Here is a 56490-nt window from a genome sequence, read left to right on the forward strand (position 1 = left end):
GTGCGGTGGCTGTCAGCCCGGCGAGGGGTCCTGCCAATCTGGCTGTCAATATACCACCCATGGCGCAGAGTGCCACAAAGACGGCCCATCCTGCCCATGCCGGGCTCAGTGCTGCCGGGCCTATGGTTTCGAAAGCGGCATAATAAAAAGGGTAGAGAGAAAACAGCCAGTTATCCTGGGTAGCATGCCATGAACTGATAAAGGATAGCCCGTTCTGACGAATACCCTGCCAGACGACATAGGGGGCTGCGTTATCACTGTCGAACCCGAACGCATCAAAGCTTGTATGCAGGCTCGACCAGAGTGCCGCGAGGATGGCAATCATCAGGCCGCCCAGTAATGCTTTATGGCGAAAAGAGCGATTCAAAACAGAACCTCGATACGAATAAGGATCAGAGCAGGGACGGAAACGGAATGGAGCCGACTACTATCGTATAATCCGGCTCCAAGATATTCTCTTCTGCGGCAGATCAGGACGCAGGAGACTCGATGCCGCAACGATCCCGTTTATCGCCCCGGCTATTATCCTCTTGGACATCCCCAGTCTTGCGGCGTGTCGTATTGCGGCAGGGCATGGCAGCGGGACTGGCTTCGCTGGGATTGTCATTACGACCCTCGCTTGCCGGGCAGGTAACGCAGTCTACATCCTTTGATGTCGAAACGCTGGAAGAGAGGGCACGCAACCTGGCCAGCCAGCCTTATGTGCCCCCGTCGCAGCAACTGCCTGAAACGCTGGAAGGCCTTGATTATGACCGGTATGGCAAAATCAGATTCCTCTCTGATCACGCCTTGTGGCATGGGCATGGTGAGCGGTTTGAAGCAGAGTTTTTCCATCGTGGCTATCTGTTCAAGGATCGTGTGGCCATCAATGAGATCGTGGACGGCATCAGCCATCCGATCCGCTATGATCCTTCATGGTTCGATTTAGGCGATATCTCGCCGCCGGAGGATGATATCGGGCTGGCCGGTTTCCGTATTCTGGCCCGTTTCCCCGGCACTTCCCCTCGGAACCGAAAGGAGATCGCGGTTTTTCTGGGGGCGAGTTACTTTCGGGCCGTAGCGCCAGGGCAGAATTTTGGTCTGTCAGCACGTGGACTGGCTTTGGGCAGCGGTGAAAGCGGTACGGAGGAGTTTCCGGTTTTCCGGGAATTCTGGCTGGAGCGTCCGGAACAGGATGCTGATCATCTGGTGATTTATGCGCTGCTGGACGGTCCTTCCATCACGGGCGCCTTCCGGTTCGTGTTGCGTTCCGATGCCGAGACAGTGATGGATGTTGATTCCGTCCTGTTTCCGCGGCGAGATATCGCCAATATCGGCATCGCGCCGCTGACCAGCATGTTCTGGTTCGACCCCAGCTATCGGGTGGGGGTGGATGACTATCGGCAGGCGGTCCATGATTCGGATGGTCTGCTGATCCATACCGGTGCCGGAGAGACAATCTGGCGCAGCCTTGCGGATCCGGAGACGGTGCAGCTTTCGTCTTTTGCCGACCACTCTCCCCGTGGTTTCGGACTGATGCAGCGTCAGCGGGGCTTTGATGCTTATGAAGATATCGGTGCCCGCTATGATTTACGCCCCTCTGCCTGGGTGGAGCCCGATGAAGATTGGGGGGAGGGGGCTGTGCATCTTGCCGAACTGCCGACCGGCACGGAATTTCAGGATAACATTGTCGCCTTCTGGCGTCCGACCGCACCGTTGAGGGTTGGGCAGCAGTATCGCTACGCTTATCGTTTACGCTGGTGCGATGATATCTCGGCGCGCACTCTGGCAAGAGTGGTTGCATTCAGGGCCGGTGCCAGCGCCGATCCCAAACGGCGGTTTTTTATGCTCGATCTGGCGGGTGGCGATTTAAGAGCAGATGAGAAGATGCTGGATGCGATGGCGCCTCCCGCATCACCTCGTCAGTGTGCCACCATGCTGGTGCCGGAGGTGATATGTTCAGCGGGGCAGCTCAAATGGGCCGAGATCAAGCGTGTCCCTGCCTATCCGGTGGCATCGATGCACGGCATGCGACGCTCCGGCGTGGCGCTTTATCGTGTGGGGTTCGAACTTGAGCCCGGTGATGCATCTTTGGTCGATCTGACAGTTCGGGTCAGGCGAGGTGGAAAAGTGGTTTCGGAGACCTGGATGTATCGCTGGACAGCGAAAAATCATCCCAAGCCTTGACCCTTGGAATGACCAGGTAGCCTCCCTAAAAAAGCTCGGATATATTCTGGAAAGGACTGAGCAGGTCACTGAACACGACCTTGCAACTGCACTCTGTATTTAGACCGGGACAGTCTTTTCTTGCAGCATTGGCAGGCTTAACGGCACTGCCATTAATCGCCAGGGAACGGCTGGTATGACAATCACGACCGAATAGCCGGGAGCTGCCAGCAAACAGTTTTGCAGACCACTCTGCCAATCGCAGAGTGTTGAAAACTGGCTAATGCATTGAAATAATGGCGCGCCCGGAAGGACTCGAACCTCCAACCCCCAGATTCGTAGTCTGGTGCTCTATCCAGTTGAGCTACGGGCGCCGCGCTGACGGGGGCGATGTAGCCTGACTGTCATAAGGGCGCAAGAGCCAGCCCGATATTTTTTTTGAACCCGTAGACAATGCAGCATCGTGCAAAGGATATGGCTCTTTTCGAAGCATATTGACAATATTCTGGCCTGTAAAAAATATATTTTTACCTTCTTTCATGTATTTAAAAGGTAAAGAACACTTTTGACTGATTCAATAATCAGTGAAATATCGCTTTCCCGTGACAGACGATGATTGCCATCCCGGATCAGCGTCACGACAAGATCAGGAACACTTCCGTCAGGGCGGGTAATGGTCTGGGAAAGAAGGGTTGCGGTTTCCCACGGAACCTCGTGATCTTCCTGCCCTTGCAGCAGCCTGACGGGGCAGGACAGGGGCAGAGGTGCATTCAGCAGCAGATGTGTGCGCCCATCCTCGATCAGACGTCGTGTAATCGGCACAGGCGGTCCGTAGGGATTGGGGGCCATCAAGACGCCTTCTCGAAGCAGGGTTTCGCGTTCCTCTGCCGGCATGACATCCCACATCAAGCGCTCGGTAAAATCCGGAGCAGCAGCGATTCCGACCAGCCCGACAACACGATCACCAAGCTGCCGGGCCGCCAGCAACGCGATCCACCCTCCCATGGAGGAGCCAACGAGGATCAGTTTGCCCTGCACGGTTTTCTCAATCACGGTCAGGGCATCGTTCAGCCATGTGCCGATGCAGCCATCCTCGAATCGTCCGTCACTCTGGCCGTGGCCGCTGTAATCCAGCCGGAGCATGGCCTGTCCCTCAGCCTCACACCATGCAGCAAGCCGCAGGGCTTTTTCTCCCTCCATATCACTCCGGAATCCCGGCAGAAAAACCACAGTGGGATTGCGCCCCGCATGGTGATGTGCCGCCAGTCTGATACCATCTGGGCGGACGATCTGGCTTGCTGTCATAAGGGGCTTCCTCTTCTCCAATGGAGGGCACGGACTTATACCCGGTTTATTGCGTTTCGCCTGACGACCGCAAACGGGAGAGAGAATGCCGGATTCTGATCGGGCGGACCGGATTCATACCGCGCCATGCGTTTTACAGGTGCTGCCTGCTCTGGATGTAGGCGGCGTGGAGCGGGGTACGCTGGAAATGGCACGCGCTATTACGGAGGCCGGAGGACGGGCGCTGGTCGCCAGTGCGGGCGGCCGGATGGTGTCGGGGTTGGAGCGGCGGGGAGGAGAACATGTTCTGATCCCGGATATGCCTGCCAAACAGCCGTTCAGGATTCTCCGCAATGCCCGCACGCTGGAGCGGCTGATCCGTCTGGAAGATGTTCGGCTGGTCCATGCACGTTCCCGTGCACCGGCTTGGGCAGCGTATCGGGCTGCACGTCGCACGGGGATTCCGTTTGTCACGACATATCACGGTGTGTACAGCGAGTCCTTCCCCCTTAAACGACATTATAATGCGGTGATGGCAAAAGGGGATCGCGTCATTGCGATCAGCCGGCATGTGGCGGCGCTGGTGGCGCAGCGTCATGGGGTGGGACCCGACCGGCTGCGCATTATCCCCCGCGGTGTCGATCCGATGCTGTTCGACCCCGCCACGATCACCGGCCTCCGTATTCAGCGTTTGGCGCAGCAATGGAAGTTGCCGGAAGGGGATGTTTTTTCCCTTGTTCTGATGCCGGCGCGTTTCAGCCGGTGGAAGGGGCAGCACGTTCTGCTTGATGCTTTGGGTCGCCTTCAGCGCCCGGATGTGATCTGTGTTTTTATCGGGGGAGATAAAGGGCAGCAGGATTATGCCCGTTCCCTGATGGAGCGCGCGAAAGAAAACGGTATTGCCGGCCAGATCCGGTTAGGCGGTATTTGTGATGATATGCCGGCCGCATTAAGCCTCGCCGATTGTGTGGTGCATGCATCGCTGGAAGCGGAACCGTTCGGGCGAACAGTCATTGAGGCACAGGCGATGGGGCGGCTGGTTATTGCCAGCGATCTCGGAGGGCCACGGGAAACGGTGGAGCATGGGGTCAGTGGTTTGCTGGTTCCGCCGGGGGATGTGGAGGCGTTGGCAGTTGCTTTGGCCGAAACACTGTCCTTGCCGCCGGATGTGCGGGCAGATGCGGGATGGCGGGCACGACAGAAAGTGCTGGAGCGTTACACCACGGATGCGATGCAGAGAGCGACATTGGACGTTTACAATGAATTGCTCGGCTGAGAGGCTATTTCGGCCATCACGCACTTTTTGCTGCACTGCGAGAATAAAAATCGTTCTTTTTTGTGCGTTGCACAATAATCGTTTATCGGATTATGCGGATATTATTTTGCAGTTAATGCAAAAGCATGTTGACTTAGTCCCAAAAGCTGAAATAACAATTCTCTTAGGAAAGAGATTTCCTCTATCGCCGGTCAGGTGAAGTCTCATGGCATCGCGCCAAGGCGTGATGGGCAGGGATCGAAACGTCAGCCGCTTTCCTGGCTGTATTGTTTTCGGTGGTCCTGCGTCGACGGAGTTTTCGACTGCTCCGGTTTCACGACTGAAGGAGACGATGGAATATGCATCGCTGAAATTTCCATTGCTTTCAGATGGTCCAACGTCTCGTGGCAAACAGCCTCCGGGATCAGGTCCATCACAAAAACTCCAAGAACAATCCACAATAAAATTATAATCAGGGGAAAGGTCTCTATGAAACAGCAAACGCTGTCCCGTGTTTGTGCCATGATGCTGGGCATCGGCGCTCTGGCGGTTTCTTTCCAGGCTCAGGCAAATGATGAGCTGGTGAAATTGTCCAAGGATTCTGCAAACTGGTCGATGCCTGCTGGTGATTATGCAAACCAGCGCCACAGCGCCCTGAAGCAGATTACGGTTGCCAATGCCAGCAAGCTGCGTCCGGTATGGAGCTTCTCCACCGGCGTCCTGCGCGGCCATGAAGGTGGTCCGCTGATCATCGGCGATGTCATGTATGTGCATACGCCGTTCCCGAACAAGGTGTTCGCCCTTGATCTGAACGACAATGGCCGTATCATCTGGGTGTATGAGCCGAAGCAGGATCCGGATGTTATTCCGGTCATGTGCTGTGACACCGTGAATCGCGGCGTGGCTTACGGTGATGGCAAGATCATCCTTCACCAGGCGGATAACGGGTTGGTCGCGCTGAATGCAAAGACCGGCAAAGAAGTGTGGAAGGTTATGACAGGCGACGCCAAGAAGGGCGAAACCGGTACCTCTGCACCGCTGGTCATCAAAGACAAGGTGATGGTCGGCATCTCCGGCGGTGAATTCGGTATTCAGGGCCGCCTGATGTCTTACAACCTGAAGGATGGTTCAAAGGCCTGGACGGCGTATTCTGTCGGCACGGACGATCAGATTTTGTTCGATGACAAGACCACGGCAATGGGCAAGCCTGTCGGTAAGGACAGCTCCATCAAGACCTGGCAGGGCGATCAGTGGAAAACGGGTGGCGGTTCCACATGGGGCTGGATTTCCTATGATCCGGACACCAACCTTGTCTATTACGGCTCTGGTAACCCCAGCACCTGGAACCCGGTGCAGCGTCCTGGTGAAAACAAGTGGTCCATGACCGTTTTCGCTCGTGATGCGGATACCGGCGTTGCAAAGTGGGTCTATCAGATGACCCCGCACGACGAATGGGACTATGACGGCATCAACGAAATGATTCTTGCCAACACCAAGGTGAACGGCAAGGAAACCAAGGCGCTGGTGCATTTCGACCGTAACGGCTTCGCCTATGTGCTTGATCGTGTGACGGGTGAGCTGCTGCAGGCGAACAAGTTCGATCCGGCGGTGAACTGGGCCACGGGTGTAAATCTGAAGACCGGTCTGCCTGATCGTGTGAAGAAATACTCCACTGAAGCCGGTGGTGAAGATCACAACACGAAGGGTATCTGCCCGGCCGCATTGGGCTCGAAGGACGAACAGCCTGCTTCGTTCGATCCGAAGACTCATATGTTCTACGTGCCGACGAACCATGTCTGCATGGATTACGAGCCGTTCAAGGTGTCCTATACCGCCGGTCAGCCTTTCGTGGGTGCCACGCTCTCCATGTTCCCGCCTGCGGGTGAGGATCATCTGGGCAACTTCATCGCTTATGATGTGGACAAGGGTAAGATCAACTGGTCGATCCCGGAAACCTTCTCCGTCTGGGCTGGTGCTTTGTCGACGGATAGCGGTGTCGTGTTCTATGGCACGCTGGATGGCTTCCTGAAGGCAGTCGATGCCAAGAACGGCAAGCTGCTCTACAAATACAAGACCCCGTCTGGCATCATCGGCAATGTCACGCCTTACGAACATAAGGGTAAGGAATACATCGCCGTTCTGTCCGGCGTCGGTGGCTGGGCCGGTATCGGTATGGCCGCTGGTCTGGCGGGCGACACCGAAGGTCTGGGTGCGGTCGGTGCCTACAAGGCTCTGTCCAGCTACACGCAGCTTGGCGGTGTGCTCACGGTGTTTGCCGTCGAGTAAATCGTCGAGGCATGTCCTCCCTGGGACATGATATTTCCAACCACTTCCCGGTGCCTTCGGGCACCGGGCTTTTTATTTCTTTTGATCTCATCTTTATTTTAGCTCAATGCGTGATCAAGCCTGTTCCAGTCATGGTTGCTTTCGGGCAACCCGAAACGGAACAGGCGATCATCCCAATCAAAGCGCCTTGTCATGATACCCGCTTTATTCAGCCGGTCATAAATCATCATACTGTCCGGGTGACGGGTTAGTCTGAACAGGCTGGTTCCCCCGAGAATCTCGAACCCTTTTGAAATCAATAACGCATCCAGACGTTCCGTCGCTGCCTCAAGACGCGTCATGGTTGCTTGCCGCCACGCATGATCCATCAGGGCTGCTCGGGCAATGGTGATCGCAGCACCAGAGACCGGCCACGGCCCCAAAATACGCCGCAGAAAATCAGCATGGTCTGGCGGTAAAATCGCAAAACCAAGCCTCAGCCCCGCCAAGCCATAGGCTTTTCCAAAAGAACGAAGACCAATGGCGGCAGAATGCTGTATCGTGCCAATGCTTTTGATTCCCCTCTCCAAATCGGCAAAGGCCTCATCGACGATCAGCCATCCGTTCCGATCAGCCATGCGATCAGACAGGATGTACAGATCGGATAGTGTGTAGCGTGTACCATCGGGATTATTAGGATTGCAGACAATGCTGATGCTGGCTTCCAATTTTTGATCTGGATCGGGGAAGCTGCATGTCTGGACGATGCGGTGCCCATGCAGCACCCAGGATGCTGCGTGTTCTGCATAGGTAGGGCCAACAATATTCACGATCCGGTTTTGACCGCCCAGGCAGAGCGGCAGCAAGCCGATCAGGCTCTGTGATCCGGGGGCGGCCACGACCCGGGATGCATCGGCGACACCGTATTGCTCGGCCGCGATCCGTTCCAGTGTGGCAAGGTCATCGGGATCGGGCAGGGCGCTCCATGCATGGGCGGGCAATGCGGGGAGAGGGTAGGCGAAGGGATTGATCCCGGTGGAGAGATCCAGCACCGGGGTCGGCGCATCGGGATTGGAACGGCGAAAGGCGGAGATCCGGCCACCATGAGATGGAAGGCTTGCTTTTCCGATGCTCACGCGGCACCCCATCCCGGATGATGCATTTCGACGGCTCTTCCTTCTGGCATGCCCTGTTTCCGGCGCATGCGCTGATCCTGCTGGTGGCGCTCTGTCTTGATGCGGGCTTCGGATATCCAGCCTTGCTTCAGCGTTGGCTTGGCCACCCGGTGCAGTGGATTGGCGCTCTGATCACGCTGCTGGAGCGATTTGGCAACCGACCTGCTTTTTCCCCGCTCTTGCGGAGAGTGTTCGGGATTGTGAGCATGATTCTGCTGCTGGCGGTCACAGTGCTGCCTGCTATCGGCATGACGTATCTGGCTCTGCGCTGGTTTCCGCTCTGGAGCGTCATGCTGATGTCTGCCCTGCCGGTTTCGGCCCTGATCGCGCAGAAAAGCCTGTATCAGCATGTCGCTGCCGTGGCGGAGGGGTTGCATCGTCATGGCCTGTCCGGTGGCAGGGAGGCTGTTGCCATGATCGTGGGGCGTGATGTCGCGGCGCTGGATGAGGCCGGCATTTCCCGTGCGGCCATCGAAAGCCTGGCCGAGAATTTCTCCGATGGAGTGGTGGCGCCTGCTGTCTGGTGTCTGCTGGCGGGGCTGCCGGGTATTGTTGCTTACAAGGCCATCAACACGGCGGATAGCATGATCGGCCACTTGTCGCCCCGCTATGCCATGTTCGGATGGGCGGCGGCGCGTCTGGATGATCTTGTGAATCTGCCTGCCTCCCGGCTTGCGGCTTTGTGTCTTGCCCTTGCAGCAGGCCAGCGGCGGGCGGAGGCTTTCATCGCGATAAGGAGGGATGCCGGATTGCACCGTTCCCCCAATGCGGGTTGGCCGGAGGCCGCCATGGCCGGTGCGCTCGGACTGCGTCTGGCGGGTCCCCGGCTGTATCATGGTGTCGCGGTTGAGGATGCCTGGATGGGGCATGGCCGCAAGGACGCTGATGGGGGGAATATCCTGCGCGCACTCGGGCTGTTTCGTCGGGCCTGTCTGCTGCTCTGGCTGCTTGTGCTGCTGACCCTGATCGCTGCCGTGGCGTTTGGCTGAACCGCATCTCATGCTGACAGGGCCAGCAGCCGGTCGATAGCGACATGCGCCTCCATATGGTCGGCCAGCGCATCAAGAGCATGCTCGACAGCATCCTCGTGATCGCCCCCATGGCTGCTCACATCAAGGGTCTCGAGCAGGTGACGCCTGAAGGCTCCCCCATGAAACAGACCGTGAAGATAGGTTCCCACCACCACCCCATCTGCTGACACGCATCCTTCCGGCGCATCGGGACCGAGCGACAGAAAGGGGCGCCGCAATCCTGCGCCGGTCGTGACCCCCATATGCATTTCATAGCCGCTGACTGGCACATCATGGTTGAAGAGATGACCGCTGCGCGGGGTCAGAATTTTATGCGGCTCCAGCACAGTCTCGATCTCCAGCAGCCCCAGCCCGGCGGCGCTGCCGGCGGGCCCTTCAAACCCTTGCGGATCGTGAATAGCACGCCCCAGCATCTGATAGCCTCCACACAGACCGATGATGCTCCGTCCTCTGCGCCGGTGCGCCAGAATATCGATATCCCAGCCATGGTGACGGAGAGCCGCCAGATCGGCGATGACGGTTTTCGATCCCGGAATGATAATCGCATCCGCCACTGGCAGGGCTTGTCCTGGCGGCACCATGACCAGTGTCACACTATCTTCGGCGGTCAGAGGATCGAGATCATCGAAATTGGCAATATGCGGCAGCATCGGCACGGCAATGACGGTGTTTCCCAGTCTTGTCGGGGCTGATAGGCCGCGCAGAAGATCCGCGGCATCTTCGGCCGGCAGGGCACGGGCGGCCTCGCAATGCGGTACCAGTCCGAGCGCTTCCCAGCCGGTTTGCTGTTCGATCAGTCGCATCCCTTCCGCGAACAGCGATGGATCGCCGCGCATGCGATTCACCAGAAAACCGCGCACCATGCCGGCATCGTCCGGGTCCAGCACGGTTTTGGTGCCGACCAGCGCGGCAATGACACCGCCGCGATCTATGTCACCCGCAATGATCACTGGAACATGAGCGGCGCGGGCAAAGCCCATATTGGCGATGTCGCCTGCACGCAGATTGATTTCAGAGGCGCTGCCAGCCCCTTCCACCAGTACGATGTCGGCCTGTTCCCGCAAAATGCCGAAACTTTCCAGCACGGCCCCCAGAAGCTGTGGCTTCATGGCCTGATAGGCCCGGGCTGTGGCTTGACCATGGACTTTTCCTTGCACCACGATCTGCGTGCCGATCTCGCTTTGCGGCTTCAGCAAGACGGGATTCATGTGATGGGAAGGGCTGATCCGGCAGGCGCGGGCCTGGAGAGCCTGTGCCCGGCCGATTTCACCACCGTCAGCGGCAATGGCGGCATTATTGGACATGTTCTGCGGCTTGAACGGGCGCACGACCAGCCCGCGCCGTGTGAGCGCACGGGCCAGCCCGGCCACCAGCAGGGACTTCCCGACCGAGGAGCCGGTTCCCTGTATCATGAGGGCACGGCTCAGAACTCGATTCCTTCCTGCGCCTTTACCCCGGCGGAGAAATGATGCTTCACGGCGGTCATTTCGGTGACAAGGTCGGCGGCCTCGATCAGACCAGGTTTCGCATTGCGCCCGGTCATGACGACATGCTGCATGTGAGGGCGGGTGGAAAGCCCCTGCAACACTTCTTCCAGCGTGAGATAGTCGTAGCGCAGGGCGATATTCAGCTCATCCAGAACCAGCAGGTCGATGTCGGAGCGTTGCAACAGGCTGAGTGCCTGATCCCAGGCCCGGCGGCAGGCGGCGATATCGCGCGCCTTGTCCTGCGTTTCCCACGTAAAGCCCTCGCCCATCGTGTGCCATTCGATGCGGTCTCCGAACGCGGTCAGGGCGTCGCGCTCTCCGGTTGACCAGGCCCCCTTGATAAACTGCACCACAGCACATCGTTTGCCTCGGCCCAGGCTGCGCAGCATCAGACCGAAGGCGGCGGTCGATTTGCCCTTGCCCGGCCCTGTATGGACGATCAGCAGCCCTTTTTCCTGTGTCTTGGAGGCAACCTCGGCATCCTGCACCGCCTTGCGATGGGCCATCTTGTCCCGGTGGCGGCGTTCTTCTTCCGTCCCGGTTCCCGGTGTTTCCGTCATCGCAGGCTTCCCCCATCAGGCTGTTTGAGCGGCAGGGCGCACCCTGCCGCGATCAGCAGCACGCGATCCGCGCCTGCCGCGATCCTCTGGTTCAGCAATCCGGCCTCATCGCGAAAGCGGCGTGCCAGCGCATTGTCAGGGACTATGCCCAGCCCGACCTCATTGGCAACCAGAATGGTGCAGGCGTTGCGGTGTGTCAGCGCGTTTTCAAATGCTTCCATAGCGGCTGGCAGATCATGTTCGCCCAGAATGAGGTTGCTCAGCCACAGGGTCAGGCAGTCCACCAGCACAGGGCGTGCCGGATGCTCGATCAGGGCTGTGGCGATATCCAGCGGAGCCTCGACGGTTTCCCAGCCAGCGAGCCGTGCGGCGCGATGTGCGGCAATCCGCGTCCGCATCTCCGCATCGAAGGCCTGCGCGGTGGCGATATAGCGCCATGGGGAAGGCAGAGAGGTGATCAGCGCCTCGGCATGGCGGCTTTTCCCGGATCGTGCGCCGCCGATGATCAGGGTCGCATGCGGCCAGCGCGTTGTTGCCGCCGCATTCGGCATGATCATGTTTGACTTCATCAGGCGGCGGCTCCTAAATCCCTGCACGATGGTTTTTCCGTGCGGACCGATCTCCGTGCCGGAAAATGAAAAGGGAACGCGATCCAGCACATGCTCCGGCCCGTCCGTTGGTTGTGCGATGTCGCGGCTGCCCCCGCAACTGTAGGCGGAGAGTGTTTTGCCCGGTCTGCTCCGGAGAATAAACCCGGAGCACCGTATCGCCACTGATCCCGGATACGGGATTGGGAAGGCAGGTGGAATACGTCTGATCCGTAAGCCAGGAGACCTGCCATCGTCCGGATCGCGAAACCGCGCGGGGTGCGCCGGGATCGTCTTTCCGCTTCAGGCCAGTGGTCTGGAGGCGATTATCTGTTCGCGCACCCTGACCGGTCTCTGGACGACCGTATTCTGTGCGAGAAAGAATAGTCATGGCCATTACCTCTCCCGTTCCCGCGACCATCGTGACCGGATTTCTCGGCGCGGGCAAAACGACTTTGGTGCGGCATGTGCTGAGTGCTGCGCGCGGTCGTCGTATTGCCATCATCGTCAATGAGTTCGGTTCTCTTGGAATTGATGGCGATCTGCTGAAAAGCTGCGGCATCGAGGGCTGCACCGAGGATAATATCGTCGAACTGGCCAACGGCTGTCTGTGCTGCACGGTCGCCGATGATTTCCTGCCAACCATTGAGGCGTTGCTGGGCCGCGCCCAGCCACCTGAGCATATCCTGATCGAGACCTCCGGCCTTGCTCTGCCGAAGCCTCTGCTGAAAGCGTTCAACTGGCCGGGTGTGAAAGGCCGGGTAACGGTGGATGGCGTGGTGACGGTGCTGGACGCCCCTGCCGTGGCGTCAGGTCGCTTCGCCGATGATCCGGAGGAAGTGGCGCGGCAGCGTGCGGAGGACCCGAATCTTGACCATGACAATCCGCTGGCCGAGGTGTTTGAGGATCAGCTTTCTGCGGCCGATCTCGTGCTGCTGAACAAAGCCGACCAATTGGATGATGCGACGCTCGTTTCAGTGCGGGAAGAGGTGGAACGGCATCTGCCGCGTGCGGTCAAGGTGATCGCCACCAGAGAAGGACAGGTGGACCCCGCCGTGCTGCTGGGTCTGCATGCCGCGGCGGAGAACGATCTTTCTGCACGGCCATCGCATCATGACAGCGTGGATGGCGAGCATGAACACGATGATTTCGAAAGCTTCGTCGTTCCTTTGAAAGAACAGGACGATCTGGATCGTGTGGCCGCCCTGCTGCGTCCGTTGGCGGAGGCGCATGACATTCTGCGTATGAAAGGGTTCGTCCCGGTGCAGGGCAGGCCCATGCGCGGCGTGGTGCAGGGGGTTGGCACACGGTTCCGCCAGTCTTTCGATCGTCTGTGGAAGCCAGGTGAGGTGCGGCAGGGGCAGCTTGTCATCATCGGTCGTAATGGTCTGGACCGTGCTGCTATCGAGGCATCGCTGATCAACAGCGGTCTGGGCGCTCCGGTGCCTGCCTGATGCATCTGCTGGTCCGGGAAACGCGGTCACTGGAGCAGGCGGATCAGGCGCAGGAGCTGGGCCAGAGTCCGGGCGATGTGGTGTTTCTGTCCTTCTCCGACAGCGATCTTGGCGCGGCCCGGACCGGATGGGCGGATGTCTCTGTGGAGGGGATAACGCTACGCCTCGCCAATCTGGCCCGGCTGCGTCATCCGATGTCGGTTGATCTCTATCTGGAGCAGACCGTGGCCGGGTCGGGTGCCGTGCTGCTGCGTCTGCTGGGCGGGGCAGAATACTGGCGTTACGGGTTGGAGGAACTGGCTGCGCTGTGCCGGAACCGCGCGATTCCGTTTGCAGTCATTCCGGGTGATGGCAGGCCGCCGGACCGGGAGGCGAAAGCCGCATGGCTTGCTCTCGGCACCGTGCGGGAAGAGGTCTGGACCCGTCTGGATATGTATTGTCGGCATGGTGGTCCAGAGAATCTCGGCTTTGCCCTGCGCGTAATGACGTCGCTGTCAGGCAAGGGAGTTGATGAGGCATGGCCGGTCCGGCAGGTACCGTCCTTCGGCATCTGGCGGGAGGACCGGGATCATGCGGCCGATGGGCTGAGGGCGGTTCTGGTGTTCTACCGCTCCTACTGGCTGGCGGGAGACATGGCCCCGGTCGAAGCCATGACGGAAGCCCTGCACGCACGAGGCTTCAGCGTCAGCGCGGTGTTCATCGACAGCCTGAAAAATCCTGCTTGCGCCCGTTCCGCGGCGGAGCATCTGCGCCTGTGGCGTCCGCATGTCGTGCTGAATGCAACTGGTTTCTCAGCCCGGATCGGGGAGGACGGGACATCGCCACTGGATGCAGCCGATGCGCCGGTGATTCAGCTGGTCCTGTCCGCGTCCACCTGTCCGGCCTGGCAGGAATCGACACGGGGGTTGAGCCAGTCCGATCTGGCGATGCAGGTCGTGCTGCCGGAATATGATGGCCGATTGCTGGGCGGCGTGGTATCGTTCAAGCAGGATACCAGCCTGACCGTGACAGAGGATGGCGAGGCTCTGGATGGCGCTGCTCTGGCGGCGCATATGCCTTACGAGGCCGGTATCGCCATGGCGGCGGACCGGGCACTGGGCTGGGCGCGTTTGGCGCAGACGGGGCGGCAGGATCGACGCATCGCGGTGGTGCTGTCCGATTATCCGGGGGCGGAGGGGCAGTCGGCGCATGCGGTCGGTCTCGACAGCATTGCCAGCTTGCGGGCCATGCTCGATGACCTGAAGAAGGCCGGATATCGGACGGGAGAAACACTGCCCGACGAGGTTATGCTGGCAAGAATGCTCTGTCTGGCGCCGCCTGATCCGATCATGAGCCTGTCAGAATATCAGTCTCTGTTCATGACGTTGCCGGAGGTGACCCGCCTTCGTATGGAAGAGGCATGGGGCGCCGCGGAGGATGATCCCTCCGTCGTAAACGGGTGTTTCCATCTTCGGGTCGTGCAGTGCGGCCATATCATGATGGCGGTGCAGCCGGATCGCGGGGAGCGGCTGGATCGTAAGGCCGGTTACCACGATCCTGATTTACCGCCGCGCCATGCCTATGCCGCCTTCTATCTGTGGCTGCGCGGCCGAATGGATGTGCATGCGATGATCCATCTGGGCGCGCATGGCACGCTGGAATGGCTGCCGGGCAAGGCTGTGGCGCTGTCGGAGGCATGCTATCCGGCCGCATTGCTGCGTGGCCTGCCGGTGATCTACCCGTTCATCGTCAATAATCCGGGGGAGGCAGCGGCGGCGAAACGGCGGCTGGGCGCGGTGCTGATCGGTCATCTGACGCCACCGTTAGGCCGGGCCGGGCTGCATGGAGACGCACGCATGCTCGAACGATTGCTCGATGAATATGCGGCGGCTGATGGTCTGGATCGTGCCCGTACGGCGCTGCTGAAGAGGGAAATTCTGGATCGGGCCGCTGCGGCAGGGCTGCTTGCCGAAAGCGGTGTCAGCGCTGGGGAGGATGAAGATACCGCACTGGCACGCCTCGATGCTTTTCTGTGCGATGTAAAGGACATACAGATTCGCGACGGGCTGCATGTATTCGGGCGGGCACCGGATGAAGCGCGTCGTGCTGCTCTGCTCACCTCTATTACAGATGCGGCGGGCGGGCAGGATAAGGACGGTATTGCCGTGCGGCTGGATGCCTGCGCCGGAGCAGAGCGGCATGCCCTGCTGGCGGCGCTGGACGGGCGCTTCATCCCTCCCGGTCCGGCCGGAGCACCGAGCCGGGGACGCGCCGATGTGCTGCCCACGGGGCGCAATCTGACGGCGATTGATCCGCGGGCTGTTCCCACGCGCTCCGCCTGGGTGCTGGCGGAGCGGAATGCGGCTGCTTTGCTGGAACGCCATATGCGGGATCATGGGCTGTCTCCACGTACTCTGGTGCTGGATCTCTGGGGAAGCGCCACGATGCGCACGGGGGGGGAAGATCTGGCGCTCGGTCTGGTGCTGATGGGGGTGCGCCCGGTCTGGCATGAAGGCTCGGCACGAGTATCAGGCGTGGAGACCGTACCGCTGGCCGTGCTGGACCGTCCGCGTGTGGATGTGACGCTGCGTGTCTCCGGCTTGTTCCGGGATGTTTTCGCCGATCAGATGACGTTGTTCGACATGGCGGTCGGTCTGGTGGTGGCGCTGGAGGAGCCGGAGGGCTGGAATCCTCTGGCGGAAAGCGGGGAGGCGCGTCCGGTCCGTATCTATGGGGCCCCGCCGGGCAGCTATGGCGCGGGAGCGACGGCTCTGACCGATCGGGGTGTATGGCAGAGCCGGGATGAACTCGGCGCGGCCTATCTCGATGCCTCTTCCTATGCCTATGGCCAGCATGCGGCGGGGCAGGATCGGGATGGTCTCGCCGCCCGTGTGGCGGAAGCCGATATATTCCTGCACCAGCAGGACAATGCCGAAACCGATTTGCTGGATACCACCGAGGTCGCGGCGCATGAGGGCGGCTTCGCAGCGGCTTCTGCCATGCTGGGGGCTGCTCCGACCTTATATCATGCTGATCTGTCTACCGCGGGCACCCCGCGTATGCGGTTGCTGAGTGAGGAACTGGCGCGCGTCGTCCGGGGCCGTGCCGCCAATCCGGTATGGCTGCGCGGTATGATGCAGCACGGTTTTCGCGGCGCCGCGGAAATTGCCAGGGGTGTGGAAGGACTGTTCGCCTTTGCCGCCATGCTGCCGCAGCGGCTGGATGCGCAGTTCGAGGCACTGTATTCCGCTATTATCGAGGACAGTGAAGTCGATGCCTTCATGGCTCAGGCCAATGAATCGGCCCATGCGGCCATGAAAGCACGCTTTGCGGAAGCCATCCGGCGTGATCTTTGGCGTCCCCGTCGCAACAGTCTGGCTGCTGACAGCACGGAGGCTCTGGAGACGTGATGCGGCGCGGCTGGTGCCCCTCTCTTTATCGACCGATGGAATCGGGGGATGGCCTGTTGCTCCGGGTCCGGGTGCCGCATGCGCGTCTGGATGTAGCAGCGGCGCATGCTCTGGCGCAGGCTGCCCGGCTTTGGGGGAGTGGCATCATTCAATTGACCTCGCGGGGGAATGTGCAACTGCGTGGCTTCACGCCGGAGACGGTGAAGCCTTTTGCCGATGCCATGGTGGAAGCCGGCCTGGCCTCTGCCGATCCGCTGAGGGAGGCTGCGCGGATCGTCACAGTGCCTCCGCTCTGTGGGGAGGCAGTGCGCCATCTGGCGGATGCGATAGAGGTCGCGCTGCTGCCGCTGGCTCCCCGGTTGCCCCCCAAATATGGGCTTTGTCTGGATGAGGTGCCGGCTGCGTATCCGATTGCAGCCATGCCGGCCGATATACGTCTGACATGGCAGGATGATGCCGTCATGGTGGCGCTGGATGGTGGCAGCATGGCCGCGCTGGTGTTGGCCGATGCCGTGCCGGAGCGGATCGCAGCCCTGACCTCATGGTTGATGACGCAGACTTCTGGCCGTATGCGCACGGCACTGGCCGGACACGATTCGGTGGAAATACTGCGTCGCGCTGGAATGACGGAGCTCACAATCGCGCCACTTGCGCCACCCGCCCCAAGGGGGGCGGGATACGATCAAGAAAATGACGTGCTGTCACTCCAGCCCTTGTTCGGGCAGATGGATGCGGAGACGCTGGAACGGATCGCCGCTATAGCTGCCGAGGAGGGGGATGGGCTGCTTTACCTTTCCCCATTCCGCTGCCTGCTGCTGGCTGGAATCACGCGCATGGAGGCTTTGGAGCGGGCCACCGAGTCCGTTTTAGGCGTGATTGTCTCGGCCGGGGATCAGCGGCGTACCCTGCTGGCCTGTCCGGGCGCCCCATCCTGCGCAGCTACGGTAGCGCGCACGCAGGAGGATGCGCTGCGTCTGTTCGATGCGCTCGGCCGGGCGGATATCCATGTCTCCGGTTGTGCCAAAGGCTGTGCGGGGCGGGGGCCGCGTAGCATCACGCTGGTTGGAACCATGCAGGGCTATGATCTCATTCTGGATGGCGGTCCTCTGGATAAGCCGGTTGCGCGGGGGCTGAGCTTGCGGCAGGTGTTGGGCACGTTACAGACGAAGGCCGAGCCATGACGTCCCGCTATTATTACGAGAAAGAGGGCGCTGCGATCTATGCGCAGTCTTTCGCCACCATTCGCGCCGAGGCCGATCTGTCCGGCTTTACGCAGGATCAGGCGCAAATCGTGGTGAGGATGATTCATGCCAGCGGCATGGTCGATGTTGCGAAGGATGTCGTGTTTGGCGGCGATCTTGTCCCGATCGCCCGTCAGGCCTTGCGGGGTGGAGCGCCTATCCTGTGCGATGCCAAGATGGTGGAGCAGGGTGTGACCCGCTCGCGCTTACCAGCGGAGAATAAGGTGCTTTGCCTGCTTGATGCACCGGGTATTCCTGAACTGGCGCGGCGGATCGGCAATACACGTTCGGCTGCGGCGCTGGATTTGTGGATTGAGAAGATGGGTGGGGCGGTCGTCGCCATCGGGAATGCGCCGACCGCTTTGTTCCGATTACTGGAATTGCTGGATGCAGGGGCGCCGAAGCCTGCGGCGATCATCGGTATTCCGGTGGGTTTTGTGGGCGCCGTAGAATCCAAGCAGGCATTGGCAGCGTATCGTTCCCCCTCCGGAGAGAAGATTCCTTTTGTGACGGTCCATGGGCGGCGCGGAGGCAGCGCTATGACGGCAGCCGCGCTCAATGCGCTGGCGAGCGAAATCGAATGATCCCGCCCCATGATGCGACCGGAATGGTAACCGGGCATGTCGGTACACTCTACACCGTTGGGATGGGGCCGGGCGATCCGGAATTGATTACGCTCAAGGCGGCCCGGTTGCTGGGATGCGTGGATGCGATTGCCTTTTTCGCAAAACGCGGACGCAACGGCCATGCACGAAGCATTGCCGGGCCGCATCTGCATGCTGCTATCGAGGAAATACGGCTTGACTACCCCTACACGACCGAGATCGCACTGCGTGATCCACGTTATGCGGAGGGGATCACGCAATTCTATGATGAGGCTGCCCGGCGTGTTGCCAGTGCTCTCGATGCCGGGCGGGATGTTGCGCTGCTCTGCGAGGGCGATCCGTTTTTCTATGGTTCTTCCATGTATCTGTTTGACCGGTTGGGTGGCGCGTATCCCACACGGGTGATTCCCGGCGTGACGGGAATGAGCGGTTGCTGGACGCAGGCAGGCGTGCCGATGCTGCACGGTGATGACGTGCTTTCCGTGCTGCCCGGCACGCTGGATATGGAAACGCTTACGGCAAGGCTGCGCAGTTGCGATGCTGCGGTGATCATGAAAGTAGGTCGTAACCTGCCGAAAATCCGCATGGCGCTGGAACGGGCGGCCTTGTCTGGACGTGCCGTCTATGTCGAGCGCGGCACGATGGAAGGAGAGCGGATTTGTGCGCTCCACGCTCTGAAGCAGGAAGAGGCTCCGTATTTTTCCATCGTTCTGGTGCCGGGCCGGCAGGGACCGCGTTAGGAAAACGTCGATGGCGGGCTGGATCAGGATTATCGGGTTGGGGCCGGGCAGTGACGGGCTGTTGACGCCCGATGCCATGCGATGGCTGGAACTGGCGACGGATGTCGTTGGTTATCATCCTTATGTGTCACGTGTGCCGGCAAGGCCGGGCCTGAGCCTTCATCCCAGCGATAACCGGGAAGAACTGGTCCGAGCTCGTCATGCGCTGAGCATGGCACAGGCGGGAAGATGTGTGGCGGTGGTTTCGGGCGGTGATGCAGGCGTATTTGGTATGGCCAGCGCGGTGTTCGAGGTGGTGGAAAGTGGCGATCCGGCCTGGGCCGGCCTGGATATCGAAGTCGTGCCTGGCATTTCCGCCTGCCTCGCAGCGGCGGCGCGGGCCGGTGCGCCGCTGGGGCATGATTTCTGCGTCCTGTCGTTGTCGGATAATCTGAAGCCGTGGGATCTGCTGCTGCATCGTCTGCGTGCGGCGGCAGAGGCAGGGTTTGCCATGGCTCTCTACAACCCGGTTTCTGCCGCGCGTCCATGGCAACTGGATGAAGCATTCGATCTGCTGCGGGCGTTATTACCAGGGGAGGTTCCGGTGATTTTCGCCCGTGCCGTCACGCGTCCCGATGAAAAACTGCTCGTGCGTCCCTTGCGGGAAGCAAAAGCGGCGTTGGCCGATATGCGAACTCTTGTGCTGATCTGCACGGAGGCAACGCGCCTGATTGCGAAATCTGCTGATGAGTACTGGGTTTATGCCCCACGCTCGGTCACGCGTTCATGATGCAGCATCTCCAGCCAGTGCATGGCTTCCTGCGCCGTGGTGACGGTATTGGATGGGGATGCAATCACCGGCCTGCGCACCATCCAGACGGGCAGACCGAGCGCGCGACATGCAGCGAGTTTTGCTTCTGTTGCGCTGCCACCGGCGTTTTTGGTCACGATGCCGTCAATCCGATGAGCGTGCAGCAGGGCAATTTCATCATCCGTTGCAAACGGGCCGCGGGCCGTCAGAACCGTGGCCTGTGGCGGCAGCTGATGCGGCTCCGGCGCATCGACGCTGCGAATGATGTAGTGATGCCATGGGCAGGCACGGAAAGGAGCCAGTTCCTGCCGACCGATCGTCAGAAAAATCCGGCGCGGTCTCATGCCGAGCGCAGCGGCGGCTTCTTCAAGCGAGTCCACCCTATGCCAGCGATCGCCCGCAACCGGCTGCCATGCCGGTCTGACGATGCCAAGAAACGGCAAAGGCCGCATCGCGATTGCCTCAGCCGCATTGGCGGAGATGCGGGCGGCGAAAGGATGGGTCGCGTCGATCAGCGCATGCATTCCTTCCTGTTCCAGCATCGCGGCCAGTCCGCCGGCCCCCCCGAATCCTCCCGTGCGGCAGGGGATCGGTGGCAGAACAGGGGAGCGTGTGCGTCCGGCGAAGGAAAGCAGTGGAGCAAACCGCTCATCGCCTGCCAGCAGGCGTGCGAGGGCGGAGGCTTCGCTGGTGCCACCCAGTATCAGGCAGCGTGTCGGATCGGATGGTATATGCATCAAGAGAATTCGCCGTGAGTGCGCCCGCAGGCAGGACAGCATGGCTCGGCATACTGGGCATCGGTGAGAATGGTGTCGAGGGGTTGAGTCAACGGGCCAGGCAATGGCTGGTGGAGGCTGATTATGTCTATGGCGGCACCCGTCATCTGACATTGGCGGCTTCGCTGATCGGGGAAGCCGGCATTCCATGGTCCAGCCCGCTATCCTCTTCCCTGCCTGCCTTGATGGAGAAACGGGGACGAAAAGTGGCTGTGCTGGCCTCGGGGGATCCGTTTGCCTACGGAATTGGTCCATGGTTGACGGATGCTTTGGCGCGGGAGGAATGGTTTTGTATTCCTGTGCCATCCTGCCTGTCTCTGGCGCGCTCAGCGCTCGGCTGGGCAGAAGCGGAGACGGAAACAATCTCTCTATGCGGACGTCCTCTGGAGACATTGTATCCGTTTCTTCAGCCGGACGGGCGGATTCTGATTTTGTCTGCAGATGCTTCGACGCCGGGGTTGGTGGCCGGAGAGATGACACGGCTTGGCTTTGGTTCCAGCAGAATCTGGCTGATGGAGGCGCTGGGGGGGGAGGCGGAGCGTATTCGTAACAGTGAAGCGCAGACCTTCAGCTTCTCTGATATCATGCCGCTGAACATGCTGGCGGTTGAGGTGGTCGCAGACCAGACGGCGCATATTCTTCCATTGAGTGCCGGCCTGCCGGATGCGTGCTTCGCGCATGATGGGCAGATCACCAAGCAGAATGTGCGTGCGGCGACACTGGCGGCATTGTCTCCGCATCGGGGAGAATTGCTATGGGATATAGGATGCGGGTCCGGCTCGATCGCGATCGAGTGGTTGCGACATCATCCATCCATGCGGGCGATCGGTATCGAGGCTGATACGGTGCGGGCGCAGCGTGGGCGGCAGAATGCCCATCAGCTTGGCGTGCCTCGCCTGAGCATGATCGAAGGGCGTGCGCCGGAGGCTTTGGATGGCCTCCCCGTACCGGATGCGGTTTTCATCGGTGGAGGTTGTTCCGAAGTCATGATCAGCCGCTGTCAGGCAGAACTGCGCCCCGGCGGGCGGCTGGTGGTCAATGCCGTGACGCTGGAGACAGAGGCTTTGCTGGCCGGGATATATCAGACCCATGGCGGCAGATTGACACGGCTTTCGGTTGCGACGGTGGGTGAGGTGGGACGCCTGCATGCGTTCCGCCCCGCCATGACGGTGACGCAATGGGTCTGGCGGAAGCCGCTTCATGACTGAAAGAAGGCTGATTGTGGCAGGGATCGGTTGCCGCCCGCTCTGTGTGGCAGAAGCGGTGTTCGCGCTGTTGCATCAGGCGGCGCAGACGGCCCCTTTCAGTATCGTGGCGATTCCCGAATTTCGTACCGGAGCGGAAGGGTTGATGGAAGCGCTGACGCACCTTGCTTATCCGGTACAGGTGATGACAATGGCGGCTTTACAGACCGTGCAGCATCGCTGCGTGACCCGCTCGCCGGCGGCGTTGCGAGCAACTGGTCTGTCCTCGGTGGCTGAGGCGGTTGCACTGGCGGCAGCGGGACCGCAGGCACAATTGATCCTGCCGCGTATCGCGGCTGATGGCGTGTCCTGTGCGCTGGCGGCGGCACCGGCAATATAGGGCCGGCAATAGAGGATATGACATGACGGTTCATTTCATCGGTGCAGGACCGGGGGCGGTTGATCTGATGACAGTGCGCGGGCGCGATCTGATCGCTGCCTGCCCGGTCTGTCTCTATGCCGGATCGATCATTCCTCCCGCTCTGCTGGAACATTGCCCGCCCGGAGCGGAGATCATTGATACGGCATCGCTCGATCTGGAGGGGATCATGGCGTATTGCAGCTCCGCGCATGAACGTGGGCTGGATGTTGCGCGTCTGCATTCCGGCGATCTGTCGATCTACAGCGCGGTGGCCGAGCAGCGCAGGCGACTGGAAGAGATGGGTATTCCCACCAGTTTCACCCCGGGCGTTCCTGCCTTTGCCGCTGTATCGGCGGTGATCGGGCGGGAGCTGACTTTGCCGGGTATAGCACAGAGCGTGGTGCTGACACGTGTCTCTGGCCGTGCCTCCGCCATGCCGTCCCGCGAAACGCTGGAAGCCTTTGCCGCGACGGGAGCAACGCTGGCGATCCATCTGGCCGTGCACGCTTTGCAGGATGTGGTCACACGGTTACTCCCTTTTTATGGCGCGGACTGTCCGGTCTGTGTGGCGGCGCGGGCAAGCTGGCCGGAGGAAGCCCTTTATCGCGGCACGCTCGCCGACATCGTGGCGCTGGTGGAGGCGGGGGCGGAGGAACGTACCGCCCTGATTTTGGTCGGGCCGGCACTGGGAGAAGGCGATTTTCAGAACAGCGCGCTGTATGACACCGATTATCGCCGTCGTTTCCGTGGCGGACAGTCGTAACAGGCTCAGCTTTTCTGTTCGTGGCGGCCCATCAGCTGGCCGTCACGGCTGAAGATAAGCACATCCAGCATGATCCCGGTGCCTTGCAACTGACTGGCTGCGATTTCCCATGCGCGACATGCCATCGTATCGCCCAGCGGGAAGCCTTCATGGGCGGCGATGGCAAATGCTTCTGGCGTGGTGTTCGCGGCGGCAAGCTGTGAGGCGAGTGCGGGACTGCCACCCATGGTGCTGACCAGATTGCCCAGCGCCTCCATATCCACATGTCCTCGCCGGGAGTGTAGATCGAGTCTTCCCTGTGCCAGCTTGGTGATTTTCGCAATCCCTCCCGCAATGGACAGGCGCGGCAGAGGATGGCGGCGGAGATATTTCAACATGCCGCCGACGAAATCTCCCATTTCGATCAGCGCGGTATCGGGCAGGGCATGCAGTTTTTTCACCGCCTGTTCCGAGGCATGGCCCGTGCTGCCCGCAATATGACGGAGACCGCTGGCACGGGCCACGTCGATGCCGCGATGGATGCTGTCGATCCAGGCCGAGCAGGAAAATGGCACCACGATCCCGGTCGTTCCCAGCACTGATAGGCCACCCACAATGCCAAGACGCCCGTTCAGCGTGCGCTCTGCCAGTTCACTGCCGTGGTCAATGGAAATCTCGATACTGGCGGAGGGTGCGCATCCCAGCCTCGCGGCTTCCTCGGTAATGGCCTGAGCAATCATCTGGCGGGGAACCGGATTGATGGCGGGTTCGCCGGGGGGCAGGGGCAGGCCGGGACGGGTGATGGTGCCGACGCCCGCTCCGGCGCGGAACACCAGCCCGACCTTGTCCGGCAGGCTGCGCACGGTGGCGCGGATCATGGCGCCATGCGTGACATCGGGATCGTCTCCGGCATCCTTGATCACCCCGGCCATGGCGGCGATGCCATCGGGGGTTTCCGTCATGATCCGGTGATCAGCCAGCGCAAAAAGCGGCCTCGCTCCTCCGGGCAGGGCTATTTCCACCGGATCGGGAAAATACCCGGTATGAAGCGCCGAGAAGGCCGCACGGGCTGCCGCGGTGGCGCAGGCGCCGGTGGTCCATCCGCGCCGGAGGGAAGGGGATGAGGTCACGGCACCGAGTGTAACGCGAAACCGCGCCTTGCACATCGCCATGACGTGTCAGAAGGTCGGCGCGATGAAAAAGGATCATGCTGTGCAGGACAGACCGGGCCGGGAGCGGCTTTCATGACGGCGGCGAAAGCACTGATGGTGGCCGCGCCGAAATCAGGCTCCGGCAAGACGACCGTAACGCTGGCCCTTGCTCTGGCTTTGCGCCGGCGTGGGGTGCGGGTGCGGATTGCGAAGAACGGTCCCGACTATATCGACCCGGCCTTTCATGCCGAAGCGGTTGGATTGCCCTGCTTTAATCTGGATAGCTGGGCAATGCCGCCTGTTGCGCTGGATGCGATCTGGACGGAACTGGCCGTAGAGACCGATCTGATCCTGATCGAGGCCTCCATGGGGTTGTTCGATGGGGGCGGCAGTCAGCCGGGACGGATGGGGGCGGCGTCTGATCTTGCGGCCCGTTTCGGCGTGCCGGTTCTGCTGGTGCTGGATGTCAGCGGTCAGTCGCAAAGTGCTGCGGCGGTGGCACGGGGATTTGCTACCCACGATCCCGCGGTGCGTCTGGCGGGGGTGATTGCCAATAACCTCGCCAGTGACCGCCATGCAGGGGGCGTGGCCCATGCCATGAAGCGTGCCGGGCTGCCGCTATTGGGAACCGTGAGGCGTGGGGCAGTGCCCTCGCTGCCCGAGCGGCATCTGGGGCTGGTGCAGGCACGGGAGCATGGCACATTACCGGCTCTGTTCGAGGCGCTGGCCAATGTTGCGGAGGCATCGTTTGATCTTGATGCGATCCTGTCCGCAGCCGTTCCGGTTGTTTTGCCCCCCCGAGAGGATTCCGCACCCCTGCTTCCGCCTCCGGGACAGAGGATCGCACTGGCCTGGGATGATGCGTTCAGCTTTGCCTACCCGCATATGCTGGCCGGGTGGCGCAGGGAGGGGGCTGAGATCGTTTGTTTCTCACCGCTGGCCGATCAGCCTCCTTCTGAGGATTGTGATGCGGTCTGGCTGCCCGGCGGCTACCCGGAGCTGCATGCCGCACGGCTTGCCGCTGCCTCCAGTTTCAGGTCCGGAATGCTCCGGGCGGCGGAGCAGGGTGCGGTGCATGGCGAGTGTGGCGGCTATATGGCGCTTGGGGCCGGTCTGGAAGATGCGGAGGGCGTCATCCATCCCATGCTCTCCCTGTTGTCCCATGTCACCAGTTTCCGGCAACGGCGACTCAATCTTGGATACAGGCAGGCCATTCTGGAGGACACAAGCGTGCTTGGGCCGCAGGGAGCGGTACTACGCGGGCATGAATTCCATTATGCACGGGTGATCGATCCCGGCAGTGATGCTCCTCTGGCACGTTTGTCAGATGCGGAAGGGCGTGTGCTCGGCTTGGCAGGCGGGATACGCGGGCGCGTAAGCGGCAGCTTTTTTCACGTGCTGGCCCGCGAGGCCGCCTGACCGGGCCGGGAGGGGCATCCGGCAATATATGTTTCCACCACGGCACGGTCATCGCCCAGAATTTGCAGGGCGAACAGACGATCCGCCAGTGAATGTCCTCCCGTTGAGTGGCCTTGCGTGCGGCGGGCCAGCAAAGGGGTTGCGGCAGGATCAAGCACCACGAAATCGGCCTCCTGCCCTTCTTCCAGCGCGCCGATCCGGTCGCGCAAGCCGAGAATGGATGCGCCTCCCGCCGTCGCCAGATAAAGCGCAGTGAAAGGATCGAGACTGGTGCCGCGCAACTGGCCGGTCTGATAAGCTGCGCCCATCGTATGCAGCAGGGAGAAGCTCGTTCCCGCTCCGATATCCGTGCCGAGACCGATGCCAACACCATGCTGCTCAGCCTGTTGCAGATTGAACAGGCCGGAGCCGAGAAAGCTGTTGGATGTCGGGCAGAAGGCAATACCGGCCTGTGCCTCGGCCAGAGCCTGAAAGGCGCGGGCATCAAGCTGCACACCGTGCGCGAAAACGGACCGGGCCGTCAGCAGGCCGAACTGCGCATACACGTCGAGATAGTCCCGATACCCTGCCTGCGGCGGAAACCGCTCTGCTACAGCGGAGCATTCGGCCACGCTCTCGGCCAGATGCGTATGAAACAGCGTATCGGGATAGGCCCCAAGCAGATCGGCAGCAAGGTGCAACTGGGCATCCGTGCAGGACAGTGCATAGCGTGGCACAATGGCGTAGCCGAGCCGATTGCGGCCATGCCACCGTTTTATCAGCCCGTGTGTGTCATCACGGGCGGTCTCGACCGTATCATGCAGATGCTCCGGGCCGAGATCCATCAGAACCTTGCCGGAGACGATCCGCATGTTGCGTGTACTGGCGGCTTCAAACAGGGCATTGACCGAGGTCGCATGCACCGTGGCAAAAACCAGTGCTGTGGTGGTGCCGTTGCGCAGAAGCTCATCCAGAAAAAATTCTGCTGAGGATTGTGCGTAGGCAGGATCTGAAAACTTCATTTCCTCTGGAAAAACATAGCGGTTGAGCCATTCCAGAAGCTGCGATCCATGGGAGGCAATGCACCCTGTCTGCGGGTAGTGAACATGCGTGTCGATCAGTCCCGGAATGATGAGCTTGCCCGGATAATGTGTGACCGGAACATCAGAAAATTGTTCTGCGATGATGGCATAGGGGCCACGTGCAATGAGGATACCGTTTTCAAACACCAGCATGCCATCAGGGTCATGGCGGATGGCGGCATTGCCATGGTGTTGGGGGTGATGAGGAACAGAGATGATCTCACCACGAACCGCGTGTAAAAATCCTTGTTTCGACATGATTTTTTCGATCATACCGTAAAGAATTGGCTGAATCCACGCTCCCGCAGGGCGCGGCGATAGGCGATTGAGCTTCGGTCTGCCATGACATGCGCTTCGAGCGTCGGATCAAGCGGCAGGCATTCCGGTTTCTGGGCTTCCACGATAGCCTTGTCTTCCTCAAACACACGACGGTTGAAATCATAGACTTCCTGAATGGGCCGGTCTGTATCGAAATTCCGTGCAATCGGCACGAACAGGCGGGTGATGCGGGCCGAAACAGGGGAGGCCGCGTTCATAATCACCAGCCTGCCATGATCCGGAAAATCAATGCTGAGCGTTGCGGTAAAAGGCAGATGAACGCGGAAATGCCGGAGCCATACAAAGTCTTCCGGCACCGGCTGATCTGAACCATGCGGGTAATTGCTGAGAGAGCTGCGGTACTCGACTTCAAATCCATCCCGGGTTGGAACGGGAATATAGGAAGGCACTGTGGTATTCTCGGGATCGCCGAAGGTCCCGGTATGAACGAAGCCGAAATGGGCCACATCCAGAAACCCTTCCATCTGACGTCCGGCAAAGCCAAAAATATCGATCCACGGACAGGTGATCTGCTGGAATCCGGAATCATCCCAATGTGGCATAGGTGGAATAGAAGCGGATCCCGTTTCATCAGGCCGCAGACAGGTCCAGATCAGACCATAGCGCTCTATGGCTGGATACGTGCGCAGATGCAGTTTTCCGGGAATGGCGCTGCCCGGATGGGCGGGTACCTTGATGCAGCGTCCTTCAGCACCGAACCGGAATCCGTGATAGGCACAGGCGATCGACTGCCCATCCCCATGTCCCATGCTGAGAGGAACGCCGCGATGCGGGCAGAGATCACCAGCGATGATGATCTGTTGTCCGGCGCGGTAGATCACCAGCTCTTCATCCAGCAATCGGGCGGAGAGAGGCTGTTCCCCTATGTCCCGTGCCAAGGCCACCGGATACCAGAACCGGGCCAGTTTCTGCCAATCTGCTGCCTCGAAGGTACAGTTGCGGGGCAACTGGTCGCCAGGGGGAGAGGCATAGGGAGAGGAGATTGAAGTGGCCGGAGCTGCCGTCATGCCGGTTCTGTATCCTGCTGTACTAACGGAATAACTATCAGGGCATGGTTGCAAAGGTTCGCCCCCGGCATCAAACACTAAATGGAGTCTTGCAGGATGCGGGTGCTGGTGCGGTTGCCCTCTCTCCTGCGGGGTGGATCTGTCCAGTCTGGTGTATGTCCATGATGATGGACAGGGCATTCAAAAGGAAAGAGCCGTTGTCGCAGAAATCGAAAACCCTAATCCAAGACCTTGATGCCTTCATTTCTGACGCACGCGCTTTTCAGGGGGGAGATGCTCAGGCCGAGCGGGATGTAGCCATCAGAATGGCCGAGCTGACCAAGCCGGAGGGCAGTCTCGGGCGGTTGGAAGACGCGGTCGGATGGTTGGCGCGGTGGCAGGGCCGTTCCAGACCAAGGCTGGAGAATGTCGATATTCTGGTTTTTGCCGGCAATCACGGTGTTGTGAATCAGGGGGTGTCACCTTACCCGGCTGAGGTGACGGAACAGATGGTGGCGAATTTTGCCAATGGTGGTGCGGCGATCAATCAGCTTGCGCGGTCTGGACAGGCCGGATTGAGGGTGATTGCGCTGGATATCCATCGACCGACGGCAGATATCACGCAGGCACCCGCCATGGATGAGTCTGCTCTTCTGAATGCAATGCGCGTGGGCGCACAGGCCGTGAAGGCTTGTGACCTTTTATGTCTGGGGGAGATGGGAATCGGTAACACCACTATTGCTGCGACTCTGTCTGCGGGTTTGTTCGGGGGAGATGGAACAGACTGGGCCGGGAGGGGAACCGGTCTTGATGATGAGGGGCTAAGTGTGAAACGCAGGGTGATCGACCGTGCCCTGTCGCTGCATCGTGGTGCTTCTACGCCGTTGGCCGTGATGGCGGCACTGGGCGGAAGAGAACTTGCGGCGATACTGGGGGCGGTGTGGCAGGCCAGACGGCTTGGTATTCCGGTGCTGCTGGACGGCTTTGTCTGTACTTCCGCGGCTGCTCCACTGGCAGTGTTGGCCGAAGGTGGGCTGGATCATACTCTGGTCGGGCATCTGTCGGCCGAGCCGGGGCATCGGCGCATTCTGGAACGGCTGGGAAAAGAACCATTGCTCGATCTCGGCATGAGGCTGGGAGAAGCCTCCGGTGCTGCCATTGCACTGCCTGTTCTGAGGGCTGTGCTTGCCTGTTATAACGGAATGGCAACCTTTGCCGAAGCCAGTGTGGCAAGGGCTTCAGCGGCTATCCGTTGATGGGCTGGCTGAATGACCGTTTCCGGGAGATTGCGGCCGCAGTCATGGTGCTGACGCGCTTACCCTTCCTGCATTTTGAACATTCTTTTCCTGCTATGGCATCGGCGGCATGGGCGTTTCCGCTCGTGGGGGGCATGCTGGGTCTGATGATCGGTTGCGTACAGATCATGCTCATCCGCCTGTGCGGGATGCCGTCATGGCCTGCCGCGGTCATCTGTGTGGCGTTGGGTGTCCTCATGACCGGTGCCCTGCATGAGGATGGTCTGGCTGATTTTGCCGATGCTGCCGGCGGCCATACGACAGAAAAAAAGCTGATGATCATGCGTGACAGCCGGATCGGCAGTTTTGGTGCTGTTTCCATTGTGCTGTCCTTGATGATACGGACAGCCTGTATCGCCTCATTGACTCCCGGCGGGTATGCGTTGGGGGCGATTATCTCCTCAATGGCAATGTCGCGCTTCTGTGTCCTGTTGATCCCTTGTTTCCTGCATCCTGCACGCCCAGAAGGATTGGGGGCGATGATGGCAGGGATCGGTCCTGTGCAACTCGCCATGGCTGCAATTCCGACTGTGGTGCTGGCTTCTTTGGCAGGCATCCATGGCTGGCTCGCTTTTCTGACGGCTTTGCTGAGCGCATGGCTGGTCGGGTGCTATGCACGAAGGACGCTTGGTGGCTTTACCGGGGACGTGCTGGGCGCGACAGAGCAATGTGCTGTCTGTGTGGCTTTTCTGGTTATGGTCTGCGGTTGAACATTGGCTGAAATGAAAAAGGCCGGGAGATGACCCCGGCCTTTCTGTTTCAGTGTTGCGGCTTTTCCTTGCGGGAAAAGAGGCTTTTGAGTCGTTCGCGCAGAGTCTGGAACGTCACATACAGCATCGGGATCATGAAGATACCAATACAACTGGCGGCCAGCATGCCGGCCATGACTGATGTGCCGACATCCCGGCGGCTGATGGCAGCGGCACCATGTGCGACGACCAGAGGCAGCAGACCGAGAATGAAGGCGATGGATGTCATCATCACGGCCCGAAATCGGGTTTTTGCACCCTGCATGGCGGCTTCCTTGATGCTGTCACCGTGTTCGCGTCTTTCCTTGGCGAACTCGACAATCAGAATGCCGTTCTTGGCGGCAAGAGCGATCAGCACCACCAGCCCGATCTGAGCGTAAATATCCAGCGAGAGATGGGCAATCATGATACCGGCAAAAGAGCCGAGCACGCCAACGCTAACAGACATCAGCACCGGAACCGGGATCATCCAACTTTCATAAAGTCCGACCAGGAACAGATATGCAAACAGCAGTGCCAGCCCGAGGATGGCACCGGTCTGGCCCGATGCGGCGACTTCCTGGTAGGCCGTGCCTGTCCATTCGAAATCATATCCTGGTGGCAGAGTTTTTCTCGATACCTCTGCCATGGTGTTCAGCGCGGTACCGGAGGACACACCGGGGGCAGGGCCGCCATTGATGGTGATTGAACGATAGTTGTTATACCGCGTGATGACCTGCGGACCGACCACGAAATGCACCGTCGCGATGGAGCGCAGCGGTACACTCTCACCGTTCTTGTTACGGACATAGATCTGCCACAGATCCTGCACTTCATTACGGTTGACGGCCTCACCTTCGATATTGACCTGCCAGACGCGTCCGAACAGGTTGAAATCGTTCACGTATAACCCGCCAAGGGTTGCTTGCAGCGAAGTGAATACATCACTGATTGACAATCCCAGTGCCGTTGCCTTGTCCCGGTCGATATCCAGGTACAGGGACGGATTGGTGCTGGTGAAGGTGGTGAAAACACGGGAGAGGGCCGGATTTTGGTTGGCGGCAGCGATCAGCCCCCGTGCCACACTGCCGAGGGAGGCCGGATCCTGACCTTCCAGACCTTCCAGCTGATATTCAAACCCGCCTGTTGTCGACAGGCCGATGATGGGCGGCAGGTTCAATGGAAAAACGATGGCTTCCCTGATCTGCTGTGCCGCGCCTGCGATGCGGCCGATAATCGCCTGCGCCGACATGGAAGGATCGGTACGCTGGCTGAAGTTTTTCAGCTTCACAAACATGAAGCCGGCATTCGGTTCCTGTGCACTGTCAAGAATGGAGCGACCAATAATCTGCACCACATCCCGGACACCAGGAATGGGATGGATGATATCGTTCAGTTTCTCCATCACGGCGGCAGTTCGATTGACGGAGGCGCCATCCGGCAGCTGGACGATGACGAAGAAGCCACCCTGATCTTCTTCCGGCAGGAAGCCGGTAGGGGTCATGCGGGAAATCATGAAGATCCCGCCGCCGCACACCCCGACCAGCAAGATCGATAGGACGGAAATACGCAACAGACGCAGCACGATGGCGGCATATCCGTCCCGCACTTTGTCGATTCCGCGCGATATGAAGCCGAGAATGCCTCGCTTTTCACCGGTATGACGCAGAAACACTGCACAGAGCGCCGGTGACAGCGTCAGCGCATTGATCGCTGAAATCAGCATCGAAATACTGATGGTGACGGCAAACTGCCGGAACAACTGGCCGGAAATACCCGGAATAAAGGCGACCGGGACGAACACGGACAGCAGCACCAGTGTGATGGCGATGATGGGCGCTGTGATCTGTTCCATCGCCTTGATGGTTGCATCCTGTGGTGAAAGCTCCGGCTCCTCCTCCATCACGCGCTCGACATTCTCGACCACCACAATGGCGTCATCGACGACGATACCGATCGCCAGCACCATCGCGAGCAGAGAGACCGTATTGGCGGAATACCCCATGGCCAGCAGACCGGCGAAGGCACCAATCAGGCTGACGGGCACCGCCACGCTGGGGATGATGGTGGCGCGCAGGCTGCCAAGGAACAGAAACACCACCAGCACGACCAGAACGAAGGCTTCGGCCAATGTGCGCAGCACTTCGTGAATCGTATCGGTCACGAAGGTCGTGCTGTCATAGCTGACCTGATATTTCATGCCTGGCGGGAAGCGCTCCGCCAGCCCGGCCAGTCTTTTATTGACAGCCTCTGCCGTGTTCACCGCATTGGCACCGGGGGACAGATAGACCGCAACAGTGACGGATGGCTTTCCGTTCAGACGGGTTTCACTGTCCTCATTCTGACCGCCAAGCTCGACACGCGCCACGTCCCGAACCCGCAGGATCGAGCCGTCAGGATTGGCACGGACAATGATATTGCCGAATTGCTCCTTGGTGATCAGGCGGCCCTGAGTCTGGACATTGAACTGAAACTGCTGATCAGGCCCGACCGGGCGTGCGCCGATGCGTCCCACCGGGGCGACGGTGTTCTGCGACTGAATGGCTGCGGCAATGTCGGATGGAGAAAGATTGAGGCTGGTCAGGCGGTGAATGTCGAACCAGACCCGCATGGAATACATCTGCTGGCTGAACAGCATCGCCTGCCCCACACCGGGGGTGCGACTGATCGCATCCATGACTGAAATCTGGAGGTAGTTGGTGATGAACAGAGGATCCTTGGTGCCATCACTGCTGTAGAAGCTGATGAACTCCAGAATAGCGGAGGATCGCTTCTGCACCGTCAGCCCTTGCCGTTGCACAATTTCCGGCAGGCGTGATGTGGCTGTCTGAACACGGTTGTTGGTGTTGACCGTGTCGATATCGGGGTTGGTGCCCAGCGCGAAACTGACGGTCAGATTATAGCTGCCATCATTGCCCGCGGTACTCTTCATGTAGAGCATCTGGTCCACACCGACGACCTGAGCCTCAATCGGCTGGGCGACGGAGCTTTCGACCACGGCGGCAGAGGCACCCGGATAGGATGCGGTAACCTGAACCTGTGGCGGCACGATATCGGGGAACTGGGCCACCGAGATCCGGGTGAGGGAAATTAATCCTGCAATCGTGGTGACGATCGCGATGACAATCGCCAGTCGCGGGCGTCGGACAAATACCGCTGAGATCATCGGGGCTTACCCGCGCGCCGGAGGGGGAGGAGTGGTCGCCGGATTGGGAGAGGCCGGGCCGGGCGCCACTTTCTGGCCCGGCTTCATGACGCGTTGCACACCCTCCACAATCACTGTCTGGCCGGGTGTCAGGCCTTTCAGCACCACGGCATTTTTCTGATCAGAAGCGCCGAGCTCGACATTGGTGCGGATGGCCTCGTTCTGGGCATTGACGGTATAAACGTAATTCCCCTCCTGGTCGGACAGAACGGCAGCGCGCGGGATGGTCAGGGCTTCGACCGGCTGGACACCTTCCATGATGACCTGCACGAATTCACCATCAATCAGCTCCCGTACCGCATGATCACCGTCCTTGCTGATCATGGGATTGGCGACGGTTGCGCGCAGCAAGATCGTATCCGTCGTGCTGCTGATGGTGTTGTCGGTGAAGTTCAAATCGCCTGTCTGGTCGTAGATACGGCCATCCGGCAGGCGCAGCTTGATCTTGACGGCTTTCAGACCGCCTTTTGTGTAGTAGCGGTTCCGCAGTTCCAGCGCCTCCGGCACTGGCACCGGAAACAGGATCCACATAGGATCCTGACTGACGATGGTTGCCAGCGTGCCGGTATTCGGTGTGACCACGTTACCGATGGTCAGACTGGTGCGACCGATCTTGCCTGCAATCGGGGCACGGATATCCGTATAGGCCAGATTGATCTGGGCCAAACGCAATTGGGCCTGATTGGCCATGACCTGCGCCTCATCCGCCAGCACGGCGGCGCGGCTGTCATCATAGATCGAGCGTTGGCCTGCGGGCGTGTTCAACAGCGCCTTGGCACGGCCCATGGTTAGCTGGGCGTTGTTCAGCGTGGCCTGCGCCTGCTGCACCGCCGCGGCTTTCGCCTGTACATCGGCCTCGAAAGGCGGCTTTTCCAGCGTATAGAGAAGGTCCCCCTTTTTGACCTCTGCCCCTTCCTTGAACAACTGCTGTTCGAGAAAGGCCGTGACGCGGGGTACCAAGTTAACGCGGTCAGTGGCCTGAATACGTCCGACAAACTCATTGGTCTGGGTGTAGGGAAGCTTCTCGGCCTTAATGACCCCAACCGGCGGCGGCCCTCCACCGGGCCGTCCCTGCGCCAGCGCTATCTGAGCTGTGCCAGTCAGGAGTGCAACAGCGAGGCAGGCAGCCAGAGAAGTCGCTTTCAGAAATCCTCCCCCTGCATACGATGGGCGCTTCACCACATCGGAGCGATGCGTCGGTGCGGATGAGGGAGGGATAGGAACGAAGCGATCATGCATGGAAGTGAGGTCCTGCCTTGCCATTGCCGATCAGTATGTCATCTGACCGATTGGTCAACCAATAATGACGCAGGTACGGAACGGTCAATCGTTGATGACAAATTATACTGTTCTGTCTTGGTGGCGTCATATTTGGCCTTCTGGCCGACATGTCGCATGTTCATCGCTGCCATGACCGCTCAGACGCGCTTTTTCAGACTGGTTTTATATTTTGTGCCTCTCTTCATCGGACAGCCAGCCTTGATGGCTGCGCCCGTGGAGAAACCGGTACAGGAGCAGAGGATTTCTCCAGAAACATGGGCGCGTGAGCAGTCGAGACTGTGCCGGAACGCGATTGATGAGGCAGAGCGCCTTTTGCCGGTCAAAAAAGGATTATTGCTGGCCATTTCCCGGGTTGAAAGCGGTCGCCCTATCCAGATCGAGGCCAACAGACTCGCCCAGTCACTTGAGCCCTGGCCATGGACTATCAATGCGGATGGGCAGGGTTATTTTTTTGACAGCAAGGCTGCGGCGGTTGCATGGGCAAAGCAGGCGCTCGCTCAGAAACGTGTTCAATTTATGGATATCGGATGCATGCAGGTGGATTTGCAGATGCATCCTGCTGCCTTCAAAACTGTGGAGGATGCGTTTGATCCTCACAAGAATGTGACCTACGCCGCCCGGTTTCTGACAGCGCTACATGATGGCCCGGCCAATAGCGATTGGGGCTTGGCGGCGGGACTCTATCATTCCTCGACCCCGGCGCTGGCGGCTGATTATCGCAACAGGGTGGCGGCTGTAGGGGCGGGAGTGGTCTCGACGGTCATTGCCTTTCCGCCGACTTTTCTGTCGGCGAAGCGGGCCGGAACACTGCACATGGCGCTGACGGGCGGAGGATCACTGGCGATCAACGTCCGCCGTCAACCTGCCCCCATCCATCGCAGGCAGAGTCCCTGCGCGGTGGCCCGTATGCTCGGCCCCTATCTGCCGCGCCGCCCGCGAGGATGCTGACGGCGCAAACAGGGAGAGTCGTTTCAGCCCTGATAAGTGGTCTGTCGTTGTTCACCGAGGCCGGAGACGCCCAGAGTCATTGTCTGGCCGGGGCGCAGGTAGATCGGTTCCGGCTTCTTGCCCATACCGACGCCCGGAGGGGTGCCAGTTGCAATCAGATCCCCTGGATGCAGGGTGATGAACTGGCTGACATAGCTGACCAGGGTCCGTACACCGAAGATCATGGTGCGTGTATTGCCGGTCTGCATCCGCTCACCATCGACATCGGTCCACAGATCGAGGTTTTGTGGATCGGGAATTTCGTCCTGTGTCACCAGCCATGGACCGACCGGGCCGAACGTGTCGCAGCCCTTGCCCTTGTCCCAGGTACCTGCGCGTTTGGTCTGGTATTCGCGCTCGCTGACATCGTTGATGATGCAGTAGCCAGCGACATGCTTCATGGCATCTTCCTCGCTGACATGACGGGCGAGGCTGCCAATGACGATCCCCAATTCCACTTCCCAGTCTGTGCTGGTCGAGCCGGGAGGAATACGGACATCGTCATAGGGACCGCAGAAAGCACCCAGCGATTTCAGAAACAGGATCGGTTCGCGTGGGATTTTGCCACCGGTTTCGGCGGCGTGATCAGCGTAGTTCAGGCCGATACAGATGAAATTGAGTGGCAGCGGCACACACGGTCCGATTCTGGGGGAACCCTCGACCAGCGGCAGGGTTTCCGGGTCCAGACGACCGAGTCTGGCCAGCCCTTCCGGTGACAGCACGCTGCCTGCGAAGTCATTGACATAATGCGAGACATCGCGCGGACGACCGGCAGAATCCAGAATGGCAGGTTTTTCTTGCCCGGGAGGGCCAAGTCTAAGCAATTTCATATCATAATCTCCCCTCATTTTCGGCATATCATTTCGCAATGGTGGAGGGAAGCCGTGAAAATGCATGAGGCTGATGCATCTGACTGATACATGGCCTGTGTGGATGGGTGGTTGAGCCGGTCGGGAATGCCCTCCATCCTGCACGGCATCGCGCCTTTTCGCTTTTGATGCCCATTCCGGATGAAAGACACAGACATCATGTCCGCAGATGCCAGCTCCGCACCGTCTTCCACCGTTGCTCCGGTGCCGGTCCGGCTGAGTGATTATACGCCGCCTGCCTACGGGGTAGAACAGGTCGATCTGGTGTTCCGTCTGGATCCCGCCCGAACCGTGGTGCAGTCGCGGCTGCATGTGATCCGCCAGCCCGGTACGCCGGAAGGGTCCGTTTTCCACCTGGACGGGGAGGCGCTTGAACTGCTGTCCCTCCGCATCGACGGCAGGGAGGTCAGCGGAGAAGATTACCACCTCACCCAGCATGGACTGGACATATCCGGCCTGCCTGCCGAAAGCGTGTTGGAGATCGATACCGCCATCGCACCGGAGCAGAATACCGAACTCAGCGGATTGTATGTTTCACACGGAGCGTTCTTCACGCAGTGCGAGGCGGAAGGCTTCCGGCGGATCACCTATTTCCCGGATCGCCCGGATGTCATGGCACGCTATACCACCACCATCGTCGCACCGCGTACGGTGCCGGTGTTGTTGTCAAACGGCAATCCGGTTGATACGGGGGAGGCTGAAGGCGGATTGCACTGGGCGAAGTGGGAGGATCCGCACCCGAAGCCCTGTTATCTGTTTGCGCTGGTGGCTGGTGATCTGGCTGCTGTACGGGACAGTTTCATCACGCGCTCTGGCCGGACGGTGGCTCTGGCGATATGGGTGAGGGACGGGGATCAGGACCGCTGTGCCCATGCGATGGACAGCCTGAAACGTTCGATGCGCTGGGACGAGGAGGTGTTCGGCCTCGAATATGACCTTGATGTGTTCAATATCGCCGCCGTCAGCGATTTCAATATGGGGGCGATGGAGAATAAGGGGCTGAACGTCTTCAATACCAAATATGTGCTGGCCCGTCCCGATACTGCGACGGACAGCGATTATCAGGGTATCGAGACTGTCATTGCCCATGAATATTTCCATAACTGGACAGGCAATCGCGTGACCTGCCGGGACTGGTTCCAACTGACCTTGAAGGAAGGGCTGACGGTTTTCCGGGATCAGGAATTCAGCGCCGATATGGGCAGCCGGGCAGTCAAGCGTATCTCCGATGTTCGCACCTTGCGGGCAGCGCAATTCCGGGAGGATGCCGGGCCGCTGGCTCATCCTGTGCGCCCTGAAACTTATGTAAAGATCGATAATTTCTATACGGCGACCGTTTATCAGAAAGGGGCAGAGCTTGTCCGCATGATCCGCACCCTGATCGGGCGGGAGAAATTCCGGCAGGGGATGGATCTGTATTTCCAGCGCCATGACAACCATGCCGTGACGCTGGAGGATTTCGCCGCTGCCATGCAGGATGCGTCCGGCGTTGATCTGTCCCTGTTCCGGCGCTGGTACGGGCAGGCGGGCACGCCGGTCCTGCGGGTTACGGATGAGTATGATGCCTCGGCACGTCGTTATGTGCTGCACGTGACCCAGTACACGCCACCGACACCGGGGCAGGAGGAAAAGCAACCTTTGCTGATCCCCATTGCGGTCGGGCTGCTGGATGAAACCGGCGCGGCCCTGTCATTCCGGTTGGAGGGGGAGGAAAAAGCCCATCCCGACACAAGAATTCTGCGTCTGGAACAGGAAACACAGAGCTTTGTATTCCATGATGTCGCACGGGCACCCCGGCCTTCCCTGCTGCGGGATTTCTCTGCGCCGGTAAAACTGGCCGATACGCCTGCGGACAGGCTGCGTTTTCTCTCGGCCCACGATTCCGATCCGTTTGTGCGCTGGGATTCCGGGCAGCAATACGCCACGCAGAAACTGTTGCAGCAGGTAGCGGCTTGCCGGAATGGCGCGGTTCCATCGCTGGACGAGGGTATTATGGAGAGTGTGGCTGCCTCCATCGCCTGTGCGCCACAAGACCCGGCACTGGCGGCGGAGGCGATGGCGCTGCCGGCGGAAACCACGTTGGCCGATGCGATGGACGTGGTGGATGTCGATGGCATTCATGCCGTGCGCCGTACCGCGCGCGCTGCGATCGGCCAGCATCTGCGGGCTGCGTTACGGGCAGGGTATGAGGCATGGAGCACGGACGATGTGACCGCGCTGGATGGCAGGGCAATGGGCGGTCGGGCTTTCCGTAATGCCTGTCTCGGCTATCTGGCCGCAGCCGATGAGGGGAAAGCCGGTGAGGGTGTGACACTGGCCTGGAAACAGTTTCAGGGCGATCGCTGCATGACGGATGTACTGGCTGCCTTGTCGGTGCTGGCGGATACGGACGTGCCGGAGCGGGAGAAGGCGCTGGCGTTGTTTTATGATCGCTGGCGGGGGGATGCGCTGGTGCTGGATAAGTGGTTCGCCATTCAGGCCATGGCCTCTCACCCGGATGCACTGGAGCAGGTGAGGCAGTTGATCAATCATCCTGATTTCGACTGGCGTAACCCGAACCGGGTACGCGCGGTGCTGACCAGTTTTGCTTCCGGTAATCAGGTCCGGTTCCATGATGCGTCGGGGGCAGGCTATGTGTTTCTGGCGGACGCGATTCTGCATCTGGATGGCATTAACGGCCAGATCGCGGCCCGGATGACGGCGCCCCTGGGGGCATGGCGGCGGCAGGATCAGGCCCGTGCGGAGATGATGCAGGCCCAGTTGCGGCGCATCGCAGCCAAGCCGAACCTGTCTGGGAACGTAAGGGAGATCGTTGATCGTAGTCTGCGTTGAAGCGCAGTCAGGTTACAAATTCGTATCAAATATATCTATACGTATTGATATATTGATAATGTTGGAGTAGGGAATGGTTCTGCCGCAGCGGTCATCAAAATCACTCCCTGCGGTCATCTCAATAATGATCGAGGAATGAACCCATGAGCGCCACCACCATTAAATGTGCCTGCCCCGATTGTGTGTGCGAAGTCGAGCAGGGCAAGGGCATCCAGCGTGATGGCCAGACCTATTGCGACGAAGCCTGTGCGTCTCACCACAAGGACGGTTCTGGCTGCCACCATGCCGGTTGTGCCTGCCACGGCTGATTGACCACAGATTGATCAATAAACGGGCGGTGTTGTGCAGGGCATAACGCCGCCCGTTTGTAATGGCCCGTTTGTAATGGGGTAACACGCTTTAGTGTCGTTGTGTCTCTATTCCCCCGTGTGGCCTCTTGCCGGATCATCAGGGGGGCCGTACACCGCCTGACCAGTGAATGATCAGGGCAACGGGCGGTTTCTGTTTTGGATTGGTTTACACATATCGATCCCGTTTATGCGCTTTCCGGCCTGGGAGTGGGTTGCCTTGTCGGCATGACGGGCGTTGGTGGCGGCTCCCTGATGACACCGTTGCTGGTTCTGCTGTTGGGGGTGCATCCGCAAACGGCGATTGGGACCGATCTTTTATTTGCCGCTATTACGAAATCGGTTGGTACGTCGGTTCACGGGTTCTCCCGTAATATCGACTGGGCTGTTGTAAAGCGGCTGGCATCCGGCAGCATCCCGGCTTCTGCGTTGACGCTGCTATGGCTGCATGGCCATGGCGGGTTGGAGCCTGAAATATCCCGTATTATGGGACGTGTTCTGGGTGGCGCACTGTTGCTGACTGCGGGCAGCCTCTTTTTCCGTCCCTGGCTGCACCGGGTTGCCGGGGCCAGAAGAAAGCCTCTGTCACCAGCGCGCGTGTCCGGTCTGACCGTGTTGTTCGGTATATGTCTTGGTGTGCTTGTGTCGCTCTCCTCCGTCGGGGCTGGTGCCATTGGCGTCACGGTGCTGATCGCCCTGTATCCTGAACTGTCGATCGCGCGGATTGTCGGGTCTGATGTTGCCCATGCAGTTCCACTGACCCTGATTGCGGGTCTCGGACACTGGATGCTGGGGTCAGTGAACGGGATGTTGCTTTTGTCCCTGCTGATAGGCTCACTGCCAGGCGTGATCGTAGGCAGCATACTGTCACCCCGTATGCCTGCAGATATTTTGCGTACTCTATTGGGCAGCATACTGACAGTCGTCGGCCTACGCCTCTTGTTCTAACAGGCCGGCTGCAAGCTGATTTTTATCGGGCCGCGATCACAAAGGATGATGGAGGAGGTGAGGGGGGAGGCGACTCGGTTTCCTGCAGGATTTCAATCAGCGCCTCTTCCCAGAATTCTTCGTTGCGTCCGTGAGGACGGCCTGCCTTTTCCCATAAAAGGTACGCACGAACGCGTACCCTTTCATCCTGCCGGGTAATTGATCCAGCCATAGCTAATCCTCATGCGCAGCAACAGTCGATGGTTCATTCCATTCTGGCATTCCCAACGCTCAAGATAGGCAGTGGCTGCACACAATCTCCATTAAAAAAATGCAGGCGCCCTTCACAGTATCTTGTTGGAAGCTTCTCTTAGGAGAGGGCAGCTTCACCATCCAGGGTGGCGGCAACGGCATGCACGGTGGCGGCAATACGGATTGCTGCCTGCACCTGTTCCTGCGTTAAACCGTTCTGGCGCACGATTTTCTCGTGGCTTTCCATGCACATGCCGCATCCGTTGATGGCAGAGACGGCCAGAGACCACAGCTCAAAATCGACCTTGTCGACACCGGGCTTGGCCATGACGTTCATTCGCAGCCGGGCCGGCAGGTTCGCGTAATCACCACCCACCAGATGCACGAAGCGGTAATAGACATTGTTCATGCCCATGATGGCAGCGGCAGCCTTGGCAGCCGCGAGGGCTTCGGCACTCAGTCGCGGACCGAATTCGGCGAGGATGGCTGCGGTTACAGTGTTGCTGCGGGCAGCGAGGGCGGAGGCGATGAAAGTGCCCGCTTTTTGCTGCTGGTTCAGCACGTCTTCATTGGCCAGAGAGCCGAGATTCAGCTTCAGATCCTTGGCGTATTCGGGCAGTGCGCTTTTCAGATTTTCGATGGACATGCTGTTTGTTCCTGTCATGAAGGGGGCGCCAGACGCAGAAACGGCCCGGCAGGGGGCCGGGCCGCTGCGAGACCACCAGCCTTCACCCGAGCCGAAAGCGTCAGATGAAGGCGGTGCAGGCCAGGGGCTGCTTCAGCCGACTTTGATGAACTCGTCGCCTTTGGACCAATTGCACGGGCAAAGCTCATCGCTCTGCAACGCATCAAGGACGCGGAGCACTTCCGCCGGGTTGCGGCCGACGGACAGGTCGGTCACATAGGCAAAGCGGATGATGTTTTGCGGATCGACGATAAAGGTCGCGCGTTGAGCGACGCCTTCCGCCCGATCCAGAATGCCGAGCGCTTCCGACAGCTCACGCCGGATGTCGGAGACCATGGGGATCTGCAGCTCACGAAGATCATCGTGGTGCAGGCGCCAGTTGACGTGAACGAACTCATTGTCGGTGGAGACGCCATACAGCACGGCGTCACGATCGGCGAAATCGCTGTTCAGCTTGGCGAAAGCAACGATCTCGGTCGGGCAGACAAAGGTAAAATCCTTCGGCCAGAAGAAAACGACCTTCCATTTGCCTTCGGCACTGTTCTCCGTCACCTCGAAGAACGGATCCTTCAGATCCAGACCTTCCTTACCCGGCTTGACGGCGGTCAGCTTGAAAGACGGAAATTTATCGCCCACTGAGAGCATGCAGAATATCCTTCATACGAAGTCGTTATGACAGGCACGTCGCGCCCCTATATAAGGCGACGTTGCTGCGGGAGTAAGGCCACAGCGATAACGTTGCACAAAAGGGGCGTTTTGATGCTGCACTGCACGATAAGCGGCCCCGGAATTCCACGCCAATGAATAATTCCTGAATTTTTGATCGAATGAAACGATGACGCCCCTGCCCACTCCCCAACAGCTCCGGTATCTGATGGCATTGGCCGAATACCAGCATTTCGGTCGGGCGGCTCAGGCTTGTGCGGTCACGCAATCCACCTTGTCGGCTGGTATTCTGGCGCTGGAGCGGCAGCTGGATGTGCAGATTCTCGACCGTGTGGGCGGAAAACGTGTGATTTTTACGGCGCTGGGACGGGATCTGGTGGAGCGTGCCCGGGATGCCATGCATGCGCTGGAAGCGATGTCGGAGGCTGCTTCTGCCGCCCGAGCACCGATGAGTGGACCGCTGAGGGTGGGGGTGATTCCAACGATCGGGCCGTTTCTGCTGCCGCGTCTGATGCCGGCCCTGCGGCGGGAATATCCCAACCTTAGGCTCTATCTGCGGGAAGATACCACTGACCGTCTGGTGGCGAGGCTGCGGGATGGACGGCTGGACCTGCTGTTGCTGGCGATGCCCTGCGACTGCCGGGGAATGGATACAGTGGTGATCGGGAGGGATTCGTTTCTGGTTGCCCTGCCACAGGGGCACAGGCTGGCGGAGCGGGAGGTTATTCCTATCGAAGCCCTCAGCATGGAGAATTTGTTGCTGCTGGAAGACGGACACTGCCTGCGCGAGCACGCGCTGGCCGTCTGCGGGCTGCTGATGGCGTATGAGAAAAATGCCAGTGAGGAGGAAAGTGCCCATAAGGAGGGAAGTGAGGCTGGTCCTGTCAGGAGTGTCGCAACACGCAGCCGCGACATCCAGACCGGAGATGGGCTGGCTGACCAGTTCGCGGCGACCAGCCTGCATACGCTGGTGCAGATGGTGGCAGGCGGGCTGGGCATCACATTGCTCCCGCAAATCGCGGTGGATGCCGGGGTGATGGCAGGTACCTCGTTGGTGCTGCGACCGCTTGAAGGGGATGGCGCATGGCGGGAGCTGGGGCTCGCCTGGCGGCATAATGCACCGCGTGGTGCCGATTATCTCGGTATGGCATCGCTGCTGCGGGAGGCGGCAGGGTTTTGAGTCTGCAACAGGCTTTGATCGCTCTGCGGTCGGGACAGGCCGCTCTATGTGAAACCATCTGTCGCCGCATACTGGCAAACGGGACGGCCCCTGCCGATCAGGCTCGTCTATTGCTGGGGCTGGCTCTGGCAGTACGGGAAGAAAAAGCTGAATCGCTGGAGCTTCTGTTGAGCGTGGCCCGTACTCATCCATGGGCGGCTCATCCATTTCGTGATCTTGCCGGATTGATGCATGGCCGTGACGACGCCATGGAGGCACTGCTTATTGCTGCAGGGGAGCATGCGTCTGAGGATGCAAACCTTGCCATTTTTCACGCGGAATGGCTGGAATTGCGAGGCCGTAAACAGGCGGCTGAAGCCCGTCTGGTGCAGTTTCTGACACAGGAGACCATCAAAGAACCAGCCGGAGAAGCTGCCATCCTGCGTGCTTATGCCCTGCTGCTGGCAGGGCGTAACGCTCTGCCCGCAGCAGGGGAGGCGATGAAGCGTGCCACCAGTCTGGAGCCGAACCATGCCGCCGGATGGACCAATCTGGCGAATATTCTGACAGCGCTGAAAGACTTTCCGGCTGCTCAGCAGGCTCATGACCGGGCGGCCGCCTGTGCCCCCAACGATCCACGCATGCGGATGAACCGGGCTTTGACCCTGTTGAAAGCAGGCCGTTATGCGGAGGGATGGGCTGATTACGAAGCCCGGCTGGCAATCGGAGATCGCCTCATGTTTCCGGTTTCTTCTCTGTTGCGGAAAGAAGAATGCCGATCCGGGCTGGATGGTGTGCGCATCCTGGTCGTTTCTGAGCAGGGTTTTGGCGATACCATCCAGTTTCTCCGCTATATTCCTCTCCTTGCGGCCCGTGGCGCACGGGTGCGGCTGTTTGTGCCTCCTGAACTGGTGACAGTGGCGGAGACAGTGGCGGGGGTGGAAAGCGTGGCGGGTATGGATGGCATTGCGCCCGCTTTTGACCGTCATGTGCCGATGATGAGTTTGCCTTATCTGCTGGATGCCGCTTTTGTTCCGATGCACGAACCATATCTTGCGGTTTCGGAATCGCGTGTCCGGCACTGGCGAGCGCTGCTCCCTCCCCGCCCGGCGCGTGGGCGGATCGGTCTGGTCTGGGCCGGAGCCTCACGCAATCATCCTGATGCAACCGCCATTGATCGACGTCGCAGCATGTCTTTGCAGGATATGGCATTGCTGGCAGACATTCCGGATATGGTTTTCGTCAATCTACAGATGGGGCCTCCATCTATTCAGGCGCAGGAGAAGCATGCTTTTCGCTTTGCTCCTGATATTACTGGTCAGATCAGGGATTTTGCTGACAGCGCTGCTATTCTGAGTATGCTTGATGCACTGGTGACTGTGGACACATCCATTGCTCATCTTGCAGGTGCATTGGGAGTGCCGGTGCTGATGCTTGATCGGATGGATCATTGCTGGCGCTGGTCAGACCCCTGTGAATTGATGGCCGTTGAGACGAAGACTGAAACCGGCGGGTTGAAAACGCGATGGTATCCGTCGATGCAGCTGTTCCGCCAAACCACCCCGATGGACTGGCAGGAGCCTGTTCGGTGCCTGCACAACACATTGCGCGTGTTATCGCTGCAATAATCCTTATAAAATCGTTATTTATTTTTTCACTGATGCTGGCAAAGCAGAAAAGCTTTGACTAGAAGCGAAAAGCGATTCTCGATCACTAGAAACATGATCGGCCTCACGGGCGTTTTGCCAACGCTTGCGACAAATAAGGGGATTTTGATGTCTAAGGCTTTTATTGCCCAGGTTATTCAGGACAGCGCTGAGCTGACTGGGGTGGCGGCAAACCGCACGGCGAACGATCTTATCACGGCGATCGTGAAGGAGATGAAGAAGAACGGCAAGTTTACACTGCCGAGCTTCGGCACCTTTACTGTCAGGAAGACCAAGGCGCGCAAGGGTCTGAATCCGAGGACAGGGGAGCAGATCAAGGTCAAGGCTGGAAAGACAGTTCGTTTCAAGGCTTCTCCGAACCTGAAAAAATCCGTCTGACTGAAGCAAAACGGCCGCTGAGACAGCGGCCGTTTTTGTGATGTAGTCTGGTGTTCTGTTTTTTTTGTTCTGAGGCCTCAAATATCCAGATCGCCTGCGCGGGGGGCGTTGTCCTGAATAAATTGAAACCGCAGCTCTGGTTTCTTGCCCATCAGGCTTTCCACCAGTTCCCCCGTCCGTACCCGATCTTCCGGTGGTGTCAGAACTTTCAGTAGAACCCGGCGTGCGGGATCCATGGTCGTATCCTTCAGAATGGCCGGTGGCATTTCGCCGAGACCCTTGAAGCGGCTGACTTCGATTTTTCCGGTTTTCTTGAAGCCCGATTTCATGAGCCTGTTGAGTTCCGCATCATCCATTGCATAGCGGGAGGTGGCTCCTTGCGTCAGACGGTATAGCGGCGGCTGTGCCAGATAGATGTGTCCACGACGGACCAGTTCCGGCAATTCCCGGTAGAAAAACGTCATTAACAGACTGGCGATATGCGCGCCATCGACATCGGCATCCGTCATAATGATCACGCGGCCATAACGGAGCCTCGCAATGTCAAACCGTTCCCCGACCCCACAGCCAAGCGCCTCGATCAGATCCTTAAGTTCCTGATTCTGTCGTAACTTGTCGGCAGATGCGCTGGCGACGTTGAGAATTTTGCCGCGCAGAGGCAGCACGGCCTGTGTTTCACGCCGGCGAGCCTGCTTGGCTGATCCACCCGCACTGTCACCCTCAACCAGAAACAGTTCGGTTTCGGCGGCATTTTCGCTGGAACAGTCAGCCAGTTTGCCGGGCAGACGCAGCCGTCTTGTGGCTGATTTGCGAGGCGTATCTTTCTGTTCGCGTCGGCGGATACGCTCTTCCGCCCGTTCAATGACGTAAGCCAGAAGATTATCCGCTCCGGCCGGATCGCCGGCCATGAAATGATCGAAGCGGTCCCGCATCGCGGATTCAACCAGTCGTACCGCTTCCGGGCTGGTCAGCTTTTCCTTGGTCTGGCCCTGAAACTGTGGTTCCCGCACAAAGGCTGACAGCTTGGCCGCCAGAGATCCCATAATATCTTCCGCGGTAATGGCGGCTGCGCGTTTATTGCCGCGCTGTTCTCCCCATGCACGTAATCCTTTCAGCAGTGCCGCGCGAAATCCCTGCTCGTGTGTGCCGCCAAGCGGGGTCGGAACCGTGTTGCAGTAGGAGTGAACAAAGCCATCTTCACCATCCAGCCAGGCCAGCGCCCATTCGACCCGCCCGCCGGCCTGGGTTTCCTTTTGGCCATCTCCCTTCATATCGGCTTCGCCGGACCAGATCTGGGGGATGGCGAGCGATGTCTCGCCAATATCATCAGCGAGACTGTCACGGAGGCCACCGGGAAAATGCAGGGTCGCTTCGGCGGGAATGTCTTCTTTGCCGGTGTTTTTCAGCAGGGATGGATCGCATTTCCAGCGGATTTGTACACCACGGAACAGATAGGCTTTGGACCGGCACAACCTGTAAAGCCGTGCTGGCGAGAAGCTCAGGCGGCCGAAAATCTCTTCGTCCGGTGTAAAGCGAATTTGCGTCCCCCGACGGTTCGGGGTGGCGCCGACCTCGATCAACGGCGTCATTGGCTTGCCGCGTGCATAGCTTTGCCGCCACAGCACCCGGTTACGGGCGACCTCGACTTCCATCGTTGCCGACAGCGCATTGACCACGGAGCTGCCGACCCCATGCAGGCCGCCGGAGGTAGCATATGCCTTGCCAGCGAATTTTCCGCCGGAGTGCAAGGTCGTCAAAATGACTTCCAGAGCACTGAGATTTTTGAATTTCGGATGTGGATCGATCGGAATACCACGCCCGTTATCCCGGACGGTGACGGTGTTGCCGGGATCGAGCGCCAGATCAATGACCGTGGCATGTCCTGCTACGGCTTCGTCCATCGCGTTATCCAGAATTTCGGCAACAAGGTGATGCAGGGCGTTTTCATCCGTGCCACCGATATACATGCCGGGACGGCGACGAACTGGCTCCAGACCCTCCAGAACCTCGATATCCTTGGCGGAGTAATCATCCTCGTTCATCTCCGTCCGCTGCTTTGCGGCGTGTTGAGATGAAGGGGGGGATTTCGCGCCGCCAAAAAGATCGTTCATGGTGTGTTCCCGTGCCGCTGCCTATGTCGTTTAACGATCCGTGGCAGGTGGAGCAAGCGTGGTATGGTCAGCAGCAAAACCGGGGACGTTGCCGCCCCCGGTGCTCTGATCAGCCGGAAACTGCCTTCAGCGCCGACTCGGGATCCGATCAGAAGCCGCTTGGCTCCTGAATATGGGCTTCCAGGAACCAGAGAGATTTGTCGAAGGCGCGGGAAGCTTCGGTGAACAGGTCGGAGGTGCCCGCATCACCGGCTTCATCGGTATCGTCGATATTTTTACGGACCGCATTGGCCAGCAGACCGAACCGTTCTACCAGCGCGACCACGTGATCTTTGATCGTATAGATATCCGTTGGATAGGGAGGCAGGGAGGTTGCGGCGCTGACTGTCTGAAGGGTGCCAAAGGCGGTGCCGCCGAGGGCTGCGACGCGTTCAGCGAATTTGTCTACCAGATCATCCACCTGGGTACGCAGGGTATCAAGCAGTTCATGTACGCCGATGAATTGCGGACCTTTGATGTTCCAATGAGCCTGTTTCAGGATCAGCGCGGTATCAATGGCATCCGCCAGACGAGCGTTCAGCAGCTCGATAGAGACTTTGCGAGCATTGGACTGAAGGTCGACGTGATTTTTGTGAGTCGGGGCGGCGTGGCTTTTCGCCTTCGTGATATTGGAATCCGGCATGCCTCTCTCCTCAATGCTGGGTGCGGGTTACGGCCTTCCGGGCTGGAAGGCGTTTTGTGCCCAACGCGAGGGACAGGATAAGCGTTTCCCTTTGGTTTCGACATTCCCGCCCTGCGTAAGGCTCCTATGAGAATAAAGGCAGCGGAGTACGGACCTTGGCCGCGGTTTTCTGACAGTCAGGACGATGATGGTGCGTTGACAGGGCGGGCATGCCCTGAGCATGGTCCGGCCCGGAACATGACTGAATGACAAGCCGGGGAGACGGGAATGAGCATCGACAGCCTGCGTGACAGTATTGATCGCCTTTGGGAAAACCGGGAGGGTCTGTCCTCCGCTACGACAGGTGAGGCACGGGACGCGGTCGAAGAAGCTCTGCGTTTGCTCGATTCCGGCCAGGCGCGCGTGGCGGAGCCGAAGACAGAGGGTGGCTGGGCGGTCAATCAGTGGCTGAAGAAGGCGGTGCTGCTGTCTTTCCGTCTGACCGATTCTACCCCGGCTCCGGGATTCGGTCCGGTGGCCTCCTATGACAAGGTGCCGCTGAAGTTCGAAGGCTGGGATCAGGCTCGCTTCGCTCAGGGCGGTTTCCGTGTCGTCCCTGGCGCAGTCGTGCGCCGCAGTGCGTATATCGCGCCGGGCGTCGTGCTGATGCCGAGCTTCGTGAATGTCGGCGCCTATGTCGACAGCGGCACGATGATCGATACCTGGGCAACGGTCGGAAGCTGTGCCCAGGTGGGCAAAAACTGCCATATCAGTGGCGGCACCGGCATCGGTGGCGTGCTGGAGCCGTTGCAGGCCGGTCCGGTGGTGATTGAGGACAACGTGTTCATCGGCGCCCGGTCCGAGGTTGCGGAAGGCGTGGTTGTGGAGCAAGGCAGCGTGATTTCGATGGGCGTGTTTATCGGCGCGTCCACCAAGATCATCGACCGTGCGACTGGTGAGGTTCTGTATGGCCGGGTTCCAGCCTATTCTGTGGTTGTTCCCGGCTCCCTTCCCGGCAAGCCGCTGCCGGATGGCACGCCCGGTCCTTCTCTGGCCTGTGCGGTGATCGTGAAGCGGGTGGATGAGCGCACCCGTTCCAAGACCTCGATCAACGAACTGCTGCGCGCCTGATACGTGGCTGGTAAATTTGCTTCCGGTCCTGTTGCGTTTATCTCGTAACGGGACTGGATGCGGCTTGGCCATAATGCCGAGAGAGGATGAAGAAGGTTAACCCTGTGCCTGTTCCTTTGCCCGATCCTCTGATGTCTGATCCTTTGGCGCTGGCACAGGCGCTGATGCGTTGTCCCTCCGTCACGCCGCTTGATGCAGGGGCGCAGTCCGTGCTGGCAGAAGCTCTGACGGCGCAGGGCTTTACGGTGACCCCGTTGCCATTCGGGGATATTGCCAATTTCTATGCCAAACGGGTCGGCACAGGGTCCGGCCCGCATCTCTGCTTTGCCGGGCATACGGATGTCGTGCCGCTCGGTGATGCACCATGGAGCGTGGATGCCTTCGCCGGCGAGGTGCATGACGGTGTTCTGATTGGCCGTGGTGCCTGCGACATGAAAGGCGCGATCGCCAGCTTCGTCGCCGCCTGTGCTGCCTGTCCGGATCATCCCGGCACGATCAGCCTGCTGATCACCGGGGATGAGGAGGGGGTTGCCACTGATGGCACCGTGCGCGTACTCGATTGGATGCGGCAGGCCGGAGAAATCCCGGATTTCTGCGTGGTGGGGGAGCCGACCAATCCGGGTCGTCTTGGTGAGGTCATCAAGATCGGCAGGCGCGGCAGTCTGAATGCCACGCTGACTGTGCGCGGACGGCAGGGTCATGTCGCCTATCCGCATCGGGCCGATAACCCTCTGCCCCGGCTGGTGGCGGCACTGCACGCCCTGACCACCACGCGGCTGGATGACGGCATGGAGGGGTTTGAGCCTTCTTCATTGCAACTGACGACGGTGGATGTCGGTAATCCAGCCACCAATGTCATTCCGGAGCAGGCCCAGGCACGGTTGAATATCCGCTTCAATCCGTTGCATCGCGGTGATGACCTGGCGAGATGGCTGCGCGGAATCGCGCAGGATCATGCGCCGGATGCGGTGATCGATATCGCTATTTCCGGTGAGGCTTTCGTTACGGACCCTGATCGCGATCCCCGCCCCGGCGCCAGCCATGGTATCGCAGCGTTGCGGATGGCGATCCAGCGCATTACCGGCCTGTCGCCCCGGCTGGATACGGGGGGAGGGACATCGGATGCGCGGTTCATTACTCATCTGTGCCCTGTCGTGGAGTTCGGTCTGGTCGGGGCCACCATGCATCAGCGGGACGAGGCAGTTGCGGTGCAGGATCTGCGGGATTTGACCAGAATTTATGAAGCCCTGCTGGATTTCTATCTCGGAAAGGACGGCGCATGAACGGCCCGAACCGTTTCAGGCAAGGTGACGCACCCTCCGGAGAGTCGCGTCAGCGTATCGTGCTGCGTGGCCTGGTGCGATTGGCGCGTTTTGACCGGCGTGGCTTGAGTGATTTCGGATCAGGGATCGAAGCCCTGCTCGGTGCTCTGGCTCCCGTCATCGGTTGCGCTCTGGCGGTGTCCCTGCTGCTGATGTTCAATCACGCAAGCCAAGCGGGACTTGTTTATCTGCTGCAAAGCATCGTTTTGCTGCTGACCCCTCTGCTGGTGTCGGACATTCTGGCGTATTTCTGGAACAGGCGGCAGGAATGGGGGCTGTATGCAACCGTGCTGATCTGGAGCCAGTGGATCGCATTATTCGCGGGCATGCTTCTGTTGCTCGCGGCGCAGGTGATGGTCAGTGCCGGATTGCAGCAGGAAGATGCCGTGGCTGTGCTGGTGATGCTGCTGGCCGTTTACGGTATCGCCCTGCAATGTTTTCTGGCGCGGGTGAGTCTGAATATCTCCGCCCTGCGTATTATCCTCCTGATTGTTCTGACCAATCTCTGTACTGCGGTGCTGGCATTTGGCCCGACGCAGCTATCCCGCATGATGCACCCTCCGCATCACGCGCCTGCTCATGCGGAGAAAGCAGGGTGAGCGGTTGGAATTGCCTGCTTCCGGCCCGGATAGCATGTGGCATGGCAGTAGGGCATGGTTCTGACACGGTTACCCGTCCGGTCTGTTGGGGGGAACTGTTGGTCAGTTTTGCGGCGTTACCGTTTTGTCTGGTTATCGGTGGATTGCTCAGGCTGTATGATGTGAGGTCAGGAGCCGTCACGCTCCCGCCGGGTATTTCGACAGGGCATATGTTGGCGATGCATGTGCTGCTGCTGGCATTGGCATGGCTGGGTTATCTGGCCCTGTCCTACGAACTGGCGGGCGTGGCGGAGCGGCAGGCACAATGGCCGCGTTTCGTTATAGTCATCAACTGGGTGTTTCTGATCCAGTATATCATGACGGCCATCAGCTATGTGCCGCAGCTTCTGCACGGGCCGTCTTTGCTCATACAGTTGGCTGCGCTCTGCTTCAGTGGCTGGGCGCTTTGGATCGAGTGGTTCGCGACCCGCAATACTCTGGCCCTGTCAGGACTGGCAGCCGCCGGGCTCGTGGCGCTGGATACAATGCTGTCTGTCGGCCTTGTGGCTATGGCGCCCGGCTGATTACAGAAACGGATCCTGTTCATAGACCACCCCGGTCAGGGCCAGCCCGTCCGGTGGTGCGGTTGGTCCGGCTTTGGTGCGGTCACGCGCGGCGAGCGCGGCGGCAACATGCTCTGCTTTCCAGCGTCCATCGCCGACCAGTTTCAATGTTCCCACCATGTTGCGTACCTGATGATGCAAAAAGCTGCGGGCTTCTGTGATGATCGTGATGAGATCACCATCCCGGCGCACATCCAGCCGGTCCAGCGTACGCAGCGGGCTTTTGGCCTGACAGGCTGCGGCACGGAACGAGGTAAAATCGTGACGCCCCAGCAGATGCTTGGCTGCTCGATCCATGGCATCGGCATCCAGTGGCTGGGCCACATGCCAGACGCGTCCTTCCATCAGGGCTGGCCGCGCACGCCGGTTGAGAATCAAATAACGATAGGAGCGGCCAATCGCTGAAAAACGGGCATTCCAGCCGTCGGGTGCGTAAGCAGCCTCCAGAACCGCCACCGGATAAGGCTTCATGTGGAAGTTCAGCGCTTCCCGCACGCGCTCAGGGTGGAAGGGGGTGGGAAGGTCGATCTGCGCAACCTGAGCCTTTGCATGCACCCCCGCATCGGTTCGGCCCGCCACAATACTGGAGACGGCTTCCCCCCGCGCCAGTCGGGCAGCGGCCTGTTCCAGCACCCATTGCACGGAAACAGCCCGTCCTTGAGCCATTGCGCTGTCATCCGTGCCCTGTCGCTGCCAGCCGATAAAGGGTGTGCCGTCATACTCGATCCGCAGCGCGTAGCGGGTCCAGCCGGGTTGGGGGTCAGGAAAACCCATGCTCATCCAGCCTGGTGCCCGTCGGCAGTTTGTGGCCCCGCAGGAACGCGGCGGCATCCAGTGCCGGGCGGCCCGGTTTCTGCACCTTGTCGAGGCAAAGCGCACCATCCCCACAGGCGATCAGCAGGGTGTGATCTCCGTTGCTGATCACGGTGCCGGGTAAGCCGGAGACATTTGCTATTGCATGAGCTGCGAGAATCTTGAGACCACCACTGAATGTTCCCGGCCATGGATTGAGCGCCCGCACGCGCCTGGCCAGCACGGCGGCAGGCTGGGACCAGTCCAGCAAGCCATCAGCGCGGCTCAGCTTGGGGGCATAGCAGGCAAGAGCATCATCCTGACTTTCTCCGTTCGGCTGGGTCTCCAGCACATGCAGGATCGCTTCGGCTCCCGCTGTTGCAAGGGCATCATGCAGTTCTGGGGTGGTTGTGGTTTCGGTGATCGATACTGCGCGCTTCAGCAGCATCGGACCGGTGTCGAGGCCTTCTTCCATGCGCATGATGGTAACGCCGCTTTCGGTGTCGCCCGCGAGAATAGCGCTCTGTATCGGGGAGGCGCCACGCCAGCGCGGCAGCAGGCTGGCATGAATGTTCAGGCAGCCCCGCTGCGGCGTATCCAGCATCGCCTGTGGCAGGATCAACCCGTAGGCCGCCACCACCGCAGCATCAAGGTTCAGCGCCCGGAAAGCCTCATGCTCATCAGCTTCGTTCTTCAGCCGTGACGGGTGGCGGACTTCCAGCCCGAGCGCCTCCGCTGCGCGATGCACCGGGCAGAGGGTCAAACGGTGGCCCCGCCCTGCCGGACGTGGGGGCTGAGTATAGACGGCGGCAATATGGTGTCCGGCTTGATGCAGGGCATGCAATGCGGGGACCGAGAAATCCGGACTGCCCATGAATGCGAGGGTCAGGCGTTCCGCCATGGCGCTGACTCAGCCCCCGCTGTTCTGGCGCTGCTCCTTGGCAAGGCGGCGCATCAACATGTTGCGTTTCAGAGTGGAGAGATGATCTACGAACAGGATGCCGTCCAGATGGTCGATCTCATGCTGGATGCAGGTGGCGAGGAGGTCGTCAGCCTCCATTTCTCGTCTGCTGCCATCCAGATCCTCATAGCGCAGCTTGATTCGCGCCGGGCGGGTGACATCCGCATACTGGTTGGGCAGCGACAGGCATCCTTCTTCACGGGTGGCCATTTCCTCGCTGCGGGCAATGATTTCCGGATTGATCAGCACCAGCGGCGCTTTCTGATCATCCGGGGACACATCCACCACTGCCAGCCGTAACAGACTATCAATCTGCGGTGCGGCAAGGCCGATGCCGGGAGCTTTGTACATCGTCGCGAACATGCGTGGCACCAGATCACGTATGAGAGAGGCGTCTCCGGCCGTGACGAGGCGGGCGCGTGTTTTCAGCGTCTTGTGCGGAGCAATAAGGATGGGCAGCAGCTCTGCCGTGCGGGTCTCTGACATGAAGATGATGTAGCGATGCCATACCCCTCTCGGCAAGCTTGGTCCTGCTGGTAAGCCTTGGAAAAAAGTTACCTCTTGCAAGAGAGCCTCGTCCTGCCGACATACTATCGGCGGGCAGTGCCGTAATGGGCTGCTTTTAATGCTTCGCTCACTTCAGAGGAGGCCATTGTGTCAACCCGACTGTTTACTTCCCCCATGTTTCTGGGGTTCGATCATCTGGAACAAATGCTGGAACGTGCGTCCAAAAACACGTCAGACGGCTATCCTCCCTATAATATCGAGCAGTTCAGCCAGTCAGAGCTCCGTATCACCCTTGCCGTGGCCGGCTTCAGCATGGACGAGTTGCAGATCACACAGGAGGATAACCAGCTCGTCATTCGCGGGCGTCAGGCCGATGATAGTCAGGGCCGGGTTTTCCTGCATCGCGGCATCGCTGCCAGACAGTTCCAGCGTGCCTTCGTGCTCGCCGAGGGAATTGAAATTAAAGGTGCGTGGATGGATAACGGGTTGCTGCATATTGACATTGCGAGGCCTCAGCCGGAGACAAAAATCCGCACCATTCCTATCCGTAGTCCCAGCACACCCGTTGCCCCCATTGTCGAGCGTATTTCGAACGGACAATAAAGGGGATCCGGAATTATCTTGAAAACCAACTATTTTATTTACTGTACAGTTGGTTGAAAAAATGATTCCGTGCAAAATGTCTTTAAATCGGATTGACTGATCAGGCTGCTGTGTTGGCAGAATATTCAGGAGCATTCAAATGGCTCATCCTAGCTTTCGTCCCAGCCGTGATATTCCGGCAGATTCCATGATGTCGGACGCCACTGGCATGTTCGATATTCGCCGTATTTCACCCAAGGAATTCGCCATGCTCGGCGTTTCCCAGGTTGCCTATATCAAGCCTGTCATTGTCGATGGAAATTCTCTCTTTGCGATCCATGCGGCGGATGGAACCGCAATGGCATTGGCAGATGAATGCGCTGCGGCTGTTGAAGCCATTCAGGATCACGATATGGTGCCGGCTTACATTCATTGACCATACTCCATCGGATTGATTTTCAATCCGATTTAAAAAAAGGGCGCTCCTGCCAGGGCGCCCTTTTGCATGCACATGGTGCCGTGATTTGATCTGGCGTGTTGATGAAAAAAGCCCCGCGTCTGACGCGGGGCATCTTCATGAGTGTAGGAAAGAATATATTCAGCCGGGGTTGCCCGATTGCGTATCAATCCAGCCGACATGCCCATCCGTACGTCGGTAGACAACGTTGAGAGTACCAGTGGCGCTGTTACGGAACATCATAACCGGCTGATCCGCAAGGTCCATATGCATCACGGCATCCCGTACCGAAAGGATGTTGATGTCGGTGGGGGCCTCGGCAACCACTGTGGCGTAGGTTTCTGAAAGAGCGTCATCATGCTTGGCCAGAGCGTCTGGAACAGCGCTCTCGTCTTCCTCGCGCAGAATGTATTCACGCGCCAGCTCGGGTTTTTTGCGATGAGTCATATCCCGCGCATGTGCGTTCATACGGCGGCGATAACGGCGCAGGCGTTTGGCAATATGTTCGGCGGCATCATCGAAAGCACCATTTGCGTCAGCGGCTTCGCCTTCGCCACGCAGGACCAAGCCTCGTCCTGCATGCAGATTGATATCACAGATGAAAAAACTGCGCAGGCGGCTGAAGGTGACCTGAGCCTCCAGTGCCTGATCGAAGTATTTTCGGCTGATGGTATCGAGCTGACTGGCAACGCGCTCCTGCAGGGCGTCGGAAAGATCGATCTGCTTGCCGGAAACCGTAATATGCATGTTTCTAACCTCGATCAGCCAGTGTCTCCAGTTCCGTCTCTGGAATTGGCGAGTTCTGGCCAATGGGCTGGCGAAACCGTGGTCGGATGTGTTCCGCCTCAAGAAATAGCAATCAACCCAATCAGGCCAGTATCGCTTTCTCCCTTTTGCGCTGCACCGAACTGGGGATGCGCAACGCTTCCCGGTATTTGGCCACTGTTCTGCGGGCGATGTCTATACCCTCCTGTTTCAAATGTGTGACCAGGGCGTCATCGGAGAGAACATCGCTGGCCGGCTCCTGATCGATCAGCGTTCTGATCCGGTGGCGAATGGCTTCCGCACTGAAATTCTCCCCGTCTGCGCCGCTGATGGCGGTGGTGAAGAAATATTTCAATTCCAGCGTTCCGCGAGGGGTGGCGATGTATTTATTCGCGGTGACACGGCTCACGGTGCTTTCATGCATGTCCACCGCCTCTGCAATATCGCGTAGGATCAGGGGTTTGAGATGACTGACGCCATGGCGGAAAAAAGCCTGCTGCTGTCGGACGATCTCCGCCGATACGCGCAGAATGGTCTGCGACCTTTGTTGCAGAGATTTCACCAGCCAGTGAGCCGTATTTAATTTATCCTTGATAAAGGAGCGATCATCCCGGCTCATAGACCGGCGTGCGAAT

At 59.5% G+C, this 56490-nt stretch carries 52 protein-coding genes, 1 tRNA gene and 1 riboswitch (2 of these 54 only partly in view); of the genes, 29 read left to right on the plus strand and 24 right to left on the minus strand.

Annotation, left to right across the window (positions count from 1 at the left end; genetic code table 11):
- Window positions 1-367, minus strand: partial view of a hypothetical protein gene (locus GbCGDNIH6_RS03345; protein WP_157692310.1) — the 5' portion only. Its footprint begins 1715 nt before the window's first position; the window shows 367 of its 2082 coding nt (coding positions 1-367); its start codon is at window positions 365-367; the stop codon falls past the left edge of the window.
- A gap of 179 nt (window positions 368-546) precedes the next feature.
- On the opposite strand from GbCGDNIH6_RS03345, the gene GbCGDNIH6_RS03350 reads away from it, so the two are divergent.
- Entirely contained in the window at window positions 547-2166 is a 1620-nt protein-coding gene (locus GbCGDNIH6_RS03350; protein WP_157692311.1) for an OpgD/OpgG family glucan biosynthesis protein, read from the plus strand.
- Window positions 2167-2442: 276 nt separating this feature from the next.
- On the opposite strand, the gene GbCGDNIH6_RS03355 is transcribed toward GbCGDNIH6_RS03350, so the two are convergent.
- Window positions 2443-2519, minus strand: a tRNA-Arg gene (locus GbCGDNIH6_RS03355).
- 163 nt (window positions 2520-2682) lie between these two features.
- Entirely contained in the window at window positions 2683-3450 is a 768-nt protein-coding gene (locus GbCGDNIH6_RS03360; protein WP_072562834.1) for an alpha/beta fold hydrolase, read from the minus strand.
- Between the two features lie 85 nt (window positions 3451-3535).
- Between GbCGDNIH6_RS03360 and GbCGDNIH6_RS03365 the strand changes: the two genes are divergently transcribed.
- Together GbCGDNIH6_RS03365 and GbCGDNIH6_RS03370 are read left to right on the plus strand one after the other, a co-directional pair.
- On the plus strand, window positions 3536-4705 hold the full coding sequence (locus GbCGDNIH6_RS03365; protein ID WP_072562835.1) for a glycosyltransferase family 4 protein: 1170 nt from the start codon (window positions 3536-3538) through the stop codon (window positions 4703-4705).
- Window positions 4706-5173: 468 nt separating this feature from the next.
- Window positions 5174-6970, plus strand: a complete 1797-nt coding sequence (locus GbCGDNIH6_RS03370; protein ID WP_081369941.1) for a methanol/ethanol family PQQ-dependent dehydrogenase — start codon at window positions 5174-5176, stop codon at window positions 6968-6970.
- A 98-nt stretch (window positions 6971-7068) separates the two neighbouring features.
- On the opposite strand, the gene cobD is transcribed toward GbCGDNIH6_RS03370, so the two are convergent.
- Complete coding sequence (gene cobD, locus GbCGDNIH6_RS03375; RefSeq protein ID WP_198355800.1) at window positions 7069-8085, minus strand: threonine-phosphate decarboxylase CobD; 1017 nt, start codon at window positions 8083-8085, stop codon at window positions 7069-7071.
- 20 nt (window positions 8086-8105) lie between these two features.
- Between cobD and cbiB the strand changes: the two genes are divergently transcribed.
- A complete protein-coding gene (cbiB, locus tag GbCGDNIH6_RS03380; protein WP_095413431.1) occupies window positions 8106-9113 on the plus strand; it encodes an adenosylcobinamide-phosphate synthase CbiB in 1008 nt (335 codons plus the stop codon).
- Window positions 9114-9121: 8 nt separating this feature from the next.
- Here the strand turns inward: cbiB and GbCGDNIH6_RS03385 are convergent, their stop codons facing one another.
- From GbCGDNIH6_RS03385 to cobU, 3 genes are read right to left on the minus strand one after another with little or no spacing between them, the layout of a single operon-like run.
- Window positions 9122-10567: a cobyric acid synthase gene (locus tag GbCGDNIH6_RS03385; RefSeq protein WP_072562837.1), complete on the minus strand. Its 1446-nt coding sequence runs from the start codon at window positions 10565-10567 to the stop codon at window positions 9122-9124.
- A gap of 11 nt (window positions 10568-10578) precedes the next feature.
- Window positions 10579-11202, minus strand: coding sequence for a cob(I)yrinic acid a,c-diamide adenosyltransferase (gene cobO / locus GbCGDNIH6_RS03390; protein WP_072562838.1), 624 nt, complete (start codon window positions 11200-11202; stop codon window positions 10579-10581).
- The gene (gene cobU, locus GbCGDNIH6_RS03395; protein WP_095413377.1) at window positions 11199-11771 is read right to left on the minus strand and encodes a bifunctional adenosylcobinamide kinase/adenosylcobinamide-phosphate guanylyltransferase; all 573 of its coding nucleotides are present in this window, start codon (window positions 11769-11771) and stop codon (window positions 11199-11201) included. Before cobU ends, cobO begins: the two co-directional genes overlap by 4 nt.
- 12 nt (window positions 11772-11783) lie before the next feature.
- Window positions 11784-12058, plus strand: a riboswitch (cobalamin riboswitch).
- Window positions 12059-12178: 120 nt separating this feature from the next.
- On the opposite strand from cobU, the gene cobW reads away from it, so the two are divergent.
- The 6 genes from cobW to cobJ are packed head-to-tail and all read left to right on the plus strand — an operon-like array spanning window position 12179 to window position 19987.
- Window positions 12179-13243 carry a cobalamin biosynthesis protein CobW gene (gene cobW, locus GbCGDNIH6_RS03400; protein ID WP_072562839.1) on the plus strand — a complete coding sequence of 355 codons (1065 nt, stop codon included), beginning with the start codon at window positions 12179-12181 and terminating at the stop codon, window positions 13241-13243.
- The gene (gene cobN, locus GbCGDNIH6_RS03405) at window positions 13243-16632 is read left to right on the plus strand and encodes a cobaltochelatase subunit CobN (RefSeq protein WP_072562840.1); all 3390 of its coding nucleotides are present in this window, start codon (window positions 13243-13245) and stop codon (window positions 16630-16632) included. Before cobW ends, cobN begins: the two co-directional genes overlap by 1 nt.
- Entirely contained in the window at window positions 16632-17813 is a 1182-nt protein-coding gene (locus GbCGDNIH6_RS03410; RefSeq protein WP_081369942.1) for a hypothetical protein, read from the plus strand. Before cobN ends, GbCGDNIH6_RS03410 begins: the two co-directional genes overlap by 1 nt.
- Complete coding sequence (locus GbCGDNIH6_RS03415; protein ID WP_072562842.1) at window positions 17810-18457, plus strand: precorrin-8X methylmutase; 648 nt, start codon at window positions 17810-17812, stop codon at window positions 18455-18457. The genes GbCGDNIH6_RS03410 and GbCGDNIH6_RS03415 overlap by 4 nt, the downstream gene beginning before the upstream one ends.
- Window positions 18454-19218, plus strand: coding sequence for a precorrin-2 C(20)-methyltransferase (locus tag GbCGDNIH6_RS03420; protein ID WP_095413378.1), 765 nt, complete (start codon window positions 18454-18456; stop codon window positions 19216-19218). The genes GbCGDNIH6_RS03415 and GbCGDNIH6_RS03420 overlap by 4 nt, the downstream gene beginning before the upstream one ends.
- Window positions 19219-19228: 10 nt before the next feature.
- Window positions 19229-19987 carry a precorrin-3B C(17)-methyltransferase gene (gene cobJ, locus GbCGDNIH6_RS03425; protein WP_072562843.1) on the plus strand — a complete coding sequence of 253 codons (759 nt, stop codon included), beginning with the start codon at window positions 19229-19231 and terminating at the stop codon, window positions 19985-19987.
- On the opposite strand, the gene GbCGDNIH6_RS03430 is transcribed toward cobJ, so the two are convergent.
- On the minus strand, window positions 19957-20745 hold the full coding sequence (locus GbCGDNIH6_RS03430; RefSeq protein ID WP_072562844.1) for a cobalt-precorrin-6A reductase: 789 nt from the start codon (window positions 20743-20745) through the stop codon (window positions 19957-19959). The two genes, cobJ and GbCGDNIH6_RS03430, sit on opposite strands and share 31 nt — an antisense overlap.
- A 14-nt stretch (window positions 20746-20759) precedes the next feature.
- Between GbCGDNIH6_RS03430 and cbiE the strand changes: the two genes are divergently transcribed.
- Genes cbiE through cobM form a run of 3 tightly spaced genes read left to right on the plus strand, consistent with a single transcriptional unit; the run spans window position 20760 to window position 23152 of the window.
- The gene (gene cbiE / locus GbCGDNIH6_RS03435; RefSeq protein WP_232449946.1) at window positions 20760-21992 is read left to right on the plus strand and encodes a precorrin-6y C5,15-methyltransferase (decarboxylating) subunit CbiE; all 1233 of its coding nucleotides are present in this window, start codon (window positions 20760-20762) and stop codon (window positions 21990-21992) included.
- Window positions 21985-22368: a cobalamin biosynthesis protein gene (locus GbCGDNIH6_RS03440; RefSeq protein ID WP_081369943.1), complete on the plus strand. Its 384-nt coding sequence runs from the start codon at window positions 21985-21987 to the stop codon at window positions 22366-22368. Before cbiE ends, GbCGDNIH6_RS03440 begins: the two co-directional genes overlap by 8 nt.
- 22 nt (window positions 22369-22390) lie before the next feature.
- Window positions 22391-23152, plus strand: a complete 762-nt coding sequence (cobM, locus tag GbCGDNIH6_RS03445) for a precorrin-4 C(11)-methyltransferase (protein WP_072562846.1) — start codon at window positions 22391-22393, stop codon at window positions 23150-23152.
- 5 nt (window positions 23153-23157) lie between these two features.
- Here cobM and GbCGDNIH6_RS03450 read toward each other — a convergent pair whose 3' ends face one another.
- A complete protein-coding gene (locus GbCGDNIH6_RS03450; protein WP_072562847.1) occupies window positions 23158-24303 on the minus strand; it encodes a cobalt-precorrin-5B (C(1))-methyltransferase in 1146 nt (381 codons plus the stop codon).
- A 72-nt stretch (window positions 24304-24375) separates the two neighbouring features.
- Between GbCGDNIH6_RS03450 and GbCGDNIH6_RS03455 the strand changes: the two genes are divergently transcribed.
- A complete protein-coding gene (locus GbCGDNIH6_RS03455) occupies window positions 24376-25701 on the plus strand; it encodes a cobyrinic acid a,c-diamide synthase CobB (protein ID WP_072562848.1) in 1326 nt (441 codons plus the stop codon).
- Here the strand turns inward: GbCGDNIH6_RS03455 and guaD are convergent.
- Both guaD and GbCGDNIH6_RS03465 read right to left on the minus strand, forming a co-directional pair.
- The gene (guaD, locus tag GbCGDNIH6_RS03460) at window positions 25674-27020 is read right to left on the minus strand and encodes a guanine deaminase (RefSeq protein ID WP_072564311.1); all 1347 of its coding nucleotides are present in this window, start codon (window positions 27018-27020) and stop codon (window positions 25674-25676) included. The two genes, GbCGDNIH6_RS03455 and guaD, sit on opposite strands and share 28 nt — an antisense overlap.
- A gap of 11 nt (window positions 27021-27031) precedes the next feature.
- Entirely contained in the window at window positions 27032-28108 is a 1077-nt protein-coding gene (locus GbCGDNIH6_RS03465; protein ID WP_072562849.1) for an aromatic ring-hydroxylating oxygenase subunit alpha, read from the minus strand.
- Between the two features lie 167 nt (window positions 28109-28275).
- Here GbCGDNIH6_RS03465 and cobT point away from each other — a divergent pair, with 167 nt between their 5' ends.
- Entirely contained in the window at window positions 28276-29343 is a 1068-nt protein-coding gene (gene cobT, locus GbCGDNIH6_RS03470) for a nicotinate-nucleotide--dimethylbenzimidazole phosphoribosyltransferase (protein WP_081370156.1), read from the plus strand.
- On the plus strand, window positions 29343-30092 hold the full coding sequence (gene cobS, locus GbCGDNIH6_RS03475; RefSeq protein WP_072562850.1) for an adenosylcobinamide-GDP ribazoletransferase: 750 nt from the start codon (window positions 29343-29345) through the stop codon (window positions 30090-30092). The genes cobT and cobS overlap by 1 nt, the downstream gene beginning before the upstream one ends.
- A gap of 49 nt (window positions 30093-30141) precedes the next feature.
- Here the strand turns inward: cobS and GbCGDNIH6_RS03480 are convergent, their stop codons facing one another.
- Window positions 30142-33276 (minus strand): efflux RND transporter permease subunit, encoded by a 3135-nt coding sequence (locus tag GbCGDNIH6_RS03480; protein ID WP_072562851.1) that lies wholly within the window; start codon window positions 33274-33276, stop codon window positions 30142-30144.
- 6 nt (window positions 33277-33282) lie between these two features.
- Window positions 33283-34554 carry an efflux RND transporter periplasmic adaptor subunit gene (locus GbCGDNIH6_RS03485; protein WP_072562852.1) on the minus strand — a complete coding sequence of 424 codons (1272 nt, stop codon included), beginning with the start codon at window positions 34552-34554 and terminating at the stop codon, window positions 33283-33285.
- Window positions 34555-34794: 240 nt separating this feature from the next.
- Here GbCGDNIH6_RS03485 and GbCGDNIH6_RS03490 point away from each other — a divergent pair, with 240 nt between their 5' ends.
- Window positions 34795-35544, plus strand: coding sequence for a lysozyme family protein (locus tag GbCGDNIH6_RS03490; protein WP_157692312.1), 750 nt, complete (start codon window positions 34795-34797; stop codon window positions 35542-35544).
- Window positions 35545-35567: 23 nt separating this feature from the next.
- Here GbCGDNIH6_RS03490 and GbCGDNIH6_RS03495 read toward each other — a convergent pair whose 3' ends face one another.
- Window positions 35568-36413 carry a fumarylacetoacetate hydrolase family protein gene (locus tag GbCGDNIH6_RS03495; RefSeq protein WP_072564313.1) on the minus strand — a complete coding sequence of 282 codons (846 nt, stop codon included), beginning with the start codon at window positions 36411-36413 and terminating at the stop codon, window positions 35568-35570.
- A 198-nt stretch (window positions 36414-36611) separates the two neighbouring features.
- On the opposite strand from GbCGDNIH6_RS03495, the gene pepN reads away from it, so the two are divergent.
- From pepN to GbCGDNIH6_RS03510, 3 genes are all read left to right on the plus strand, one after another.
- Complete coding sequence (pepN, locus tag GbCGDNIH6_RS03500) at window positions 36612-39284, plus strand: aminopeptidase N (protein WP_072562854.1); 2673 nt, start codon at window positions 36612-36614, stop codon at window positions 39282-39284.
- A gap of 143 nt (window positions 39285-39427) precedes the next feature.
- The gene (locus GbCGDNIH6_RS03505; protein ID WP_072562855.1) at window positions 39428-39592 is read left to right on the plus strand and encodes a metallothionein; all 165 of its coding nucleotides are present in this window, start codon (window positions 39428-39430) and stop codon (window positions 39590-39592) included.
- A 198-nt stretch (window positions 39593-39790) separates the two neighbouring features.
- Window positions 39791-40579 (plus strand): sulfite exporter TauE/SafE family protein, encoded by a 789-nt coding sequence (locus tag GbCGDNIH6_RS03510; RefSeq protein WP_072562856.1) that lies wholly within the window; start codon window positions 39791-39793, stop codon window positions 40577-40579.
- Between the two features lie 22 nt (window positions 40580-40601).
- Here the strand turns inward: GbCGDNIH6_RS03510 and GbCGDNIH6_RS12720 are convergent, their stop codons facing one another.
- The 3 genes from GbCGDNIH6_RS12720 to GbCGDNIH6_RS03525 form a co-directional block, all read right to left on the minus strand.
- The gene (locus tag GbCGDNIH6_RS12720; RefSeq protein ID WP_072562857.1) at window positions 40602-40790 is read right to left on the minus strand and encodes a DUF2934 domain-containing protein; all 189 of its coding nucleotides are present in this window, start codon (window positions 40788-40790) and stop codon (window positions 40602-40604) included.
- 138 nt (window positions 40791-40928) lie between these two features.
- Complete coding sequence (gene ahpD, locus GbCGDNIH6_RS03520) at window positions 40929-41456, minus strand: alkylhydroperoxidase, AhpD family (RefSeq protein WP_072562858.1); 528 nt, start codon at window positions 41454-41456, stop codon at window positions 40929-40931.
- 132 nt (window positions 41457-41588) lie between these two features.
- Entirely contained in the window at window positions 41589-42140 is a 552-nt protein-coding gene (locus GbCGDNIH6_RS03525; RefSeq protein ID WP_072562859.1) for a peroxiredoxin, read from the minus strand.
- 190 nt (window positions 42141-42330) lie between these two features.
- On the opposite strand from GbCGDNIH6_RS03525, the gene GbCGDNIH6_RS03530 reads away from it, so the two are divergent.
- The 3 genes from GbCGDNIH6_RS03530 (at window position 42331) to GbCGDNIH6_RS03540 (ending at window position 45365) form a co-directional block, all read left to right on the plus strand.
- Window positions 42331-43341, plus strand: a complete 1011-nt coding sequence (locus tag GbCGDNIH6_RS03530) for a hydrogen peroxide-inducible genes activator (protein ID WP_072562860.1) — start codon at window positions 42331-42333, stop codon at window positions 43339-43341.
- Window positions 43338-44948: a tetratricopeptide repeat protein gene (locus GbCGDNIH6_RS03535; protein ID WP_072562861.1), complete on the plus strand. Its 1611-nt coding sequence runs from the start codon at window positions 43338-43340 to the stop codon at window positions 44946-44948. The genes GbCGDNIH6_RS03530 and GbCGDNIH6_RS03535 overlap by 4 nt, the downstream gene beginning before the upstream one ends.
- 147 nt (window positions 44949-45095) lie before the next feature.
- Window positions 45096-45365 carry an HU family DNA-binding protein gene (locus GbCGDNIH6_RS03540; protein WP_025286192.1) on the plus strand — a complete coding sequence of 90 codons (270 nt, stop codon included), beginning with the start codon at window positions 45096-45098 and terminating at the stop codon, window positions 45363-45365.
- Window positions 45366-45442: 77 nt separating this feature from the next.
- On the opposite strand, the gene parE is transcribed toward GbCGDNIH6_RS03540, so the two are convergent.
- Together parE and dps are read right to left on the minus strand one after the other, a co-directional pair.
- Entirely contained in the window at window positions 45443-47476 is a 2034-nt protein-coding gene (gene parE / locus GbCGDNIH6_RS03545; protein ID WP_072562862.1) for a DNA topoisomerase IV subunit B, read from the minus strand.
- A 148-nt stretch (window positions 47477-47624) separates the two neighbouring features.
- The gene (gene dps / locus GbCGDNIH6_RS03550) at window positions 47625-48158 is read right to left on the minus strand and encodes a DNA starvation/stationary phase protection protein Dps (RefSeq protein WP_025286194.1); all 534 of its coding nucleotides are present in this window, start codon (window positions 48156-48158) and stop codon (window positions 47625-47627) included.
- A 267-nt stretch (window positions 48159-48425) separates the two neighbouring features.
- Here dps and dapD point away from each other — a divergent pair, with 267 nt between their 5' ends.
- From dapD to GbCGDNIH6_RS03570, 4 genes are all read left to right on the plus strand, one after another.
- Window positions 48426-49268, plus strand: a complete 843-nt coding sequence (gene dapD / locus GbCGDNIH6_RS03555) for a 2,3,4,5-tetrahydropyridine-2,6-dicarboxylate N-succinyltransferase (protein WP_072562863.1) — start codon at window positions 48426-48428, stop codon at window positions 49266-49268.
- Window positions 49269-49399: 131 nt separating this feature from the next.
- Window positions 49400-50551, plus strand: a complete 1152-nt coding sequence (gene dapE, locus GbCGDNIH6_RS03560; RefSeq protein ID WP_072564314.1) for a succinyl-diaminopimelate desuccinylase — start codon at window positions 49400-49402, stop codon at window positions 50549-50551.
- Window positions 50548-51189: a hypothetical protein gene (locus GbCGDNIH6_RS03565; protein ID WP_072562864.1), complete on the plus strand. Its 642-nt coding sequence runs from the start codon at window positions 50548-50550 to the stop codon at window positions 51187-51189. The genes dapE and GbCGDNIH6_RS03565 overlap by 4 nt, the downstream gene beginning before the upstream one ends.
- A 41-nt stretch (window positions 51190-51230) precedes the next feature.
- Window positions 51231-51752: a hypothetical protein gene (locus tag GbCGDNIH6_RS03570; protein WP_072562865.1), complete on the plus strand. Its 522-nt coding sequence runs from the start codon at window positions 51231-51233 to the stop codon at window positions 51750-51752.
- On the opposite strand, the gene truA is transcribed toward GbCGDNIH6_RS03570, so the two are convergent.
- Genes truA through def form a run of 3 tightly spaced genes read right to left on the minus strand, consistent with a single transcriptional unit; the run spans window position 51753 to window position 54030 of the window.
- Window positions 51753-52565, minus strand: coding sequence for a tRNA pseudouridine(38-40) synthase TruA (gene truA / locus GbCGDNIH6_RS03575; protein WP_072562866.1), 813 nt, complete (start codon window positions 52563-52565; stop codon window positions 51753-51755).
- Window positions 52552-53472 carry a methionyl-tRNA formyltransferase gene (gene fmt, locus GbCGDNIH6_RS03580; protein ID WP_072564315.1) on the minus strand — a complete coding sequence of 307 codons (921 nt, stop codon included), beginning with the start codon at window positions 53470-53472 and terminating at the stop codon, window positions 52552-52554. Before fmt ends, truA begins: the two co-directional genes overlap by 14 nt.
- 21 nt (window positions 53473-53493) lie before the next feature.
- Window positions 53494-54030, minus strand: a complete 537-nt coding sequence (gene def / locus GbCGDNIH6_RS03585; protein WP_072564316.1) for a peptide deformylase — start codon at window positions 54028-54030, stop codon at window positions 53494-53496.
- Between the two features lie 168 nt (window positions 54031-54198).
- Here def and GbCGDNIH6_RS03590 point away from each other — a divergent pair, with 168 nt between their 5' ends.
- The gene (locus GbCGDNIH6_RS03590) at window positions 54199-54654 is read left to right on the plus strand and encodes an Hsp20 family protein (RefSeq protein WP_072562867.1); all 456 of its coding nucleotides are present in this window, start codon (window positions 54199-54201) and stop codon (window positions 54652-54654) included.
- A gap of 139 nt (window positions 54655-54793) precedes the next feature.
- On the plus strand, window positions 54794-55069 hold the full coding sequence (locus GbCGDNIH6_RS03595) for a DUF1150 family protein (RefSeq protein WP_011631401.1): 276 nt from the start codon (window positions 54794-54796) through the stop codon (window positions 55067-55069).
- 162 nt (window positions 55070-55231) lie between these two features.
- On the opposite strand, the gene hpf is transcribed toward GbCGDNIH6_RS03595, so the two are convergent.
- Window positions 55232-55837, minus strand: a complete 606-nt coding sequence (gene hpf, locus GbCGDNIH6_RS03600; protein ID WP_072562868.1) for a ribosome hibernation-promoting factor, HPF/YfiA family — start codon at window positions 55835-55837, stop codon at window positions 55232-55234.
- Between the two features lie 121 nt (window positions 55838-55958).
- On the minus strand, window positions 55959-56490 hold the 3' end of the coding sequence (locus GbCGDNIH6_RS03605; RefSeq protein WP_072562869.1) for an RNA polymerase factor sigma-54. 1046 nt of this gene lie beyond the right edge of the window; only the last 532 of its 1578 coding nucleotides appear in the window; its start codon lies beyond the right edge, outside the window; its stop codon occupies window positions 55959-55961.

The sequence above is a fragment of the Granulibacter bethesdensis genome (genome assembly GCF_001889525.1).
In the GTDB taxonomy this organism is placed as follows: domain Bacteria; phylum Pseudomonadota; class Alphaproteobacteria; order Acetobacterales; family Acetobacteraceae; genus Granulibacter; species Granulibacter bethesdensis_C.

Bases quoted from the DNA above. Each gene is read 5' to 3' on its own strand.
- GbCGDNIH6_RS03595 (WP_011631401.1), top strand. From the start codon at position 54,794: ATGGCTCATCCTAGCTTTCGTCCCAGCCGTGATATTCCGGCAGATTCC.
- GbCGDNIH6_RS03410 (WP_081369942.1), top strand. From the start codon at position 16,632: ATGCGGCGCGGCTGGTGCCCCTCTCTTTATCGACCGATGGAATCGGGG.
- GbCGDNIH6_RS03495 (WP_072564313.1), bottom strand. From the start codon at position 36,413: ATGAAATTGCTTAGACTTGGCCCTCCCGGGCAAGAAAAACCTGCCATT.
- cobM (WP_072562846.1), top strand. From the start codon at position 22,391: ATGACGGTTCATTTCATCGGTGCAGGACCGGGGGCGGTTGATCTGATG.
- GbCGDNIH6_RS03430 (WP_072562844.1), bottom strand. From the start codon at position 20,745: ATGCATATACCATCCGATCCGACACGCTGCCTGATACTGGGTGGCACC.
- cobO (WP_072562838.1), bottom strand. From the start codon at position 11,202: ATGACGGAAACACCGGGAACCGGGACGGAAGAAGAACGCCGCCACCGG.
- ahpD (WP_072562858.1), bottom strand. From the start codon at position 41,456: ATGTCCATCGAAAATCTGAAAAGCGCACTGCCCGAATACGCCAAGGAT.
- cbiB (WP_095413431.1), top strand. From the start codon at position 8,106: ATGCATTTCGACGGCTCTTCCTTCTGGCATGCCCTGTTTCCGGCGCAT.
- GbCGDNIH6_RS03440 (WP_081369943.1), top strand. From the start codon at position 21,985: ATGACTGAAAGAAGGCTGATTGTGGCAGGGATCGGTTGCCGCCCGCTC.
- cobU (WP_095413377.1), bottom strand. From the start codon at position 11,771: ATGAAGTCAAACATGATCATGCCGAATGCGGCGGCAACAACGCGCTGG.
- cobS (WP_072562850.1), top strand. From the start codon at position 29,343: ATGGGCTGGCTGAATGACCGTTTCCGGGAGATTGCGGCCGCAGTCATG.
- GbCGDNIH6_RS03565 (WP_072562864.1), top strand. From the start codon at position 50,548: ATGAACGGCCCGAACCGTTTCAGGCAAGGTGACGCACCCTCCGGAGAG.
- pepN (WP_072562854.1), top strand. From the start codon at position 36,612: ATGTCCGCAGATGCCAGCTCCGCACCGTCTTCCACCGTTGCTCCGGTG.
- GbCGDNIH6_RS03480 (WP_072562851.1), bottom strand. From the start codon at position 33,276: ATGATCTCAGCGGTATTTGTCCGACGCCCGCGACTGGCGATTGTCATC.
- dps (WP_025286194.1), bottom strand. From the start codon at position 48,158: ATGCCGGATTCCAATATCACGAAGGCGAAAAGCCACGCCGCCCCGACT.
- parE (WP_072562862.1), bottom strand. From the start codon at position 47,476: ATGAACGATCTTTTTGGCGGCGCGAAATCCCCCCCTTCATCTCAACAC.
- def (WP_072564316.1), bottom strand. From the start codon at position 54,030: ATGTCAGAGACCCGCACGGCAGAGCTGCTGCCCATCCTTATTGCTCCG.
- GbCGDNIH6_RS03360 (WP_072562834.1), bottom strand. From the start codon at position 3,450: ATGACAGCAAGCCAGATCGTCCGCCCAGATGGTATCAGACTGGCGGCA.
- cobT (WP_081370156.1), top strand. From the start codon at position 28,276: ATGGACAGGGCATTCAAAAGGAAAGAGCCGTTGTCGCAGAAATCGAAA.
- GbCGDNIH6_RS03530 (WP_072562860.1), top strand. From the start codon at position 42,331: ATGACGCCCCTGCCCACTCCCCAACAGCTCCGGTATCTGATGGCATTG.
- GbCGDNIH6_RS03485 (WP_072562852.1), bottom strand. From the start codon at position 34,554: ATGCATGATCGCTTCGTTCCTATCCCTCCCTCATCCGCACCGACGCAT.
- hpf (WP_072562868.1), bottom strand. From the start codon at position 55,837: ATGCATATTACGGTTTCCGGCAAGCAGATCGATCTTTCCGACGCCCTG.
- GbCGDNIH6_RS03570 (WP_072562865.1), top strand. From the start codon at position 51,231: ATGGCAGTAGGGCATGGTTCTGACACGGTTACCCGTCCGGTCTGTTGG.
- GbCGDNIH6_RS03540 (WP_025286192.1), top strand. From the start codon at position 45,096: ATGTCTAAGGCTTTTATTGCCCAGGTTATTCAGGACAGCGCTGAGCTG.
- cobW (WP_072562839.1), top strand. From the start codon at position 12,179: ATGGCCATTACCTCTCCCGTTCCCGCGACCATCGTGACCGGATTTCTC.
- cobJ (WP_072562843.1), top strand. From the start codon at position 19,229: ATGGCGGGCTGGATCAGGATTATCGGGTTGGGGCCGGGCAGTGACGGG.
- GbCGDNIH6_RS03365 (WP_072562835.1), top strand. From the start codon at position 3,536: ATGCCGGATTCTGATCGGGCGGACCGGATTCATACCGCGCCATGCGTT.
- GbCGDNIH6_RS03455 (WP_072562848.1), top strand. From the start codon at position 24,376: ATGACGGCGGCGAAAGCACTGATGGTGGCCGCGCCGAAATCAGGCTCC.
- GbCGDNIH6_RS03370 (WP_081369941.1), top strand. From the start codon at position 5,174: ATGAAACAGCAAACGCTGTCCCGTGTTTGTGCCATGATGCTGGGCATC.
- GbCGDNIH6_RS03525 (WP_072562859.1), bottom strand. From the start codon at position 42,140: ATGCTCTCAGTGGGCGATAAATTTCCGTCTTTCAAGCTGACCGCCGTC.
- GbCGDNIH6_RS03415 (WP_072562842.1), top strand. From the start codon at position 17,810: ATGACGTCCCGCTATTATTACGAGAAAGAGGGCGCTGCGATCTATGCG.
- GbCGDNIH6_RS12720 (WP_072562857.1), bottom strand. From the start codon at position 40,790: ATGGCTGGATCAATTACCCGGCAGGATGAAAGGGTACGCGTTCGTGCG.
- cobN (WP_072562840.1), top strand. From the start codon at position 13,243: ATGCATCTGCTGGTCCGGGAAACGCGGTCACTGGAGCAGGCGGATCAG.
- GbCGDNIH6_RS03420 (WP_095413378.1), top strand. From the start codon at position 18,454: ATGATCCCGCCCCATGATGCGACCGGAATGGTAACCGGGCATGTCGGT.
- GbCGDNIH6_RS03385 (WP_072562837.1), bottom strand. From the start codon at position 10,567: ATGATACAGGGAACCGGCTCCTCGGTCGGGAAGTCCCTGCTGGTGGCC.
- GbCGDNIH6_RS03505 (WP_072562855.1), top strand. From the start codon at position 39,428: ATGAGCGCCACCACCATTAAATGTGCCTGCCCCGATTGTGTGTGCGAA.
- dapD (WP_072562863.1), top strand. From the start codon at position 48,426: ATGAGCATCGACAGCCTGCGTGACAGTATTGATCGCCTTTGGGAAAAC.
- GbCGDNIH6_RS03465 (WP_072562849.1), bottom strand. From the start codon at position 28,108: ATGACGGCAGCTCCGGCCACTTCAATCTCCTCTCCCTATGCCTCTCCC.
- GbCGDNIH6_RS03450 (WP_072562847.1), bottom strand. From the start codon at position 24,303: ATGGCGATGTGCAAGGCGCGGTTTCGCGTTACACTCGGTGCCGTGACC.
- guaD (WP_072564311.1), bottom strand. From the start codon at position 27,020: ATGTCGAAACAAGGATTTTTACACGCGGTTCGTGGTGAGATCATCTCT.
- dapE (WP_072564314.1), top strand. From the start codon at position 49,400: ATGTCTGATCCTTTGGCGCTGGCACAGGCGCTGATGCGTTGTCCCTCC.
- truA (WP_072562866.1), bottom strand. From the start codon at position 52,565: ATGGGTTTTCCTGACCCCCAACCCGGCTGGACCCGCTACGCGCTGCGG.